Source organism: Nocardia albiluteola (assembly GCF_018860155.1).
In the GTDB taxonomy this organism is placed as follows: domain Bacteria; phylum Actinomycetota; class Actinomycetes; order Mycobacteriales; family Mycobacteriaceae; genus Nocardia; species Nocardia albiluteola.
On record NZ_JAHKNI010000002.1, the window covers coordinates 404,056 to 461,726 of the forward strand.

Annotated in this window: 38 protein-coding genes (2 of these 38 only partly in view); 15 read left to right on the forward strand and 23 right to left on the reverse strand. The window is 70.4% G+C overall.

Translation table 11 applies throughout. The features are described from left to right. A protein-coding gene (locus tag KO481_RS07745) for a non-ribosomal peptide synthase/polyketide synthase (RefSeq protein WP_215916301.1) crosses the window boundary here: on the forward strand, positions 1–25,354 show its final stretch. Its footprint begins 26,120 nt before the window's first position; the window shows 25,354 of its 51,474 coding nt (coding positions 26,121–51,474); its start codon lies beyond the left edge, outside the window; it ends in the stop codon at positions 25,352–25,354. 54 nt (positions 25,355–25,408) lie between these two features. On the opposite strand, the gene KO481_RS07750 is transcribed toward KO481_RS07745, so the two are convergent. Further along, positions 25,409–26,527 carry a GDSL-type esterase/lipase family protein gene (locus KO481_RS07750; RefSeq protein WP_215916302.1) on the reverse strand — a complete coding sequence of 373 codons (1,119 nt, stop codon included), beginning with the start codon at positions 26,525–26,527 and terminating at the stop codon, positions 25,409–25,411. Positions 26,528–26,631: 104 nt separating this feature from the next. Here KO481_RS07750 and KO481_RS07755 point away from each other — a divergent pair, with 104 nt between their 5' ends. Both KO481_RS07755 and KO481_RS07760 read left to right on the forward strand, forming a co-directional pair. Next, positions 26,632–27,108 carry a MarR family winged helix-turn-helix transcriptional regulator gene (locus KO481_RS07755; protein WP_215916303.1) on the forward strand — a complete coding sequence of 159 codons (477 nt, stop codon included), beginning with the start codon at positions 26,632–26,634 and terminating at the stop codon, positions 27,106–27,108. A 111-nt stretch (positions 27,109–27,219) separates the two neighbouring features. Further along, positions 27,220–28,980, forward strand: coding sequence for an MFS transporter (locus KO481_RS07760; RefSeq protein ID WP_215916304.1), 1,761 nt, complete (start codon positions 27,220–27,222; stop codon positions 28,978–28,980). On the opposite strand, the gene KO481_RS07765 is transcribed toward KO481_RS07760, so the two are convergent. Continuing rightward, on the reverse strand, positions 28,977–29,339 hold the full coding sequence (locus KO481_RS07765; RefSeq protein ID WP_215916305.1) for a MerR family transcriptional regulator: 363 nt from the start codon (positions 29,337–29,339) through the stop codon (positions 28,977–28,979). The genes KO481_RS07760 and KO481_RS07765 overlap by 4 nt on opposite strands. Before the next feature lie 210 nt (positions 29,340–29,549). Between KO481_RS07765 and KO481_RS07770 the strand changes: the two genes are divergently transcribed. Further along, positions 29,550–30,401, forward strand: coding sequence for an LLM class F420-dependent oxidoreductase (locus KO481_RS07770; protein WP_215916306.1), 852 nt, complete (start codon positions 29,550–29,552; stop codon positions 30,399–30,401). A 26-nt stretch (positions 30,402–30,427) separates the two neighbouring features. Here the strand turns inward: KO481_RS07770 and KO481_RS07775 are convergent, their stop codons facing one another. The 7 genes from KO481_RS07775 to KO481_RS07805 form a co-directional block, all read right to left on the reverse strand. Further along, a complete protein-coding gene (locus KO481_RS07775) occupies positions 30,428–30,835 on the reverse strand; it encodes an NUDIX hydrolase (RefSeq protein WP_215916307.1) in 408 nt (135 codons plus the stop codon). A 35-nt stretch (positions 30,836–30,870) separates the two neighbouring features. Next, positions 30,871–31,398 carry a hypothetical protein gene (locus KO481_RS07780; protein ID WP_215916308.1) on the reverse strand — a complete coding sequence of 176 codons (528 nt, stop codon included), beginning with the start codon at positions 31,396–31,398 and terminating at the stop codon, positions 30,871–30,873. 69 nt (positions 31,399–31,467) lie between these two features. Then, a complete protein-coding gene (locus KO481_RS07785) occupies positions 31,468–32,268 on the reverse strand; it encodes a family 1 encapsulin nanocompartment shell protein (protein WP_215916309.1) in 801 nt (266 codons plus the stop codon). Between the two features lie 4 nt (positions 32,269–32,272). After that, entirely contained in the window at positions 32,273–33,289 is a 1,017-nt protein-coding gene (locus tag KO481_RS07790; protein WP_215916310.1) for a Dyp-type peroxidase, read from the reverse strand. A gap of 52 nt (positions 33,290–33,341) precedes the next feature. Continuing rightward, the gene (locus tag KO481_RS07795) at positions 33,342–33,668 is read right to left on the reverse strand and encodes a cupin domain-containing protein (protein WP_215916674.1); all 327 of its coding nucleotides are present in this window, start codon (positions 33,666–33,668) and stop codon (positions 33,342–33,344) included. A 135-nt stretch (positions 33,669–33,803) separates the two neighbouring features. Continuing rightward, positions 33,804–34,340 (reverse strand): dihydrofolate reductase, encoded by a 537-nt coding sequence (locus tag KO481_RS07800; RefSeq protein WP_215916311.1) that lies wholly within the window; start codon positions 34,338–34,340, stop codon positions 33,804–33,806. Next, positions 34,341–35,156, reverse strand: a complete 816-nt coding sequence (locus tag KO481_RS07805) for a thymidylate synthase (protein ID WP_215916312.1) — start codon at positions 35,154–35,156, stop codon at positions 34,341–34,343. Positions 35,157–35,219: 63 nt separating this feature from the next. Here KO481_RS07805 and cobF point away from each other — a divergent pair, with 63 nt between their 5' ends. The 4 genes from cobF (at position 35,220) to KO481_RS07825 (ending at position 38,350) form a co-directional block, all read left to right on the forward strand. After that, positions 35,220–35,975, forward strand: coding sequence for a precorrin-6A synthase (deacetylating) (cobF, locus tag KO481_RS07810; RefSeq protein ID WP_215916313.1), 756 nt, complete (start codon positions 35,220–35,222; stop codon positions 35,973–35,975). 283 nt (positions 35,976–36,258) lie between these two features. Continuing rightward, positions 36,259–36,567 (forward strand): hypothetical protein, encoded by a 309-nt coding sequence (locus KO481_RS07815; RefSeq protein ID WP_215916314.1) that lies wholly within the window; start codon positions 36,259–36,261, stop codon positions 36,565–36,567. A gap of 98 nt (positions 36,568–36,665) precedes the next feature. Then, positions 36,666–37,406 (forward strand): hypothetical protein, encoded by a 741-nt coding sequence (locus KO481_RS07820; RefSeq protein WP_215916315.1) that lies wholly within the window; start codon positions 36,666–36,668, stop codon positions 37,404–37,406. A 77-nt stretch (positions 37,407–37,483) separates the two neighbouring features. Beyond that, positions 37,484–38,350 carry an Fpg/Nei family DNA glycosylase gene (locus KO481_RS07825; RefSeq protein WP_215916316.1) on the forward strand — a complete coding sequence of 289 codons (867 nt, stop codon included), beginning with the start codon at positions 37,484–37,486 and terminating at the stop codon, positions 38,348–38,350. Between the two features lie 61 nt (positions 38,351–38,411). Here KO481_RS07825 and KO481_RS07830 read toward each other — a convergent pair whose 3' ends face one another. Beyond that, on the reverse strand, positions 38,412–39,266 hold the full coding sequence (locus KO481_RS07830; protein WP_215916317.1) for a class I SAM-dependent methyltransferase: 855 nt from the start codon (positions 39,264–39,266) through the stop codon (positions 38,412–38,414). A 75-nt stretch (positions 39,267–39,341) separates the two neighbouring features. Here KO481_RS07830 and KO481_RS07835 point away from each other — a divergent pair, with 75 nt between their 5' ends. After that, positions 39,342–39,941, forward strand: a complete 600-nt coding sequence (locus KO481_RS07835) for a TetR/AcrR family transcriptional regulator (protein WP_215916675.1) — start codon at positions 39,342–39,344, stop codon at positions 39,939–39,941. 24 nt (positions 39,942–39,965) lie between these two features. Here the strand turns inward: KO481_RS07835 and KO481_RS07840 are convergent, their stop codons facing one another. The 3 genes from KO481_RS07840 to pdxR are packed head-to-tail and all read right to left on the reverse strand — an operon-like array spanning position 39,966 to position 43,152. Next, positions 39,966–41,459 (reverse strand): carboxylesterase/lipase family protein, encoded by a 1,494-nt coding sequence (locus tag KO481_RS07840; RefSeq protein WP_215916318.1) that lies wholly within the window; start codon positions 41,457–41,459, stop codon positions 39,966–39,968. Positions 41,460–41,475: 16 nt separating this feature from the next. Further along, positions 41,476–41,721, reverse strand: coding sequence for a DUF2630 family protein (locus KO481_RS07845; RefSeq protein WP_215916319.1), 246 nt, complete (start codon positions 41,719–41,721; stop codon positions 41,476–41,478). A 60-nt stretch (positions 41,722–41,781) separates the two neighbouring features. Continuing rightward, on the reverse strand, positions 41,782–43,152 hold the full coding sequence (pdxR, locus tag KO481_RS07850) for a MocR-like pyridoxine biosynthesis transcription factor PdxR (RefSeq protein WP_215916320.1): 1,371 nt from the start codon (positions 43,150–43,152) through the stop codon (positions 41,782–41,784). Between the two features lie 70 nt (positions 43,153–43,222). Here pdxR and KO481_RS07855 point away from each other — a divergent pair, with 70 nt between their 5' ends. Further along, positions 43,223–43,903, forward strand: coding sequence for a pyridoxamine 5'-phosphate oxidase family protein (locus KO481_RS07855; RefSeq protein ID WP_215916321.1), 681 nt, complete (start codon positions 43,223–43,225; stop codon positions 43,901–43,903). A gap of 86 nt (positions 43,904–43,989) precedes the next feature. Here the strand turns inward: KO481_RS07855 and KO481_RS07860 are convergent, their stop codons facing one another. Then, positions 43,990–45,255 carry a hypothetical protein gene (locus KO481_RS07860; RefSeq protein WP_308166417.1) on the reverse strand — a complete coding sequence of 422 codons (1,266 nt, stop codon included), beginning with the start codon at positions 45,253–45,255 and terminating at the stop codon, positions 43,990–43,992. A 72-nt stretch (positions 45,256–45,327) separates the two neighbouring features. Then, a complete protein-coding gene (locus KO481_RS07865; protein WP_215916322.1) occupies positions 45,328–46,095 on the reverse strand; it encodes a crotonase/enoyl-CoA hydratase family protein in 768 nt (255 codons plus the stop codon). Positions 46,096–46,219: 124 nt separating this feature from the next. Between KO481_RS07865 and KO481_RS07870 the strand changes: the two genes are divergently transcribed. The 3 genes from KO481_RS07870 (at position 46,220) to KO481_RS07880 (ending at position 49,328) form a co-directional block, all read left to right on the forward strand. Further along, entirely contained in the window at positions 46,220–46,855 is a 636-nt protein-coding gene (locus tag KO481_RS07870; RefSeq protein ID WP_215916323.1) for a TetR/AcrR family transcriptional regulator, read from the forward strand. Between the two features lie 9 nt (positions 46,856–46,864). Continuing rightward, on the forward strand, positions 46,865–48,487 hold the full coding sequence (locus tag KO481_RS07875; RefSeq protein ID WP_215916324.1) for an acyl-CoA dehydrogenase family protein: 1,623 nt from the start codon (positions 46,865–46,867) through the stop codon (positions 48,485–48,487). Positions 48,488–48,596: 109 nt separating this feature from the next. After that, the gene (locus tag KO481_RS07880) at positions 48,597–49,328 is read left to right on the forward strand and encodes a DUF1731 domain-containing protein (RefSeq protein WP_308166418.1); all 732 of its coding nucleotides are present in this window, start codon (positions 48,597–48,599) and stop codon (positions 49,326–49,328) included. A 169-nt stretch (positions 49,329–49,497) separates the two neighbouring features. Here the strand turns inward: KO481_RS07880 and KO481_RS07885 are convergent, their stop codons facing one another. Then, positions 49,498–49,923 carry a hypothetical protein gene (locus tag KO481_RS07885; protein WP_215916325.1) on the reverse strand — a complete coding sequence of 142 codons (426 nt, stop codon included), beginning with the start codon at positions 49,921–49,923 and terminating at the stop codon, positions 49,498–49,500. 3 nt (positions 49,924–49,926) lie between these two features. Further along, positions 49,927–51,564 carry a glucose-6-phosphate isomerase gene (gene pgi, locus KO481_RS07890; protein ID WP_215916326.1) on the reverse strand — a complete coding sequence of 546 codons (1,638 nt, stop codon included), beginning with the start codon at positions 51,562–51,564 and terminating at the stop codon, positions 49,927–49,929. Between the two features lie 162 nt (positions 51,565–51,726). On the opposite strand from pgi, the gene KO481_RS07895 reads away from it, so the two are divergent. Further along, a complete protein-coding gene (locus KO481_RS07895; protein WP_215916327.1) occupies positions 51,727–53,178 on the forward strand; it encodes an NAD-dependent succinate-semialdehyde dehydrogenase in 1,452 nt (483 codons plus the stop codon). Positions 53,179–53,270: 92 nt separating this feature from the next. On the opposite strand, the gene KO481_RS07900 is transcribed toward KO481_RS07895, so the two are convergent. The 5 genes from KO481_RS07900 to KO481_RS07920 all read right to left on the reverse strand — a co-directional run bounded on the left by KO481_RS07900 (position 53,271) and on the right by KO481_RS07920 (position 54,641). Continuing rightward, positions 53,271–53,474 carry a hypothetical protein gene (locus KO481_RS07900; protein ID WP_215916328.1) on the reverse strand — a complete coding sequence of 68 codons (204 nt, stop codon included), beginning with the start codon at positions 53,472–53,474 and terminating at the stop codon, positions 53,271–53,273. Beyond that, positions 53,464–53,691 carry a hypothetical protein gene (locus KO481_RS07905; RefSeq protein ID WP_215916329.1) on the reverse strand — a complete coding sequence of 76 codons (228 nt, stop codon included), beginning with the start codon at positions 53,689–53,691 and terminating at the stop codon, positions 53,464–53,466. The genes KO481_RS07900 and KO481_RS07905 overlap by 11 nt, the downstream gene beginning before the upstream one ends. Next, positions 53,688–53,900, reverse strand: coding sequence for a hypothetical protein (locus tag KO481_RS07910; RefSeq protein WP_215916330.1), 213 nt, complete (start codon positions 53,898–53,900; stop codon positions 53,688–53,690). The genes KO481_RS07905 and KO481_RS07910 overlap by 4 nt, the downstream gene beginning before the upstream one ends. Before the next feature lie 189 nt (positions 53,901–54,089). Further along, a complete protein-coding gene (locus KO481_RS07915; RefSeq protein ID WP_215916331.1) occupies positions 54,090–54,383 on the reverse strand; it encodes a chorismate mutase in 294 nt (97 codons plus the stop codon). A gap of 117 nt (positions 54,384–54,500) precedes the next feature. Then, positions 54,501–54,641, reverse strand: coding sequence for a hypothetical protein (locus KO481_RS07920; protein WP_215916332.1), 141 nt, complete (start codon positions 54,639–54,641; stop codon positions 54,501–54,503). 157 nt (positions 54,642–54,798) lie between these two features. On the opposite strand from KO481_RS07920, the gene pcrA reads away from it, so the two are divergent. After that, entirely contained in the window at positions 54,799–57,369 is a 2,571-nt protein-coding gene (gene pcrA / locus KO481_RS07925; RefSeq protein WP_372451942.1) for a DNA helicase PcrA, read from the forward strand. A gap of 158 nt (positions 57,370–57,527) precedes the next feature. Here pcrA and KO481_RS07930 read toward each other — a convergent pair whose 3' ends face one another. Continuing rightward, positions 57,528–57,671, reverse strand: the final stretch of a protein-coding gene (locus KO481_RS07930; RefSeq protein ID WP_215916334.1) for a M23 family metallopeptidase. It continues 1,047 nt past the right edge of the window; only the last 144 of its 1,191 coding nucleotides appear in the window; its start codon lies off the right edge, out of view; its stop codon occupies positions 57,528–57,530.

Here is a 57,671-nt window from a genome sequence, read left to right on the forward strand (position 1 = left end):
GCTGTACACCCCGCTGTCGCCGGAGCTCATCGGCGCGCTGGAAGAGATTGCGCGCCAGCGTGGTTCGTCGCTGTTCATGGTGGTTCACGCCACACTGGCCATTCTGCTGGCGCGGCTGTCCGGCGGCGCCGACGTCGCGGTGGGCGCCCCGATCGCCGGTCGTGGCGAGGCCGCGCTGGACGATCTGGTCGGCATGTTCGTCAACACCCTGGTGCTGCGCACCGAGGTGTCGGCCGCGGAGTCGTTCGACGCGCTGCTGGAGCGGGTCCGCGAGGGCGACCTGGCGGCCTTCGACAATGCCGATGTGCCGTTCGAGCGGCTGGTCGATCTGCTCGCCCCGGAGCGCTCGCAGGCCCGCAACCCGCTGTTCCAGGTGGCGCTGTCGTTCCAGAACATGGAGCGCGCGACGCTGGAGCTGCCGGGCCTGAGCGTGTCGGGGCTGGAGCTCGAGGACAACACCTCCCGCTTCGATCTGCAGTTCACGCTCTCGGAGAGCGCACCGGCGGAGGCGGGCGGCATGATGCTGGCGCTGACCTACGCGACCGAACTGTTCGACGAGGCCACGGCCGCGTCGATGGTGACCCGCTGGCAGCGGGTGCTCGAGGCGATCGTCGCCGACCCGCGGATCGCGGTCGGGACCATCGACATCCTCGATCCCGCCGAGCGCGCCGGACTGCTGGCCCGCACCGGCGGCCCCGCCGAGCCCGCGCGGACCCTGCCGGAGATGCTGGCCGCCGCGGCCGCGGATCCGGCGGCGACCGCGGTCGTCTACGAGGGCACGAGTCTGTCCTATGCGGACCTCGACGCCCGCTCGAACCGCTTGGCGCGCTTGCTGATCGAGCGCGGCATCGGCGCGGAGGACGTGGTCGCGATCGCGGTGCCGCGGTCGGCCGATTCGTACTTCGCCGAGTGGGCGGTGGCCAAGACCGGTGCGGCGTTCCTGCCGATCGACCCGGCCTATCCGGTCGAGCGCATCGAGCACATGGTCACCGACTCGGGCTCGGTGCTCGGCCTGACCGCCGCGTCCGTGCGCGCGGGTCTGCCGGAATCGGCGGACTGGCTGACGCTCGAGGAGCTGGACCTGGACCGCTTCCCTGCGGACGCGGTGACCGACGCCGATCGGGTGCGCTCACTGCACCCCCAGCATCCGGCGTATGTCATCTACACCTCCGGTTCGACCGGCGTGCCCAAGGGTGTCGTGGTCACCCACACCGGCCTGGCCAACTTCGCCGCCGAGCAGGTCGAGCGCTTCGGTCTCGACTCCTCCTCGCGCGCACTGCATTTCGCGTCCCCGAGCTTCGATGCCTCGATCCTCGAGTTCATGCTCGCGGTGGGCGCGGGCGCGGCGCTGGTCATCGTCCCGACGGGCGTGTACGGCGGCGCCGAGCTGTCCGAGCTGATCCGGGACGCGGGGGTGACCCATGCCTTCGTCACCCCGGCCGCGCTGGCGACCTTCGACCCCAGCGGTCTCGAGGGGCTGCGGGTGCTGATCACCGGCGGTGAGGCCGTCCCGGCCGACCTGGTGAGCAAGTGGGCGGTGCCGCTGCGCGAGGGCGGCCCGATCCGGGCCTTCCACAACGCCTACGGCCCCACCGAATCCACCGTCGCGCCCGCCATGAGCGACGCGCTGCGGCCCGGCGACGTCATCACGATCGGCGGCCCGATCCGCGGCATGCGGGCGCTGGTGCTGGACGATCGCCTGCAGCCCGTGCCGGACGGGGTGGCCGGCGAGCTGTACGTCGCCGGTCCGCAGGTGGCGCGCGGCTATCACGCGCGCGCCGCGCTGACCGCCGACCGGTTCGTCGCCGATCCGGTGGTCGCGGGCGAGCGGATGTACCGCACCGGTGACGTCGTCCGGTGGATCCCGCGTGCCGACGGCGATCCCGTGCTCGAGTACGTGGGCCGCTCCGACTTCCAGGTCAAGGTGCGCGGCTTCCGCATCGAGCTGGGCGAGATCGACGCGGCCCTGCTGGCGCACGAGAGCGTCGGCTACGCCGCGACGATCGGTCACCGCACCGAGGCGGGCGCGGTCGTGCTGGTCGCGTATGTGGTTGCGGCGCAGGACGCCTCGATCGACACCGCGGCGCTGAAGGCCCACCTCGAGGAGCGGATCCCGGGGTACATGGTGCCCTCGTCGATCATGGTGCTGGACGCCGTGCCGCTGACCCCGGCCGGCAAGCTGGACCGCCGCGCGCTGCCCGAGCCGGTCTTCGAGGCCCAGGGCCAGTTCCGCGGGCCGCGCAATCCGATGGAGCAGACCATCGCCGAGGTGTTCGGCGAGGTGCTCAACATCGCCCGGGTCGGCATCGACGACTCGTTCTTCGCGCTCGGCGGCGACAGCATCGTCTCCATTCAGCTGGTGTCCCGGGCCAAGGCGCGGGGCGTGATCTTCAGCCCGCGTGACGTTTTCGAGCATCGCACCGTCGCCGGCCTGGCGAGTGTCGCGGAGACCGGCGCGGCCGCCGACGCGCGCCGCGTGCTGGCCGAACTGCCCGGCGGCGGCGTGGGCGTCATGCCGCTGACGCCGGTGGTGCGGATGATGGTGGAGCGGCCCGGCTCGTTCGGGCGCTTCAATCAGACGATGGCGCTGGAACTTCCGGCCGGCATCGACCGCGAGGGCATCGCGGCGACCGTCGGCGCGGTCGTGGACCGCCACGACATGCTGCGCTCGCGGCTGCGGCGGCACGGCGGCGACTGGATCGCCGAGACCACCGCGCCCGGCACCGTCGACATCGACGCGCTGATCGATCGCGTGGAATTCGGCGAGGCCGACGACCTCGCCGAGGTCGCCTCGGCCGCACTGGATTCCGCGCTCGATCGCTTGGATCCCGAGACGGGCGTGGTGATTCGCTTCGTCTGGCTCGATCCGGCCACCGCCAGTGGCGAATCCGAGGGCGCGCCGCGTTCCGGGCGCCTGATCGTGGTCGCCCACCACCTGGTCGTCGACGGTGTGTCCTGGCGAATCCTGGTGCCCGACTTCGTCGCGGCCTGGGGACAGCTCTCCTCCGGACAGACCCCGCAGCTGCCGCAGCCCGGCACCAGCATGCGCACCTGGGCCGACGCGCTCGAGCGCACGGCGCTGCAGCGCGGCGACGAACTGCCGCTGTGGCGTTCGGTCGTGGAGGGTCCCGACCCGCTGCTGACCGCGCGTGCGCTGGATCCGGCCGTGGAGGTGGCCGGTGTGCTCGAGCGGGCGCACGTCGAGGTGTCCGCCGAGGCCACCCGATCCCTGCTGACCACCGTGCCCGCGGTCTTCCACGGCGGCGTGAACGACGGCCTGCTGACCGCGCTGGTGCTGGCGCTGGCCAAGTGGCGCGCGAGCCGGGACGAGGATTCCGTGCTCATCCGCCTCGAGGGTCACGGGCGCGAGGAGGAGGTGGTCCCGGGCGCGGAGCTGTCGCGCACCGTCGGCTGGTTCACCTCGATCTTCCCGGTCCGGTTCGACCTGTCCGGTATCGACATCGATGCCGCGCTCACCGGCGGCCCGGCCATGGGCCCGGCGGTCAAGGCGATCAAGGAGCAGCTGCTCGCGGTCCCGGACAAGGGCCTGGGCTACGGCATGCTGCGGTACCTGAATCCCGATGCGGCCGAGCACCTTCCGAAGGACCTGCCGGGCCAGGTCAGCTTCAACTACCTGGGCCGGGTCTCCGAGGACGCGGTGCCCGAGCAGCTGCGCGGCTTCGGCTGGATCCCGGCCTCGGACCTCGGCGAGCTGGGCGGCGGCTACGACGCCGACATGCCGCTGAGCGCGGCGCTGGACATCAACGCCATCGTCAACGGCGACACGCTCACCGCCACCATCGGCTACCCGTCGACGCTGCTGGACGCCGAGGCGGTCGGCGAATTCGGCAAGATGTGGGTCGAGGCCGTGGAAGCCGTTGCGCGGCATGCGGAATCGGCCGGGGCCGGCGGGCACACCCCGTCGGACTTCCCGCTGGTGCGCATCGCGCAGCGCGATATCGACGGCTGGGAGCAGCGCTTCCCGGGGCTGCGCGAGGTGTGGCCGCTCTCGCCGCTGCAGGCGGGCCTGCAGTTCCACGCGCAGCTGGCCGCGGCCTCGGTGGACGTCTACACCGCGCAGTCGGTGCTCATCCTGACCGGCCGCGTCGATGCGGACCGGTTGCGTTCGGCCGCACAGGCTCTCGTGGATCGCTACGAGAACGTGCGGACCGCGTTCGTCACCGACGCCGAGGGCAACCCGGTGCAGCTGGTGCTCGACGACGTGCGGGTCTCGTGGTCCGAATACGACCGGCGCGTCACCGGCCAGGCCGAGGACCTGATCGAGGCCGACCGGATGCACCGGTTCGACCTCACCGAGCCGCCGCTGATCCGGTTCACCCTGATCCAGGTCGCGGCCGACCGCTGGCAGCTGGCGGTGTCCAACCACCACATCCTGCTCGACGGCTGGTCGATGCCGCTGCTGATGCGGGATCTGCTGGTGCTCTACGCCACCCGCGCCGACGCCGGCGTGCTTCCGCCCGTGCGGTCCTACCGGCACTTCCTGGAATGGGTGGTGCGACAGGATCATTCGGCCTCGCTGGCGAGCTGGGCCACCGCCCTGCAGGGCGTTTCGGAGCCCACGCTGCTCGCGCGCCCGGACGCCGGTCGCGAGATCACCGCGCTGTCCGGCGAATACGTCTTCGAGCTCGACGAGGCCGCCACCGCGCGCCTGGTCGAGGTCGCCGCGACGCTGGGCGTCACCGCGAACACCGTGCTGCAGGCCGCGTGGGGAATCCTGCTGGGCCGCTGGTCCGGACGCGACGACGTGCTGTTCGGCACCACCGTGTCGGGCCGCCCGCCGCAGCTGTCGGGCGTCGAGTCCATGGTCGGCCTGTTCATCAACACCGTGCCGGTGCGGGTCCGCTTCGACGAGTCGGAGCCGGCGCGGAAACTGCTGGTGCGCACCCAGGGCGAGCAGGCGGATCTGCTGGACCACCACTACGTGGGCCTCGCGGAGATTCAGGCCGCCGCGGGCATCGGCGGGCTGTTCGACACCCTCGTGGTGTTCGAGTCGTACCCGGTCGATGCCGCGGGCATCGCGGAGCAGGCCGCCGATATCGACGGCATGGCCGTCAGCGGCCTGGACACCACGGACGCGACCCACTACCCGCTGACGCTGATCGCGTCGCTGAACACCCGCCTGCGCATTCGCGCCGGGTACCTGCGCGATCTGTTCGACGAGGAGACCGTCCGCCGCACGGCCGACCGCCTGGTGCGGGTGCTCACCGCGATCACCGCGAATCCGGATGTGCCGGTGGGCGATATCGAACTGCTCGACCGGAGCGAGCGCGAGCTGATCGTCTCCGGCTGGAATGCCACCGAGGCCGACGTCGCGCCCGACGCGACGCTGGTCTCGATGTTCCAGGCGCAGGCCGAGCGCACGCCCGACGCGCCCGCGCTGACGTTCGAGGGGACAACTCTGTCCTACGCCGAGTTCAGCGCCCGCGTGAACACGCTGGCGCGCTGGCTGATCGAGCGCGGCGTCGGCGCCGAATCGCTGGTCGCCCTGGGCATGCGGCGCTCGATCGACCTGGTGGTCGGCATGTACGCGGTATCGGTCGCCGGTGGCGCCTACGTGCCGCTGGATCCCGAACATCCCGCCGAGCGCACCGAGTACATCCTCGCGACCGCGGACCCGGTGTGCGTGCTCACCTCCGGCGAGGATCTGGCGATCGACACCGCCCAGGTGCGCATCGATCTGCTGGACCTGTCCGGCTATGCGATCGACCCGGTGACCGACGAGCAGCGGCGCGCGCCGCTGCGGCCGGCCAACACCGCCTACGTGATCTTCACCTCGGGCTCGACCGGACGGCCGAAGGGCGTCGCGGTGCCGCACGCGGCCATCGTGAACCGCCTGGTGTGGATGCAGGCCGAATACGGTCTCACCGCCGACGACGTGGTGCTGCAGAAGACCCCCGCGACCTTCGACGTGTCGGTGTGGGAGTTCTTCTGGCCCTTGCAGATCGGCGCCCGGCTGGTGCTGGCCGCGCCCGAGGGCCACCGGGACCCGGTCTACCTGGCCGAGCTGATCGCCGCCGAGGGCGTGAGCGTCGCGCACTTCGTGCCGTCGATGCTGACCGTCTTCGTGGCCGAGCCCGCTGCCGCGCAGTGTGCATCGCTGCGGATGGTGTTCGCCTCGGGTGAGGCGCTGGTGTCCAAGTCGGCGCAGCGCCTGCGCCAGCTGACCGGCGCCGGGATGCACAACCTGTACGGCCCGACCGAGGCCGCGGTCGACGTCACCTATCACCGGGTGACCGACGCCGACCTCGACACGGTGCCGATCGGCCGCCCGGTGTTCAACACCCGGGTGTACGTGCTGGATTCGCGGCTGCGGCCGGTGCCCCAGGGCGTCGGGGGCGAGCTGTATCTCGCGGGCGCCCAGCTCGCGCGCGGCTACGTCGCGCGGACCGATCTGACCTCCGACCGGTTCGTGGCGAACCCGTTCGAGGGCAGCGGTTCCCGCATGTACCGCACCGGCGACCTGGTGATGTGGACCGGCGACGGCGAACTGGAATACCTGGGCCGCACCGACTTCCAGGTGAAGCTGCGCGGCCAGCGCCTCGAGCTCGGTGAGATCGAGGCCGCGCTGACCGGGCTCGAGGAGATCACCCAGGCCGTGGTCGTGGTCCGCGGCGACCAGCACACCGGCGATCAGCTGGTGGCGTATGTCGTTGCGGTGCCCGGTGTTTCGGTCGACGTGGAGACCCTCCGCGAGGATCTGGGCCGCCGGCTGCCGAGCTACATGGTGCCCTCCATCGTGATGCCGCTGGCGGCGCTGCCGCTCAACGCCTCGGGCAAGCTGGACCGGCGGGCGCTGCCCGCGCCGGTGTTCGAGGCGGCGGTCTTCCGCGCGCCCACCACGCCGGTCGAGGAGATCGTCGCGGGCATCTTCGCCGAGGTACTGGGTCTGGACCGGGTCGGCCTGGACGACGACTTCTTCGCCCTGGGCGGTAACTCGCTCAACGCCACCCAGGTGGCGGCGCGCCTGTCCGCCGCGCTGAACAAGCAGCTGGGCGTGCGCGAGATCTTCGACGCCTCCACGGTGGCGGCGCTGGCCGCGCGCGCGGAGTCGCCCGCGGGCACCGGCGTGCGCGCGCCCCTGGTGCCGCAGCCGCGCCCGGAGCGGATTCCGCTGTCGATGGCGCAGCGGCGCATGTGGTTCCTCAACCGCTTCGATCCCGATTCCGCGATCGACAACATGCCGCTGGTGCTGCGGCTCTCGGGCCTGCTGGACCGGCAGGCGCTGCACATCGCGGTCGCCGACGTGCTGGCACGGCACGAATCGCTGCGCACCCGGTACCCGGAGATCAACGGCGCGGCGTACCAGGAGATCCTGCCGACCAGCAAGGTGCTCCCGGATCTGACGCCGATCGAGATCAGCGAGACCGACCTGCCGGCGCAGCTGGCGGAGCTGGCGCTGACCGGATTCGACGTCACCGCCGCGGTCCCCATGCGGATCCGGCTGTTCGAGGTCAGCCCCACCGAGCACGTGCTGGCCCTGGTGCTGCACCACATCTCCGGTGACGGCTTCTCGCTCGGGCCGTTCGCCCGGGACGTGATGATCGCCTACAGCGCCCGCGTCGACGGCGGCGAGCCGGCCTGGCAGCCGCTCGAGGTGCAGTACGCGGACTACGCGCTGTGGCAGCGCGACGTGCTGGGTTCCGAGGACGATCCGGAATCGGTGATCTCCCAGCAGATCTCGTACTGGACCCAGACCCTCGCGGGCCTGCCCGAGCAGCTGGACCTGCCCGCGGACCGGTCGCGTCCGGCCGTTGCCTCGGGCCGCGGCGCGATCCACGACATCACGATCGACGCCGAAACCCAGTCCCGGCTCGCGGATCTGGCGCGCGCGCACGGCACCACCATGTTCATGGTCATCCACGCGGCGCTGGCGGTGCTGCTCTCGCGCCTGAGCGGCGAGTCCGACATCGCGATCGGCACCCCGGTCGCCGGTCGCGGCGAGCGCGCGCTGGACGACGTCGTCGGCATGTTCGTCAACACCCTGGTGCTGCGGACCCCGGTCCGCTCCGCCGAGGGCTTCAGCGATCTGCTGCGCTCGGTCCGCTCCGGCGACATCGCCGCCTTCGGGCACGCGGACCTGCCGTTCGAGCGGCTGGTGGAGATCCTGAACCCGTCCCGATCGCAGGCACGGCACCCGCTGTTCCAGGTGATGCTGTCGCTGCAGAACACCGGTCAGACCACGCTGGATCTGCCCGGCCTGTCGGTCACCGGCGTCGGAACGCCCATCGAGACGGCCAAATTCGATCTGCATCTCGAGCTCACCGAGCGGATGCACGTGGCCGACACCTCGGGCAGCGGGTCCACCACCGCGGCCGGTATCAACGCCAAATTCATCTACGCGACGGACCTCTTCGACGAGGCCTCCGTCGCGCAGATCGCCCGCCGGTTCATCCGGCTGCTCAAGGCCGTCGTGGCGATGCCGGATCGGCCGATCGGCGATATCCCGCTGCTGGACGCGGCCGAGGCGGCGCAGCAGCTGCGCGGCTGGAACCAGACCGACCGCGACACCGGCGTGTCCGGCCTGCTGTTCCCGCTGTTCGCCGCGCAGGTGCGGGCCACGCCCGACGCCGTCGCGGTCGTCGACCCGTCGACCGGCACGCAGCTGACCTATGCCGAATTCGCCGCGCGGGTGCACCGCCTGGCCCGGCATCTCGTCCGGATCGGCGTCGGCCCGGAAGCCCGTGTGGCCCTGGGCATGCGGCGTTCGCTGGATCTGCTGGTCGCGATCTACGCGATCCAGGAGGCCGGTGGCGCGTACGTGCCGCTGGATCTGGATCAGCCCGCCGAGCGCATCGGCCACGTCCTCGAGACCGCGGCGCCGGTGTGCATCCTCACCACCGCGCGCGACGGCTTCGACGCGCCCGGCGCGGCCCCGTCGCTGCGGGTCGACCAGGAGGATCTGTCGGGCTACGAGGCCCGCCCGCTCACCCCGGGTGAGCGCCGCGCGCCGCTGCGCCCGGAGCATCCGGCGTACGTGATGTTCACCTCCGGCTCCACCGGGCGCCCGAAGGGCGTGGCGATTCCGCACGCGGCCGTGGTCAACCAGATCTGCTGGATGATCGGCCAGCACGGCATCGGCACGCGGGACATCGTGCTGTGGAAGACCCCGGCCACGTTCGACATCTCGGTATGGGAGCTGTTCGCCCCCTTGGCATCCGGTGCGAGCCTGGTCATCGCGGAACCGGACGGCCACCGCGACACGCAGTACCTGTGCGACGTGATCGCCGCCGAGCGCGTGACGCTGACCTCGTTCTCGCCGTCGATGCTGCGGATCTTCGCCGACGGCGCGGATCCGGTGGCGCTGGGCACGCTGCGCATCCTGTACATGGTGGGCGAGGCGATGACGCCCGACGCGATGGCGGCGTTCGACCGCCTCGGCACGTCGGCGGTGCTGATCAACCAGTACGGCCCCACCGAATTCACGGTGCACGCGATGTACTCGCCGGTCACCCTGGAGATGACCGCGCCGATGCCGATCGGTGTGCCGCTGTGGAATTCGCAGGCCTACGTGCTGGATTCGCGGATGCACCCGGTGCCCGCGGGCGTCGCGGGTGAGCTGTACCTCGCGGGCATCCAGCTGGCGCGCGGCTACATGCGCCGCCCGGATCTGACCTTCGACCGGTTCGTCGCGAATCCCTTCGGGGACAACGGGTCCCGCATGTACCGCACCGGTGACCTGGTGCGCCGCAACGGCGACGGCACGATCACCTACCTGGGCCGCACCGACTTCCAGGTCAAGCTGCGCGGTCAGCGCATCGAGCTCGGCGAGATCGAGGCCGCGCTCGCGGCGCACGATTCGGTCGCGCAGGCCGTCGCGGTGGTGCACACTTCCGAGCGCACCGGCGACCGGCTGATCGCGTACGTGGTGCTCGAGCAGGACGGTGCCGAGGCGGACGTGGACGCGCTGCGCGCCCACCTGTCGCAACTGCTGCCCTCGTACATGGTTCCGGCCGGATTCGTGGTGCTGGACGCGTTCCCGCTCAACGCCAACGGCAAGCTGGACCGCCGGGCGCTGCCCGAGCCGGAGCTGACCGCGCGCGAATTCCGCGCGCCGACAACGCCGATGGAAGAGCTGGTCGCGGCCACCCTCGCCGAGGTGCTGGGCCTGTCCGAGCAGCAGGTCGGCGTCGACGACGACTTCTTCGATCTCGGCGGCAACTCGCTGCTGGCCACCCAGGTGGTGGCCCGCCTGGGTAACGCGCTGGGCAGCCGCATTCCGGTGCGCCTGCTGTTCGAGGCGTCGAGTGTCGGCGCACTGGCCCGGCGGGTGACCGGGCTGGACGGGACCGGTCGACGCGAGCTCGTCGCCGGGCCGCGCCCGGAGCGGATTCCGCTGTCGCTGGCGCAGCAGCGGATGTGGTTCCTCAACCGGTTCGATACCCAGTCCGCGGCCTACAACGTGCCCGCGGCGGTGCGCCTGACCGGCGCTATCGACGTGGCCGCGCTGCGGGCCGCGCTCGCGGACCTGATCACCCGGCACGAGATCCTGCGCACGATCTACCCGCAGACCACCGACGCCGCGACCATGGTGCCCGAGCAGGTGATTCTGCCTGCGGCGCAGGCGATCTCGGAAGTCGAGCTCGAGGTGAGCACGATCGCGCCCGCGCGCGTCGAGGCCGCGGTCGCCGAGCTGGCGTCCACCGGCTTCGACGTCACCGCGCGGATACCGTTGCGGGTGGCGCTGTTCCGGATCGGCGACGCCGATGACGAGGCGGCGCAGGCTGATCCGGTCACCACCGAATCGGTGCTGGTCATCGTGATCCACCACATTTCCGGCGACGGTTCCTCGGTCGGCCCGATGACGCGGGATCTGATGATCGCGTACGCGGCGCGTGCCGCGGGTGCGACGCCGGACTGGGCGCCGCTGGCGGTCCAGTACGCCGACTACAGCATCTGGCAGCGCGAGGTGCTCGGTTCCGAGGACGATCCGGAGTCGGTGGCCGCCAAGCAGGTCGCCTACTGGAAGTCCGAACTGGCCGAGCTGCCCGATCAGCTGGAGCTGCCGGCGGACCGCCCGCGGCCCGCGGTGCAGTCCTTCGCCGGCGGCAAGGTCGAGGTGCGCATCGACGCCCGGACCCACCGGGCGCTGTCCGACTTCGCCCGCGCGGAGAACGCGACGCTGTTCATGGTCGTGCACACGGCGCTGGCGCTGCTGCTGGCGCGGCTGTCGGGCACCGAGGACATCGCGATCGGCACCCCGATCGCGGGCCGCGGCGAGTCGGCCGTGGACGACCTGATCGGCATGTTCGTCAACACGCTCGTGTTCCGCACGCGGGTCGATGCGGGCGAGTCGTTCATCGAACTGCTGGCGCGCCAGCGCGAAACCGACCTGCAGGCCTACGCCAACGCCGACGTCCCGTTCGAGCGCCTGGTGGAGGTGCTGAACCCGGAGCGCTCGACCGCACGGCATCCGCTGTTCCAGGTGGGCCTGTCGTTCCAGAACCTCGGACAGAGCAGCCTCGAACTGCCGGGCCTGACCGCGTCCGGCGTCGAATTCGACACCGGCCTCTCGCAGTTCGACCTGCACCTGATCGTCGCGGACAGCTACGGCGAAGCCGGTGCGCCCGAGGGCATCGGCGGTTTCCTGACCTACGCCACCGACCTGTTCGAGCGGAACACGGTGCAGGGCTTCGTCGATCGCTTCGTGCGCCTGCTCGGCCAGCTCGTGGCCTCCCCGCGCGTGCCGGTCGGCGACATCGACCTGCTCGGCACCGCGGATCGGCGGCGAATCCTCATCGGCCGCAACGAGACCGGGCTGGCCACCGATCGGAAGGCGACGCTGGCCTCGCTGCTCGACGCGACCGTCCGGTCGGACGCCGACGCCGTCGCGCTGATCGGGCCGGACGCCGAGCGGATCAGCTACGGCGAGCTGGACTCGCGCGTGAATCGCCTGGCGCGGCACCTGATCTCGCTGGGTGTCGGCCCCGAGTCGCGGGTCGTGCTGGCGCTGCGCCGGTCGGTGGATCTGGTCGTCGCCATGTACGCGGTGACCCGGGCGGGCGGCGCGTACGTGCCGGTCGATCCGGATCAGCCCGCCGAGCGGACCGCGTACATCCTCGAGACGGCCGCGCCGGTGTGCGTGCTGACCAACGCCGATGCGGGCTTCGAGGCCGACGGGGTGGCGGTCGTGCGGATCGACGAGCTGGATCCGGACCTGAGTGACGCGCCGATCGCCGCCGCGGAGCTGGTCGCCAAGCTGCGCCCGTCGAACACCGCGTACGTGATCTTCACCTCCGGTTCGACCGGTCGCCCGAAGGGTGTGGCCGTGCCGCACCGCGCGATCGTCAACCAGTTGCTCTGGGAGGTCTCGGAATTCGGCCTCGGCGCCGACGATGCCGTGCTGCTGAAGACGGCCTCGACGTTCGACCTGTCGGTGTGGGAGTTCTGGACCGCCGCCATCTCGGGCGGCCGGTTGGTCATCGCCACACCGGACGGGCACCGGGATCCGGCCTACCTCAACGCGCTGATGGCGCGCGAGGGCGTGACGACGCTGCACGTGGTGCCGTCCATGCTCGACGGCCTGCTGACCGAATCGGAAGGCGCGCTGCCGGATTCGCTGCGCTGGGTGCTGGCGATCGGTGAGGCGCTGCCGGGCTCGGTCGCGCAGCGGTTCCGGGCGCACAATGCCGCGGACCTGTTCAACCTCTATGGACCGACCGAGGCCGCGGTCTCGATCACCAGCCACGAGGTCACCGATTCCGACGTCACCTCGGTGCCGATCGGTGTGCCGGAGTGGAACAGCCGGGTGTACGTGCTGGATTCGCGGCTGCACCCGGTCATCGACGGAGTGTCCGGCGAGCTGTACCTGGCCGGTGCGCAGCTGGCGCGCGGTTACTTCGGTCGTGCGGATCTGACCGCGGATCGGTTCGTGGCCAACCCGTTCGAGCCGGGCACCCGCATGTATCGCACGGGTGACCTGGTGGCGTGGGACGTCAACGGTGAGCTGGAGTATCGGGGCCGTACGGACTTCCAGGTGAAGATTCGTGGTTTCCGTATCGAGCTGGGTGAGATCGAGGCGGCGCTGTTGGCGCTGCCGGAGGTCGGTCAGACCGCGGTGCTGGCGAAGTCCGATGCGCGCCTGGGCGATCGGCTGGTCGCCTACCTCGTCCCCGTTGCCGGGGTCGATCTCGAGGTGGCACAGGTGAAGTCCGTCCTGTCCGAGGCGCTGCCGTCCTACATGGTGCCCGCGGCGTTCGTGGTGCTGGACGCGCTGCCGCTGAACATCAACGGCAAGCTGGACCGCAAGGCCCTGCCGGAGCCCGAGTTCGAGGCCACGGCCTTCCGGGCGCCCTCGACCCCGATCGAAGAGGTCGTGGCGGGCGTGTTCGCGGAGGTGCTGGGCCTGGACCGGGTCGGCGTCGACGACGATTTCTTTGCCCTGGGCGGCAATTCGCTGGTCGCGACCCAGGTGGTGGCGAGAATCGGTGCGCTGCTGGACACCACGGTCCCGGTGCGCCTGATGTTCGAGGCGCCGACGGTGGCCGGCCTGGCGGCCCGGGCCGAACAGCAGGCGGGTGCGGGCGGGCGCCTGGCACTGACCGCCGGGCCGCGTCCGGAGCGGATTCCGTTGTCGCTGGCGCAGCAGCGGATGTGGTTCCTGAACCGCTTCGATCCGGAGTCCACGGCGTACAACGTGCCGATCGCGGTGCGGTTGTCCGGTGAGCTCGACGTGGATGCGCTGCGATCGGCGATCGGCGATCTCGTCAGCCGCCACGAGGTGCTCCGCACGGTCTACCCGGAAATGGACGGCGGTCCGGTGCAGGTGATCCTGCCGCCGGGCAAGGCGGTTCCGGAACTGGACGTGCGCACGGTCCCCGCAGACGAGATCCAGGCGGCGGTCGTCGAGTTCATCGGCACCGTGTTCGATGTGACGGCCGAGGTACCGGTCCGGGTGGCGCTGTTCGAGGTGCCGGGATCGGAATCCACCGCCGCGGAGTACGTGCTGGCGATGGTGATCCACCACATCTCGGGTGACGGTTCGTCGGTTGGCCCGCTGACGCGGGATCTGATGCTGGCGTACGCGTCTCGCGCGGCGGGCGATGCGCCGGGCTGGGCGCCGCTGTCGGTGCAGTACGCGGATTACAGCATCTGGCAGCGTGTGCTGCTGGGCAGCGAGGACGATCCGGAGTCGCTGGCGGCCAAGCAGGTTCGGTACTGGCGGTCGGCGCTGGCCGAGCTGCCGGATCAGCTGGATCTGCCCGCCGATCGCGTGCGTCCGGCCGTGCAGTCCTTCGTCGGTGGCAAGGCCGAGCTGCGCATCGACGCCGAGATGCACCGGGCCCTGGTCGAATTGGCCCGAGCGGAGGGCGCGACCGTGTTCATGGTCGTGCACACCGCGCTGGCGGTGCTGCTGGCGCGGTTGTCTGGCACCGAGGACATCGCGATCGGTACGCCGATGGCGGGCCGCGGTGAGGCGCAGCTCGACGATCTGATCGGCATGTTCGTCAACACCCTGGTGTTCCGGACGCAGGTCACGGCGGGCGAGTCGTTCGCGGATCTGCTCGCGCGTCAGCGTGAGACGGACATTCAGGCGTTCGCGCACGCGGACGTGCCGTTCGAGCGGCTGGTGGAGGTGCTGAACCCGGTTCGTTCGACGGCGCGGCATCCGCTGTTCCAGGTGGGTCTGTCGTTCCAGAACCTGGCGCAGTCCGCGCTGGAGCTGCCGGGCCTGACCGTGGCGCCGCTGCGCCTGGACACCGAGATCTCGCAGTTCGACCTGCACCTGATCATGGCCGACGGCTACGACGAGTCCGGGGCACCGGCCGGGATGGAGGGTTACTTCACCTACGCGACGGATCTGTTCGACGCCGCGACGGTCTCGGGCTTCGTCGATCGGTTCGTCCGGCTGCTCGGCGAGGTCGTCGCGAATTCGCGTACGGCCGTGGGCGATCTGGAGATCCTGGCCGCGGGCGAGCGCACCGAGCTGATCTCCGGGCGCAACGCGACCGCGCACGAGGTCGAGGCCGGGACCCTGGCCTCGCTGCTGGATCGCACCGTCGCGGCCACGCCCGGCGCGGTGGCGCTGGTGGATCCCGACGGTGTCGCGATCACCTACGGCGAGCTCGCCGAGCGCGTGAATCGCCTGGCCCGGCACCTGATCTCGATGGGCGTGGGCCCGGAGGCGCGGGTCGCGCTGGCGCTGCGCCGGTCGGTGGATCTGATCGTCGGCATGTACGCGGTGACCGTCGCGGGCGGCGCGTACGTGCCCGTGGATCCGGATCAGGCCGCCGAGCGCACCGAGTACATCCTCGAGACCGCCGATCCGGTGTGCGTGCTGACCAGTTCCGCGGTCGTCGCGGAGGCCGCGCCGGTGCGGGCGCTGGCCGAGTCCGCCCGCACCCTGGTCCGGATCGACGAGCTGGATCTGTCCGGCCTGTCGAGCGATTCGGTCGACGACGCGGAACGCACTGCGCCGCTGCACGGTTCGAACACCGCGTACGTGATCTTCACCTCCGGTTCGACCGGTCGCCCGAAGGGCGTGGCGGTGCCGCACGCGGCGATCGTGAACCAGTTGCTCTGGAAGACCGCCGAATTCGGCCTGGGCGCCGACGATGCCGTGCTGCTGAAGACGGCCGCGACGTTCGACCTCTCGGTCTGGGAGTTCTGGACCGGCGCGGCCACGGGCGGCCGCATGGTCATCGCGGCTCCCGAGGGCCATCGGGATCCGGCCTACCTCAACGCGCTGATGGCGCGCGAGGGCGTGACGACGCTGCACGCGGTGCCCTCGATGCTCGATGCGCTGGTGACCGCGTCCGGTGGTGCGCTGCCGGATGCGCTGCGCCGCGTGCTGGCCATCGGTGAGGCGCTGCCGGGCGCGGTGGCGCAGCGGTTCCGGTCGAACAATGCCGCGACGCTGTTCAACCTGTACGGCCCGACCGAGGCCGCGGTCTCGATCACGAGCCACGAGGTGACCGGCGCCGACGCGACATCCGTGTCGATCGGTGTGCCCGAATGGAACAGCCGGGTGTACGTGCTGGATTCGCGTCTGCGCCCGGTGCCCGCGGGTGTCGCGGGTGAGCTGTATCTGGCGGGCGCGCAGCTGGCGCGCGGTTACTTCGGTCGTGCGGATCTGACCGCGGACCGGTTCGTGGCCAACCCGTTCGGCGACGGCGAGCGCATGTACCGCACCGGTGACCTGGTGGCCTGGAATGCCTCCGGTGAGCTGGAGTACCGGGGCCGCACGGACTTCCAGGTGAAGATCCGAGGTTTCCGTATCGAGCTGGGCGAGATCGAGGCGGCGCTGCTGGCGCTGCCGCAGATCGGCCAGACCGCGGTCCTCGCGAAATCCGATGCGCGCCTGGGCGATCGGCTGGTCGCCTACGTGGTCCCGGCCGACGCCGAGATGGGCATCGACATCGACGCGACCAGGTCGGCCCTCGAGGCCGCGCTGCCGTCGTACATGGTGCCCGCGGCGTTCGTGACGCTGGATGCGTTGCCGCTGAACGTGAACGGCAAGCTGGACCGCAGAGCGCTGCCCGAGCCGGAGTTCGAGGCGGCGGCCTTCCGGGCGCCCTCCACCCCGATCGAGGAGATCGTGGCGGGCGTGTTCGCCGAGGTGCTGGGCCTGGACCGGGTCGGCGCCGACGACGATTTCTTTGCCCTGGGCGGCAACTCGCTGGTGGCCACGCAGGTCGTCGCGCGGCTCGGCGCCGCGCTGGGCGTGCAGGTCCCGGTGCGGGTCGTGTTCGAGGCATCGACGGTGGCCGGTTTGGCCGCCAAGGTCGAGCAGGGTGCGGGCGTCGACGGTCGCCCGGCGCTGGCCGCCGGGCCGCGTCCGGAGCGGATTCCGCTGTCGCTGGCGCAGCAGCGGATGTGGTTCCTGAACCGCTTCGATCCGAGCTCCACCGCGTACAACGTCCCGGTGGCGGTCCGCCTGACCGGCGCGCTGGACGTGGATGCGCTGCGGGCGGCGATCGGCGACCTGGTCGCCCGGCACGAGGTGCTCCGCACGGTGTACCCCGAGGTCGACGGAACGCCGATCCAGGTGATTCTGCCCGCGGCGCAGGCGGTTCCGGAGCTGGAAGTGCATCGGATCGGCGCGACCGAGATCGAGACGGCCGTGGTCGAGTTCTTCTCCACCGCCTTCGATGTGGTGGAGCAGGTGCCGCTGCGTGTCCGGTTGTACGAGCTGGCCGACGGCGCGCCGGACGGCGATTACGTGCTGGCCATGGTCGTGCACCACATCTCCGGCGACGGTTCCTCGATGGGCCCGCTGACCCGCGACGTCATGACCGCCTACGCGGCGCGCGCGGCGGGGGAGGCCCCCGGCTGGGCGCCGCTGGCGGTGCAGTACGCCGACTACAGCATCTGGCAGCGCGAGCTGCTGGGCAGCGAGGACGATCCGGAATCGCTGGCGGCCGAGCAGATCGAGTACTGGCGCACCGCGCTGGCCGATCTCCCGGAGCAGCTGGATCTGCCGTCCGACCGGCCGCGCCCCGCGGTGCGGAGCTCGCTCGGCGGCAAGGTGCGGGTCCCGATCGACGCCGACCTGCACCGGGAGCTGTCCGAGCTGGCGCGCGCCGAGGGCGCGACGCTGTTCATGCTGGTGCACACCGCGTTCGCGGTGCTGCTGGCGCGGCTGTCGGGCACCGAGGACATCGCGATCGGTACGCCGATGGCGGGCCGCGGTGACGCCCAGCTCGACGACCTGATCGGCATGTTCATCAACACGCTGGTCTTCCGCACGCAGGTGGACGCGGGCGAGTCGTTCGCGGATCTGCTCGCGCGCCAGCGTGAGACGGACATCCAGGCCTTCGCGCACGCGGACGTTCCGTTCGAGCGCCTGGTGGAGGTGCTGAACCCGGTTCGTTCGACGGCGCGGCACCCGCTGTTCCAGGTGGGCCTGTCGTTCCAGAACCTCGGCCTGTCGGCCATGGAACTGCCCGGACTGAGCCTGTCGGCGGTCGACTTCGACACCCAGCTGTCGCAGTTCGATCTGCACCTGATCGTCTCGGACACCTACGACGCTGCGGGCGCGCCGGCGGGCCTGGCCGGAATCCTCACCTATGCCAGCGATCTGTTCGACGCGGCGACCGTCGAGGGCTTCGCCGACCGCTTCGTGCGACTGCTGCGGGAGATCGTGGCCGCGCCGCGCACTCCGGTCGGCGACATCGAGCTGCTCGAGGGCGCCGAACGGGATCGAATCCTGGTGCGGTGGAACGACACCCGGCACGAGATCGCGCCGGAGCTGCTGCTGGACGGCTACCGCCGTGCGGTCGCGGCGCATCCGGATCGGATCGCGGTCGCGTATGAAGGCGAGGAGCTCACCTACCGGGAGTTCGACGAGCGGGTCAACCTGCTTGCGCGCCGGTTGATCTGGGCCGGCGTCGGTCCGGAATTGCTTGTCGGCCTGGCGGTCCGGCGCTCGCTGGACCTGGTCGTCGGCATGTACGCGATCCTCACCGCCGGTGGCGCCTACGTGCCGCTGGACCCGGATCATCCGGCCGAGCGCATCGCGCACGTGCTCGAGACTGCGCAGCCGGTCTGCGTGCTCACCCGGACCGAGGACGCGGTGCCGGTGCCCGACGACGTCATGGTGCTGGACCTGAACACCATCGACCTGGACGGCTTCGAGACCACCCCGCTGGAGGCCGACGAGCTGATCGAACCGCAGCATCCGGACAACCCGGCGTACGTGATCTTCACCTCGGGCTCCACCGGGCGCCCGAAGGGCGTGGCGGTCTCGCACGCGGCGATCCACAACCAGATCGCCTGGATGCTGGACCAGTACCCGATGGGCGAGCAGGACGTCTACTTCCAGAAGACGGCAACGACATTCGACGTGTCGCTGTGGGGCTACTTCATGCCCCTGCGTGCCGGGTCCAAGCTCGTCGTCGCCACCCACGACGGCCACCGCGATCCGCTCTACATCGCGGAAACCCTTGCCGCGCAGCGGGTGACCGTCACCGACTTCGTGCCCTCGATGCTCACGGTCTTCGCCGCGCACACCGAGGCGGGCACGGTCCCGACGCTGCGCGAGGTCTTCGTGATCGGCGAGGCGCTGCCGCCGGAGACCGTCGCGGCCATGCGGTCGGTGTCCGATGCCGCGCTGCACAACCTGTACGGGCCGACCGAGGCCGCGGTGTCCATCACCTACTGGCCCGCGACCGGTGCGGAGCGGGGTAGCGTCCCGATCGGTGTGCCGCAGTGGAACTCCCGCGCGTACGTGCTGGATTCGCGGCTGCGGCCGGTACCGGCCGGGGTGGCGGGCGAGCTGTATCTCGCCGGTGACCAGCTGGCCCGCGGCTACGTCGCCCGTCCGGACCTGACCTCGGATCGGTTCGTGGCCAACCCGTTCGGCGCCGGCGAGCGGATGTACCGCACCGGCGACCTGGCGGCATGGCGCGTGATCGACGGCGTACCGGTGCTGGATTACCTGGGCCGCACCGACTTCCAGGTGAAGTTCCGCGGCCAGCGGATCGAGCTGGGCGAGATCGAGTCGGCGCTGCTGGCGCAGTCGTCGGTGAGCCAGGCCGTGGCCCTGGTGATGCCGTCGGATCTGGGCGATCAGCTGGTGGCCTACGTGGTGCCCGCACCGGGCGCCACGGTCGAGGGCACGGAACTGCTGGAGGCGGCGCGGAGGTCCCTGCCCGCCTACATGGTGCCGTCGCTGGTCATCGACCTGGAGGCATTGCCGCTCAACGCCAGCGGCAAGCTCGATCGCAAGGCGCTGCCGCAGCCGACGTTCACCCAGCGGGAGTTCCGCGCGCCGTCCACCCCGATCGAGGAGATCGTGGCGGGCGTGTACGCCGACGTGCTCGGCGTCGAGCGGGTCGGCGCGGACGACGATTTCTTCTCGCTCGGCGGCAACTCGCTGATCGCCACCCAGGTCATCGCGCGCCTCGGCGCGGCGGTGGGCGCCCGGGTGCCGGTCCGGCTGCTGTTCGAGACCCCGACGGTGACCGCACTCGCGGCGGCCGTGGAGTCCCAGTCCCGCGGTACGCGGGTGGAATTGGGCAGCCTGGAGCGTCCGGAGCGGATTCCGTTGTCGCTGGCGCAGCAGCGGATGTGGTTCCTGAACCGCTTCGATCCGGAGTCCACGGCGTACAACGTGCCGATCGCGGTGCGGTTGTCGGGTGTGCTCGATGTGGAGGCCCTGCGCGCCGCGGTGGGCGATCTGGTCGCCCGCCACGAGGTGCTGCGCACGATCTATCCCGAGATGGACGGCGCGCCGGTGCAGGTGATCCTGCCGCCGGGCAAGGCGGTTCCGGAACTGGATGTGCGCACGGTCTCCGCCGAGGAGGTCCAGGGCGCGGTCGTCGGGTTCATCGGCACCGTGTTCGACGTGACCACCGAGGTGCCGCTGCGGGTGGCGCTGTTCGAGGTGGCCGGTGAGAATGCCACCAGCACAGCCGAATACGTGCTGGCGATGGTCGTGCACCACATCTCGGGTGACGGTTCGTCGGTCGGCCCGCTGACGCGGGATCTGATGCTCGCGTACGCGTCCCGCGCCGCCGGTGAGGCGCCCGGGTGGGCGCCGCTGGCGGTGCAGTACGCGGACTACAGCATCTGGCAGCGCGAGGTGCTGGGCAGCGAGGACGATCCGGAATCGTTGGCGGCCAAGCAGGTTCAGTACTGGCGCGCGGCCCTGGCCGAGCTGCCGGATCAGCTGGATATGCCCTCGGACCGGCCGCGCCCACCGGCGCAGTCGTTCGCGGGCGATCGGGCCGAGCTGACCATCGATGCCGAGCTGCATCGGGCGCTGATGGAGCTGGCGCGTGCCGAGGGCGCGACGCTGTTCATGGTCGTGCACACCGCGCTGTCGGTGCTGCTGGCCAGGCTGTCCGGCACCGACGACATCGCCATCGGCACGCCGACGGCGGGTCGCGGCGAGGCCCAGCTCGACGACCTGATCGGCATGTTCGTCAACACGCTGGTCTTCCGGACCCAGGTCGCGGCGGGCGAGTCGTTCGCGGATCTGCTGGCGCGCCAGCGCGAGTCGGATATCCAGGCCTTCGCGCACGCGGACGTGCCGTTCGAGCGCCTGGTCGAGGTGCTCAACCCGGTCCGTTCGACCGCGCGGCATCCGCTGTTCCAGGTCAGCCTGTCGTTCCAGAACCAGGCGCAGGCCGGGCTGGAACTGCCGGGCCTTACGGTCGCGCCGCTGCAGCTCGACACGGTGGTCTCGCAGTTCGACCTGCACGTGATCATGGTCGACAACTACGACGAGTCCGGCGCCGCCGCCGGCATCGGCGGCTACTTCACCTACGCGACGGACCTGTTCGACGCCGCGACGGTGCAGGGCTTCGTGGATCGGTTCGTGCGTCTGCTCGGCGAGATCGTCGCCGCGCCGCGCACCCCGGTCGGGGACATCGACTACCTGGCCGCGGGCGAACTCGACCAGCTGGTGTCGGGTCGGAACGCGACCGCGCACGAGGTCGATCGGTCCGCCACCCTGGCCTCGCTGCTGGATCACACGATCTCCGAGCACCCGGACGCGACCGCGCTGGTCGGGCCCGACGGCGCCACGCTCACCTTCGCCGAACTCGATCGGCGGGTGAACGGCCTGGCGCGGCACCTGATCTCGCTGGGCGTGGGCCCGGAGTCGCGGGTCGTGCTGGCGCTGCGGCGCTCGATCGATCTGGTGGTCGCCATGTACGCGGTGACCGTCGCCGGCGGCGCGTACGTCCCGGTGGACCCGGATCAGGCGGCCGAGCGGACCGAGTACATCCTCGAGACCTCCGCGCCGGTGTGTGTGCTGACCAACGCGGAGACCGGCTTCGAGACCCCGATCGCGCCGGTGATCCGGATCGACGAGGTCGGCGCGGACGACCCTTCGCCGATCGACGACGACGAGCGGCTGGGCGTCCTGCGCCCGGACAACACGGCCTACGTGCTGTTCACCTCCGGCTCGACCGGCCGCCCGAAGGGCGTCGCGGTCTCGCACGGCGCGGTGGTGAACCAGTTGCTCTGGAAGATCGACGAATTCGGGATGGGTCCCGACGACGTGATGTTCCAGAAGATCGCCACCACCTTCGACGTGTCGATGTGGGAATTCTGGAGCGGCGCGGTGTGCGGTGGCCGGTTGGTCATCGCCACGCCGGACGGCCACCAGGATCCGGCGTACCTCAACGAGGTGATGCGCCGCGAGGGCGTGACGACGCTGCACGTGGTGCCCTCGGCGCTGGATGCGATGCTCACCGAATCCGATGGGGCGCTGGCCCCCTCGCTGCGGCGGGCCCTCGCGATCGGCGAGGCGCTGCCGGGCACGGTCGCGCAGCGGTTCCTGCGGCACAACACCGCCGGGCTGTTCAACGTGTACGGCCCGACCGAGGCGGCGATCTCGATCACCAACCACGAGGTGACCGAGGCCGACGTCACGTCTGTGTCGATCGGTGTGCCGGAGTGGAATTCCCAGGTGTACGTGCTGGATTCGCGCCTGCGGCCGGTGCCCGCCGGCACCCCCGGCGAGCTGTACCTGGCCGGTGTGCAGCTGGCCCGCGGCTATCTCGGCCGCGCGGACTTGACCTCGGATCGCTTCGTGGCCAACCCGTTCGCCACCGGCGAGCGGATGTACCGCACCGGTGACCTCGTGGTCTGGAACGCGGAGGGCGAGCTGGACTACCGGGGCCGCACCGACTTCCAGGTGAAGATCCGCGGCTTCCGCATCGAGCTCGGCGAGATCGAGGCGGCGCTGCTGACCCTGCCCGAGGTGGCGCAGGCCGCAGTGCTGGCGAAATCCGATGCGCGCCTGGGCGATCGCCTGGTCGCGTACCTGGTTCCCGCCGCCGACACGGTCATCGACACCGCGCGGGTGAAGTCGGAACTGTCGGCGGGCCTGCCCTCCTACATGGTGCCCACGGCATTCGTGATGATGGACGCCATGCCGCTGAACGTGAGCGGCAAGCTGGATCGCAAGGCGCTGCCCGAGCCGGAGTTCGAGACGACGCCGTACCGGGCGCCGTCCACCCCGACCGAGCTGATCCTGGCCGAGGTCTTCGCGGATGTGCTGGGGCGCGAGGAGATCGGCGCCGACGACGACTTCTTCGGCCTGGGCGGCAACAGCATCCTGTCGATCCAGCTGGTGTCCCGGGCCAAGGCCCGCGGCGTGCTGTTCGGCGCGCGCGACGTGTTCGAGCGGCGCACCATCGCCGAGTTGGCCGCGGCCGCACGGCTGGGCACGGGCACCGAGCTCGTGCTGCCGACCGGCCCGCTGGTCGAGCCCGATCCCGCGGACCTGGCGGTGTGGGAGCGGGCGTATCCCGCGATGACCGAGGTGTGGCCGCTCTCGCCGCTGCAGTCGGGTCTGCTGTTCCACGCGTTGATGACCCAGTCGACGGTGGACATCTACACCCAGCAGGCGGTGATCGACTTCGGCGGAACGCTGGACGTCGAGCGGTTGCACAGGGCCGCGCAGGCCCTGGTCGACCGGTATGACAACCTGCGGGTCGCCTTCACCACCGACGCGGTCGGCATGCCCGTGCAGATCGTGCAGAACGATGTCGAGGTCGCCTGGCACGAAAGCGATCTCACCGATGTTCCCGCCGACGACCTCGAGGCCGAGCTGGTCTCGCGGCTGCGGCAGGAGCGCGCGGTGCGCTTCGACATGACGGTGCCGCCGCTGATCCGGTTCGGGCTGTACCGGGCCGGCGAACAGCGGTGGCGCCTGGCGATCACCGCGCACCACATCCTGTTCGACGGTTGGTCGCTGCCGCTGCTCATGCGGGATCTGCTGGTGCTGTACGCGGTGCACGGCGACGGCAGCACGCTGCCGCCGGCGGCCTCGTACCGGGACTTCCTGGCGTGGCTGTCGGTTCGCGACGAGTCCGAATCGCTGGGAGCGTGGACGCAGGCCCTGGCCGGGGTGGATGAGCCGACTCAGCTTGCGCCGCAACCGAAGACGGCCGAGCAGTTCCAGATCGACACGCTGAAACTGGAATTCGACGCCGAACGCACGCAGCAGCTGAGCAAGTTCTGCGCCGACCTGGGCGTCACGCTCAACACCCTGGTGCAGGGGGCGTGGGGTCTGCTGGTGGGCCGGTTGACCGGACGCGGCGACGTGGTGTTCGGCGCGACGGTCTCGGGGCGCCCGCCGGAGCTGCCGGGCATCGAGCAGATGGTGGGTCTGTTCATCAACACCCTGCCGGTGCGGGTGCGGCTCGACGATCGCGCCAGCGTTCGCGCGCTGCTCACCGGGCTGCAGGGCGAGCAGGCCGCGCTGCTGGACCACCACTACGTCGGCCTGACCGACATCCAGCAGGTTGCGGGCGCCGGGGCGCAGTTCGATTCGCTGGTGGTGTTCGAGTCCTATCCGGTCGACCGGTCGGCCATCGAGGCCGCCAGCTCGATCGACGGCGCATCGGTGACCGGCGTGGACTTCCTCGGCGGCACCCACTATCCGCTCACGCTGATGGTGACCGCCGAGGAGACACTCCGCATCGCCATGGAGTACCAGACCAGCCGCTTCACCCCCGCCGAGGTGCAGACCCTGGCGGCCCGGCTGGAGCGGGTGCTCGACGCGCTGGTCTCCGATCCCGAGGCGCCGGTGGGCGGCATCGATATCCTCGACGCCGCCGAAAGGGCCCGCATCCTGGCCGAATCCGGGGTCGCCGCAACCGAATCCGCGGCGAGCGCCGCGGCGCTGGTCGGCGCCCGGACGGTGGCCAAGGCGCTGGGCGCGGTCGTCGAGGAGGATCCGCAGGCCCCGGCGCTGCTGTCCGACGGCGCGGAAATCGCCTACCAGGCGGTGGATTCGCGGTCCTCGCAGCTGGCCCGGGTGCTGATCAGCCGGGGCGTGGGCCCCGGCGACATCGTCGCGGTCGCGCTGCCGCGCTCGGTGGACGCGGTGGTCGCGCTGTGGGCGGTGCAGAAGGCCGGCGCCGCGGCGCTGTTCGCGCACGGCCTGTCCTTCGGCGAGATCGTCTCCGCGGGAGCGGGATTCGGCATCACCCTCGAACCGGCGGCCAAGTCGGTGCGCTGGCTGGTGCCGACCGATCCGAAGGTCCGCGAGGAACTCGCCGCGGCCCCGGCCCATCCGGTCTCCTACGCCGACCGGCTGCGCCCGCTCGAGCAGGACCACCCGGCCCTGATGGCCCGCCGCCCCGACGGCACCTGGCTCACCCTGACCCAGGAACAGGCCCTCGACCACGCCGAGACCCTGCGCGAGGACAACGAGGTCGACTACGAGTCGACGACGTTCACCACGGCCACCGCGGGCCCCGCGGCCCTGGACGAGTTCCTGGCCGCGGCAACCGCGGGCGCCCTGTCGGTCCTCCCGACCGGTGCCGACGTCGCCGACGACCTGGCCGACGCCGAGGTCACCCACTGGTTCGCCGGTCCGGACGAATCCACGGCGGCGGCGGACGACGAGATTCGGGTGATCATCGCGGAGTAAGCGCTGGTCCGGGCCGGTGGAAGGGGTGCTCGCCCCTTGCACCGGCCCGAAATTTCACCCCTCCAACGGGATTCGCATCGTCTCGCCCATCAGGAGCGCGCCCGCATCGTTGAGGTGCATACCGTCCCCGGCATCGAGGTCGGGGCGGATGTAGTCCGGCCGCTCGGGGTCCTCCACGGCGCGGGCCACGTCGAAGACGCCGTCGAAAACATCGGTGCCCCGGAGCCATTCGTTGACCTCGCGGCGCAGGGGGGCGGCGGCTACGGCGTCGCCGCCCGGGTAGATCTTGCCGGCGAAGGGGCCGATCGTGTTGGCGTAGACGGGAAGTCCGGCCGCGTGGGCGCGGCGGGCGAGTTCGGTGAATCCGGCGATCAGGTCGGCGACCGGGAGGGGCTCGCCCAGGCACAGGTCGTTGATGCCGAAATTCACCACCACGTGGGTCGCCCCCGGCACCGCGAGGGCGTCCCGCTCGAAGCGGGCCAGGCCGTGCTCACCAGCCTCGTCCACCAGGATCCGATTGCCGGACAGGCCCTGGTTGACCGCCCAGCCGCGGGGGAGGCGCTCGTTCAGTACGTCGACCGATCGGCGGTTCGCGCCGGGCGTGCCGCCCGCTCCCTCGAACCAGGAATCGCCGAAGGCGACGATGATCGGCTCGCCCGTCGCGGGCACGTCGATACCGGTCACGAAGTACCGCGAACCGAGCTCCTCGACGTCCTCCGGGCTCACCTGCGAGACGGTGTTTCCTGCTGTGACATAGCCGATTTCGTTCGGAACGGGGGAGTAGGTCGCCGGGCCCGTCGGCTCCGGCAGGTACAGGCTCAGCAGCAGATCCGATCCGGCACCGACGCTCAGATCGGCCGCGTCGCTGACGATTTCGGCTCCCGCGGCAATCGTGACCCGCTCGACCCCGCCGAATCGCAGCGCGGTGTCGGTCTCGGCCACGATCTCCGCGCCGTTCTTGCGGACCGCGATGTGGGCGGCCCCGACGACCAGCGGCGCGCGTCCGTAGCGGTTGCTCAGACGCACCCGCAGCCGCTCGCCGCCGCCTGCCAGGTGCAGCACCTGTCGCACGGTCTGGTCGGCGAACTCGCGCGGTTCGGCGAGGCGGAACTCCTCGTACGGACTGACGATGGCGGACCGGAAACCGGCGACCCAGGCGGTGGTGTTGGACATGGAAACCTCCGTTAGTTGACGTGCGGAATATACGAACTTCGTCGCTTCGCAAAGTATTCCGCACGTCAACTATCCGCAACTCAAGTAGTTGGTATCCTGGTCGAATGGACCGCGCAGACCTCTTCGACGACCCCCGCCTCACCCAAATCGGCCTTCTGTTCGAGGCCAGCGGCGGCCTGCGTGCCAAGCTCGAACCGGCGTGGGCGGACAACGGCCTGTCCCTGCCGGACTTCATCGCGCTGATGCGGCTGTCCCGCTCGCCCGGCCAGCGCCTGCGCATGACCGATCTGGCCGCCCAGACCCAGCTGTCCACCAGCGGCGTCACCCGCCTGGTCGACCGGCTCGAGCGCAACGGACTGGCCCGGCGCGAACCCGATCCGAAGGATCGGCGCAGCTTCTCGGTGCTGATCACCGCGGCCGGCGTCACCCGCGTCGCGCGCGTGCTGCCGCCGTATCTGGACGCCATCGACGAGTGGTTCACGACGCGCCTGACCGACGAGCAGCTGCGCGCCCTGAACGAGGGCCTGCGCATCATCCGCGATGCGGTCTTCCCGGAGGGCACCGCACTGACCCCGGACTGATCCGGCGATCCGCGGCCGCGGGCCGATTGAAGGCAACTGCTCAGCAAATCCCCCGTAGACTTATCGCCGCACGAAGTCTTCGACGAGATGTGTTGACGGCGGGAGCGGCACATGACCGATACCGAGCTCGACGCGATACCGAGCCGCGCGCGCTGGTGGGCGCTCGGAGTGCTGGCGCTGGGCCTGTCCATGGTCGTGCTCGACGGCACCATCGTCAGCGTGTCGCTGCCGGTGATCATCGCCGACCTCGGCCTGAATTTCACCCAGGCGCAGTGGATCAACAGCGTGTACGCGGTGGTGCTCGCCGCGCTGCTGATCACCGCCGGGCGCCTCGGGGACCGGCTGGGCCGGCGCACCCTCTTCGCGGCCGGCGTCGTGCTCTTCGTCGCGGGCAGCCTGCTCGCCGCGTCCGCGGAGGCGCCGGGCACGCTGATCTGGGGCCGCATCGTGCAGGGCATCGGCGCCGCGGGCGTGCTGCCGGGCACCCTGTCGACGGTCAACGCCGTCTTCCGCGGCCGGGACCGGGTCATCGCGTTCGCGGTCTGGGGTTCGGTGATCTCCGCGATGGCCGCGCTCGGGCCGCTGATCGGCGGCTGGCTGACCACCTCGTTCACCTGGCCGTGGATCTTCCTGGTGAACGTGCCGATCGGGGTCGTAGTGCTCGCGGGCATCGTGGCGTTCGTGCCGCAGACCCGGATGGCGGGGCACGCGCGCGGCCTGGACGTCGACGGATTCCTGCTCAGCGCGGCGGGTTTCGCGCTGGTGGTGTTCGCGTTGATCGAGGGGCAGACCTACGGATGGGGGCGGCCGTTGCGCTCGTCCGACATCCTCGGGATGCGGTGGTCGACGCGGGCGGCGAGTTCGCCGATTCCGTTGCTGCTGCTGCTCGGGGTGGCGCTGCTGTTCCTGTTCCTGCTGTGGGAGATTCATCGCAAGAATGTGCATCGTTCGGCGCTGCTGGATCTTTCTCTGTTCCGCCTTCCGGCGTTCCGGTGGGGCAACGCGGCTGCCTTCGCGGTCGCGCTCGGGGAATTCGGGCTGCTGTTCACGCTGCCGCTGTTCCTGGTCAACGTGCTCGGGCTGTCGACGCTGCGGGCCGGTCTGGTGCTGGCGGCGATGGGGCTGGGCGCGTTCGTGGCCGGCGGCGCCACCGAGCCGCTGGCGCGCACGATGGGGCCGGTGCGGATCGTGCGGCTGGGCCTGGCGATCGAGACGGTTGCGATCGCCGTGACCGCGCTGTTCGTGACCGACCACGTCTCGCCGTGGCTGCTCGCGCTCCTGCTGGTCTGCTACGGGGTCGGCTTGGGGCTGGCCTCGGCGCAGCTGACCGGGACGGTGCTGGCCGACGTGCCCACCGACGCGTCCGGGGAGGGCTCGGCCATCCAGTCCACGGTCCGTCAGCTCGGTACCGCGATGGGTCTGGCGATCCTCGGTGGGGTGCTGTCCGTGTCGCTTGGGCGCGCGCTGCCGGACCGGCTGTCCGCGGTGCACGGGCTGCCGTCGCACGCTGCGGCGGAGGCCGCGGCCGCGACCCGGGATTCGGCGGGCGGGGCGATCTCGGTGCTACGCGACCACCACGCCAACACCATGGTCGTGGACGCCCTGGCCCGCGGCTTCGCCGACGCCACCCGCGTCACCATGATCGGGGCCGCCCTGTTCCTGCTGCTCGGCTTCTTCGCCGCCACCCGAATTCCCCTGCGCGCCGGGCGGACCGCTGAGAGCGGTGCCGCCGAGAAAGATGGTGCGCCCGCGGGCGGTGAAAGCGCGAGCGCGCCCGAGGCTGCAGATTCGGGAGATGTCAGAGGAGGCAAGCCCGAGGTCGCGGATTCCGGAGACGCCGAGGGAGGCAAGCCCGAGGTCGCGGATCCCTAGCCCGCCAGCGGGACCCCTGCGTCGGTCAGCATGCGGGCGATCAGGTCGCGCGAGTGCGCGAGTTCCGCGGCCGCCGCATCCATGCGATGCATCTCCCCGCGCAGCCGCTCGACCAGCTCCGGACACGGTTCCAGCCGCGGCGAGGCGTCGCGCACGCACGGCAGGGCCTGCCGGATAGCATCGGTGGGCAGCCCCGCCGCCAGCAGCGCCCGGATGCGGCGCACCGTATCGATCGCGGGCTCCTCGTACTCCCGGTAGCCGTTCCCCCCGCGTATCGAGGTGAGCAGACCCTGCTCCTCGTAGTACCGCAGCGACCTGCGGCTGGCCCCGGTCCGCGCGGACAGCTCCCCGATCAGCATGTTCACTCCTAGGGGGATGGTGAGCCGGCGGAGCTTGCGGAGCCGGCGGGGTGGGTAAGGTCGGTGCCCGGTCGCACTTGACCTTGACAGTGGTGTCAAGCCTTACCGTACGCCCATGACACGACACGATGCTGACCGGCGGACCGTCACGAGCGGGCATAGTGAGCGCAGGATCTCCTGTGCAGCACCGGCATTCGGGGGTGAGCTCTGATGGAGACCGGTATTTTCACCGCCGTGACCGACGAGAGCATCGGCCCGGTCGAGTTGGCCCGCGCGGTCGAGGAACGCGGTTTCGAATCGCTGTTCGTGCCCGAGCACACCCACATCCCGGTCCGCGTCGATACGCCCTACCCGGGCGACGGCGAGCTCCCCCGCGACTACTACCGCGTCTGCGACCCGTTCGTCACCCTCGCGCAGGCCGCGGCCGTGACCACGCGGCTGCGGCTGGGCACCGCCGTGACGCTGCTGGTGCAGCGCGATCCGATCGTAACCGCGAAGGAGGTCGCGACGCTGGACGCGGCCTCGGGCGGGCGCCTCGAGCTCGGCCTCGGGGTGGGGTGGCTGCGCGAGGAGATCCGCAATCACGGCACCGAACCGCGCACCCGCGTGGCGCTGCAGCGCGAGCGAATCCTGGCCATGAAGGAGATCTGGACGCGGGACGAGGCCGAATTCCACGGCCGCTTCGTCGATTTCGATCCGATCTACTCCTGGCCCAAGCCTGTGCAACGCCCGCATCCGCCGCTGTGGCTGGGCGGGTGGGGACCCTCGACCCACGAACGCATCCTCGACCACGCCGATGGCTGGCTGGCGCCGACCGGTATCCCGATCGACGAGCTCGGCCGGGGTATCGAGCAACTCACGGAGCTCGCCCACCGCCATGGACGCCCGCCCGTGCCGGTGATCGCGACGGTCTTCGCGCCCGGCCCGGGTGATCTGGACCGCCTGGCCGATCTGGGCGTGCACCGCACGTTGATCGGTTTCGACCCGCTTCGGCGCGAGAACGCTCTGCGCATGCTCGACCAAGCCGCGCAACAGGTTTCGCCGAACCTCGCCGACAGGTGACGTCCGGCGGCTGCGCAAGGGTTCCCTCACCAGTCGATGAGATCAAGGTCGTGCAGCCGCCGGAACACCAGCATCGAGCCCGGCGCGACGTGCGGCATGGCGGCGTACTCGCCGACGGTGAAGTAGCGCAGTTCGGCCACCTCGCTGGTGGGCCGGGGGACACCGGCGAGGTCGGCGGTGAAGCAGGTCATGTGCAGAGCGGTTCCGGGGGCGTGACCGTATGCCTCGCACTCGAATACGCCGAGTTCGGTGTACGTCGCCACGTCGACGCCCAGCTCCTCGCGGACCTCCCGGTGCAGCGCCTGGACCGGAGTCTCGCCCGGATCGATCTTGCCGCCCGCCATGTAGAAGACCTCCTTACCCGTCGAACGCGCCTGCAGCAGACGACGATCGCGGATGTGGGCCAGTGCCGCGGTGCGAATCGTGGTGTCCACCTTCTGGTTCTCCTCGGCTGCCGGGGGTGGGGATTTCAGCGCGGCGTCGGCGGTGCCAACTTCCAGTGCGCGTGCAGGGCATTCGCGATCTCGGGCAGAATCGTGACCGGAATTCGCTTGTGCCGCAGTAGCTTCCGGATCTCGCGGACCTGCTCGCGCTTGCGGTGCTCATAGGCGTTGGACACCGGTCGCACCACCGGCGGAATCGAGAGCAGGACCAGTTCGCCGTGGAGTTCGTCGCCGCCGGTCAGATCCAGCGCCAGCGACCAGCGCGCCCGCTCGTCCAGCGCGAACCGCCCGGCCACCACCCGGCTCCAGGCGATCTCGGACTCGTATAACGGCGTGCGGCGCGAGATCGTGTGGTCGGTGAGCACCACGACGTCGCGGCCGAACAGCAGTGCCAGCACCGCGATGCCGGCTGCCGCTCCGGCGAAGAGCCCGGTGAACACCCGGTTCACCCCGAACCCGGCCACGGTCGCCCCGCACACCAGCGCGGTCGCGAGCACGCCCAGCGTGCCGTAGATCAGTGCCCGCCGCCCGGGGACCACACCCGCACGCACCATCGCCCTGAAGTCCTTCCTGCCGACCTCCTGCACCGTACCGGGGCGTTCGGCGGCGGGGGAGCCCGAGTATCAGGCCGGCAGGGCGACCGCGGCCTCGGCGGTGTAGACCAGGAAGGTCAGGCTCTCCTGGAAGTACAGCCGCACCGACTCCGCATCGTGCGAGAGATAACCGATCGAAAGATCCTGGCCCAGTTGCAGATCGAAGTCGCCCCCGCGCGTGGTCAGCACGAACGCGCCGTCGATCGCCGGCGCCCAGATGATCTCGCCATCCGGAATGAGCCGCTCGATATGGGTGCGGATCGGGTAGCCGTGATCGGAGGTCTCGCTGACCGCGGTGTAGAGATCGGCGCTGAGCAGGACCGAATACGGGCCGTCCACTCCGGCCAGCCGCAGCTTGCTCACCGCCTGCGCGATCGCCTCCGGGGCCGTGCGCGGGTCCGCGGGCCGGGCGACCGGCTCGTGCGAGGACGCGGCCCGGATCCCGGCGATACCGGCGGCCCGGTAGCCCTCGAAGATCGCGCGGTCCTCGGCGAAGGCGATCTTGCGCGCGGCGTCCTTGACCGCCTCCAGGTCGATGTCGCGGGCCCCGCGCTCGGCGTTGTCCAGTTCCTCGCGCGCGAGGGTGAACGGGACCCGCAGCTCGACCAGCGGCGCCACCTGCCGCTGCCGCGCGACGATGCCCTCGTCGGGTGCGTCGATCTCCGCGGTGCGGCCCAGACCCACCGCGGAGAAGTCCGTGCCGTGCGGGCCCGAGACGTCCACGACCCGCCGTCCGGCGATGTGCCGCTTGAAGGTTCGCCGGGCCTCGTCCTCGATCTGCGACCACGCCTCGTCGGTGACCGGGGCGAGTTCACGGTGCAGATTGTTCATGGGTTCAGTCCTTTCGGGATGCCAGCGCGCCGATGCCGAGCGATCCGTCGCCGTCGGCTGCGCGAGCCTGCTCGGGCTCCGTAGTATCCGCACCCGCCGGTTCGGGTAACGCGTCGAAGAATCCGGAGGGCGGGGTGAAGAACAGGGTTCCGGTGACGGCGGTGGAGAAGTCCAGGATGCGGTCGTAGGCGGCCTCGTCGCTGCCCAGGAACATCCGCTCGAGCATGCGCTCGGTGACGTTCGGGGTCGCCGCGTACGCGATGTAGTAGGTGCCGAACTCGCCCTCGCGCACGCTGCCGAAGGGCATGTTGGCGCGCAGGATCTGGCGCTGCGTGCCGTCCGGGTCGTACAGCGTGTTGACCGCCACGTGCGAATTCGCGGGTTTGTCCGCATCGGACAGCTCGTAGTCGCCGAGCTTGGTGCGGCCGATCACCCGCTCCTGCTCGGCCACCGGCAGCGCGTTCCAGGCCTCGAGGTCGTGCAGGTATTTCTGCACGATCACGTAGCTGCCGCCGGCGAAATCGGGGCTCGCCGCACCGATCAGCGCCGTCGAGGCCGCCAGGGCGCCCTCCGGATTCTCCGTGCCGTCGACGAAGCCCAGCAGGTCGCGCTGTTCGAAATAGCGGAATCCCACGGTCTCGTCGACGATCGTCGCCGCACCGCGCAGCCGCTCGCCGATGGTCATAGCCAATTCGAAACAGGCGTCCTGGGATTCGGCCTTGATATGAAACAACAGATCTCCCGGCGTGGCGGGCGCGCGATGCCGGGGGCCGTCGTAGCCGGGGAACTCGTGCAGCTCGGCGGGCCTGGGTCCGGCGAACAACCGGTCCCACGCGGCGGACCCGATGCTGGTCACGCACGTCAGATCCGCGCCGGGCACCCGGAAGCCCACCGATCGGCGCAGCCCCGGCAGCTCGGCAAGCAGATCGCGGACGACCGATTCACCGCCCGCATCGATCGTGGCCACCAGGAACAGTGCCGTGCGGCTGAGCGGATCGAGGATCGGTTGCGGCTCACCCATGATCGACAGCGTACGGGCCGCGGGCGTGGGGTGGCGGGAGGTGAGCGGTCACCTATTTCGCGACGGTCAGCAGGAACGCTACGTCGTCGATGGCGGTGACACTGTGCCGGGCGCTGGGCACGATCAGCAGATCGCCGGGCGAACCCTTCCATTCATTGGCACCGCTGAACAGCGTAAGCGTGCCGCTGAGCACCTGCAGCGTGGCCTCGCCGAGATTCTCGTGCTCGGCCAGGCTCTGCCCGGCGGTCAGCGCGATGACGGTCTGCCGCAGGCTGTGCGTATGGCCGCCGCACAGGGTCTGGGAACTGCGTCCGCTGGTATTGGCCGCGGCCAGCTTGAGTTGCTGGCGGGCCACCGCGGTCAGCGATTTCTTGTCCATGAGCAGCCTTTCACGCATATGCCGTGCGAGTGTTGCCACGGGCCGACTAGTCGTGAGTATGCCCGAGTTCCGGTGTACGAACGGGGCGTTTCGGATTGCAATTCCATGTTCCCACCTCCCCGCGCGGGACCGGGGTCAGGCGCGCGAGTAGCGCAGCCATCGATAGCGCAGCCCGCTGCTCGATTCCCGCCAGGGCACCTCGGCGGCGGTCCATTCGGGGCCGATGGCCGGGGCGAAGGCATCGCCCTCGACCTCGGCATCCACCTCGGTCACCAGTAGTTCGGTGGCGTAATCCATGGCGGCCCGGTAGATTTCGCCGCCGCCCATCACCCAGACCGGTCCCGGACCGGCCAGCGTCAGGGCCTGCTCCAGCGAAGCCGCCCGCTCCGCGCCCGCGGCGGACCAGTCCGGCTGCCGGGTGATCACGATATTGCGCCGATCCGGCAGCGGCCGGAAGCGCACCGGCAGCGAATCCCAGGTGCGCCGCCCCATCAGCACCGGATGGCCGCGGGTGACCCGCTGGAAATACGCCATGTCCTCCGGCACCCGCCACGGAATCGCGTTGTCGCGGCCGATCACCCCGTCCGGGGTCTGCGCCCAGATCAGCCCGACGACTCGCTGCCCCACCGCGCCGTTCTCCGCCACCCCGGTGCCGGATCCGCCCTCGGCCATTCAGACCGCCACCGGGGCCTTGATGGCCGGATGATGCTGGTAACCGAGCACTTCCACGTCCTCGTAGGCGTACTCGAACAGGCTCGGTGCGGGCCGCAGCCGCAGCCGCGGGAACGGGTACGGATCGCGGGTGAGCTGCTCGCGCACCTGATCCACGTGATTGTCGTAGATATGGCAATCGCCGCCGGTCCAGATGAAATCGCCAGGCTCGAGCCCCGTCTGCTGCGCGACCATCGCGGTGAGCAGCGCGTAGCTGGCGATATTGAACGGCACCCCCAGGAACAGGTCGGCGCTGCGCTGGTACAGCTGGCACGAGAGCCTGCCCCGGGCCACATAGAACTGGAAGAACGCGTGGCAGGGGGCCAGGGCCATGCGGTCCAGATCGGCCACGTTCCAGGCGGAGACGATCATCCGCCGCGAATCGGGATTCGACCGCAGGGTCTCGAGGACCTGCGAGATCTGGTCGATATGGGTTCCATCCGGAGATGGCCACGACCGCCACTGCACCCCGTACACCGGGCCCAGTTCGCCGTCGGGCGCGGCCCATTCGTCCCAGATGGTGACGCCGTGCTCGCGCAGCCAGCCCACGTTCGAATCGCCGCGCAGGAACCACAGCAGCTCATAGACGATCGACTTCAGATGCACCCGCTTCGTGGTGATCAGCGGGAAGCTCGCCGCCAGGTCGTAGCGCAGCTGATGGCCGAAGATGCTGCGGGTGCCGGTGCCCGTGCGATCGGATTTCTCGGAGCCCGAATCGAGCACCAGGCACAGCAGATCCTCGTACTGGGTGTCCAGGGCGGGGCGCTTGTCGTCCATGGTTCGCAGCTTACGCACCGGGGCCGACGGGTCCGCAGGCTGCGGCTGGCAAGCTGATCCCTCGTGCGGAAGCTGTACGTGATCGGAATCGGCGCGGGTGATCCCGACCAGGTGACGGTGCAGGCCATCAAGGCCATGCGCCGCGCCGAGGTGTTCTACGTCATCGGCAAGGGGGAGGCCAAGCGCGAGCTCGTCGACGTGCGCACCGCCATCCTCGCCGAACATCTGGACCATCCCTACCGGATCGTGGAGATCGCCGATCCGCCGCGCGAGCGCACCGTCGCCGACGGCGATTACCGCGGTGTCGTGCTGGATTGGCATGATCGCCGCGCCGCGCTGCTGGCCGAGGCGTTCGCGGCCCACGACGGCGTCGGGGCGATCCTGGTGTGGGGCGATCCGTCGCTGTACGACAGCACCCTGCGGATGATCGAGCGGGTCGCCGCGCGCGCCCCGCTGGACTACGAGGTGATTCCCGGGATCACCAGCGCCCAGGCGCTGGCCGCGCGGCATCGCATGGTGCTGCACGAGATCGGCGAGCCGGTGCACATCACCACGGGCCGCCGCCTGCGCGAGGAGGGAATGGCCCCGGATGGGTCCACGCTGGTGATGCTCGACGGTGAGACCTCGTTCACCGGCGTGCCCTGCGACGACGTGCACATCTGGTGGGCGGCCTACCTGGGCATGCCCGACGAGGAGCTGATCGAGGGCCCGCTGCGTGCGGTCGAGGACCGAATCATTCAGCGTCGCACTGAACTTCGTGAAGTCAAGGGGTGGATCATGGACATCTACCTGCTCCGGCGCATCGACCGGGACTACTGATCGGGCTCGGTGGACCGCTCCGGCACGGATCTCCCGGCCGAGCTGCGCCGTTCGGGTGCGCCGCGAGCTTGGACAGCTGCGATAACGTCGCTCGATGTCGTCGCCGAGGGCTTAGAATTACGAGTGGACCGAGCATCGATCTGTCCACGGGCATGAGCCTGTGGACTTTCCTGCGCGGTCACGAATTCGCCAGTAGCGCGACACAGCATATGTGCCTGTTCCGCACATCGGTGGAGGGTGCCGGCCTGACGGTTTATGGCCGTGCCGATAACGAGGAACGACCATGACTATCACCACGAAAGCACCCGCACGCACCCTGCGGGTCTGCCTCGCCGTGGTGGGCGCGCTCGTCGCGCTGCCGATGGGCCTGTCCGTCGCACCCGCGCTGGCCGCGCCGCCGACGGTGACGCCGGTGGACAACGGCTGGCGGGGAGATTGCGACCACTCCGGGCGGTGGGCCTGGGAGCAGGACCGCGGACAACGGCGGTGGAGCGATTGCGACCACGGCCGCGGCCACTGGGAGATGCGCGATCACCGCTGGCAGTGGCACCACGACCGCGGCTACAGCTCGCCGTCTGCCCCCCATAGGTAGCGCCTGACAACCACATTTGTCCACGCTGCGGTGATCCAGGACGTGCGCTGGTTCGAATCTCTCTCGTAGGTACCGACGTCCAACGAAAGAGGTAATCCATGGCAGTGCATCGCCCCACGGCCGCGAGCAAATGGCTACTGCGTACCGGATCGTTGCTGGTCATCGGCGCGATTCCGGTATCGGCCGGATGGTCCCATGCGGCCGTCGCAGTAGCGAATACCCCCGCAGCGCCGGTCGCGGTGAGTCCGCATGCCCCGGCCGCGCCGCGCACACCCGCGACCCGGCCGATGCCCGGCGACGCCCTCGCCCCGATCGACCCCACCACCCTGCATCTGCCCGATCGCGCCGCGCCCGCCGCGCCCGTGCTGCCGATCCAGGCCCCGGCCGGGACGCTGCGGATCGGTTCGGTGGTCGTGCCCCGGCCGGGCATCATCGACGCGCCGACCGGCGATCAGATCAACACCGCATCCGCGAATGCCGAGGCCGGGCTGGCCCAGGGCCTGGACTCCGTCGGATTCGCGCAGTCGCGCTCGGATCGCATCGCGGCGGACACCCTGGGCGGTGCGGCGACCGGCGCGGTGGTGGGCTCCACGCTTGCCAGTCCGCTGGCCGTCACCAGTGCGGTCGTCGGGGCGGTCGCCGGGCTCATCGCCGGGGTGCCGTTCCTGCCGGCGGGGCTGGTCGTCGTCCCGGTGATCGGCGCGGCCATCGGGTACGGGGTGATCGCGGCGCCCGCGGCCGCGGCGGGAGCGGCGGTCGGCGCGGCCGTGGGGGGCGCCCAGGGCATGCTGACCCCGCCGACGGGACCGGACACCGTTCCCGCACCGCGGGCGCACTGATTCGGCACGCAGTCACGGACCGGCCCCCCGAAGGACAATGCCGCCGATATGTCGGTGGGGGCCGGTAGGCTCCGGGCGTGCCCGAATTACCGGAGATCGTGGCGCTCGAGCGGTTTCTCGCCGAGCATGCGGTGGGCGCGGTGGTGGGGCGGGTGGATGTCGCGGCGCTGAGCGTGCTGAAGACGTTCGATCCGCCCATCACCGCGCTGTCCGGGCGCGACGTCACCGGCGCGGGGCACTGGGGTAAACACCTCGGGCTAGAGTGCGATGGCCTGTGGCTGATCACCCATCTCTCCCGGGGTGGCTGGCTGCGCTGGATCGATGAGCCGGGCCGCGCGGCACCCAAACCGGGGAAGGGGCCGCTGGCGCTGCGGGTGCACTTCTTCACCCCCGAGGGGGCGACCCCGGCCTTCGACCTCACCGAGGCGGGCACCAAGAAGCGGCTGGCGGTGTGGATCGTCGAGGATCCGCAGTCGGTGCCCGGCATCGCCCGCCTGGGCCCGGACGCGCTGGAGATCACCCAGGAGCAGTTCGCCGAGCTGCTGGGCGGTACCGCGCAGCGCCTCAAGACGGTCCTGGCGGACCAGTCTGTCATCGCGGGTATCGGCAATGCGTATTCCGACGAAATCCTGCACGCGGCAAAGCTTTCCCCGTTCGCCACCGCAAACAAGCTCGGCGATTCGGAGTCCGCCCGGCTGTACACCGCGATGCGAGCTGTCCTGTCCGACGCGATATCCCGCTCGGTCGGCCAGGAGGCGGCAAAACTCAAGGGCGAGAAGCGATCCGGGCTGCAGGTCCACGCTCGTACCGGGTTGCCCTGTCCGGTCTGCGGCGACATCGTCCGCGAGGTTTCCTACGCGGACAAGTCTTTTCAATACTGCGCAACCTGTCAGACCGGCGGCAAGATTCTGGCCGATCGCCGTATGTCGCGCCTGCTGAAATAGGCGCGGATTTCCATATCCGCCAAGGTGTTCCGGGCTGTGGTACGGTGCGCACTCTCCGCGATCAGGCGGGGGTGCGGACCGCGGCTACCGCCACGGTCGCGTACGGCATGGTGAAGCTGCCGCCCATCGCGTCGATCGCGGCGCCGACACCGGCCTGGAGTTCGGCCAGCCGGTCCGCGGGCAGGCGGGTGAAGCCGCCGGAAGTCGGTAGCTGGTCGAGCCACTCGTCGCGGGTGTAGGTCCGCTCCCAGTCGTACCGCCACTGTTCCGGTTCGGCGAATTGCCCGGTCGTGCGGATGCCCTCGGCGATCTTGTCGAAGATTGCCTGGTACAGCTCCGCCGCCGGCCGGGTCGGCTGGTTGACGAAGGGCGAGTCCGGGACCACCCGCCGGTACACCTCGGTGAGCTGCTCGCCGAGCTCGGGCGGCAGCTGGAAGACGTGGTTGAAGGGCGCCAGCAGCCCGCCGGGTCGCAGCACCCGTGCCGCCTGCGCGGCCCCGGCCACCGGATCCACCCAGTGCCAGGCCGTGCCCGCGACCACCGCGTCGAAGGTGCGGCCCGCCGGATCCCAGTCCTCGAAGGTGGACACCTCGGCCTCGACGCCGGTGCCGCGCGCGAATTCGGCCATCCGCGCGTCGGGTTCGACGCCCAGCACGGTGCATCCGGCCGCCCGGAACTGCCGCGCGGCGATGCCGGTGCCGGAGCCGACGTCCAGCACGTCGCGCCCGGGTGCGGTGCGGACGATTCGTTCGATCAGTTCGGCTGGATACGGCGGCCGGGCGCGGTCGTAGCGGGCGGCGTCGACACCGAAGGATTCGGCCATGGCGCGGGCGCGGTGGGGTGGGAGGGACGACGGCGGCTCGGGCCGTACAGCCGAGGGCTCCGGCGACGGGGATTCGGGCTGTAAAGTGGGCATGCGCCCACTCTAGTGAGCGAGTGGGCGCATGCCCACTATTTCGAGCGAGGTATGAGGTTCGCCCTCAGCGAAAGGATGGTCCGAGTGCCCACGGGAGTGGCCCTGCGCGACGTGCGGGAGCAGCTGTTCGCCGCCGCCGAACGCATCATGCTCCGGGACGGTCCGAACGCGCTGACCAGCCGGGCGGTCACCACGGAGGCAGGCTGCGCGAAAGGCGTTCTGCACAAGCACTTCACGGACTTCGACTCCTTCCTCGCCGAACTCGTGCAGGACCGGATCATTCGTCTGCGCGGTCAGGCCGACGCCCTGCTCGGGTCCGCGGGCACGGGCACGGTCGTCGGCAATCTCGCTGCCGCACTGACCGATCTGTTCGGCTCGGTGGCCGTGTCGATGGTGAGCCTGCTTATCTTTCGTGACGAGCTGCGGGCCCGGCTGCGCTCGGCCCATCCGACCGGCATCCCGCTTCTCAACGAGGCCGGGGCCATGATCGCCGCATATCTGACCGCCGAGCGCGAGCTGGGGCGCATCGCGGCCGACGCCGACATCGACACGCTCGCACCGACATTGCTCGGCGCGGGGCACCTGTCGTACGCCGATCGGTCCGCCGCGCCGCCCGAGCCCGCGGCGGTCCGACGGATGGTCACTACCGTCCTGGCCGGGGTATTGCCGGGCTGAACATCCGGACGACAAGGCCCGGGATCAGTCCCGGACGGCGACCCGAATGCTCTCCCACGCCAGGCGTTTGGACTTCTCCGGATCCACCTCGAGGCGGGCCGGATCATCGATCACCCGGGTGGTGCGGCGCTGTTCGGTGTACTCCGGCCACGACGGCAGCGGCTTGCCGGTGCGCGCGAAAGCCAGCCAGTTGTCCTGGAATTCGCGCTGCACCGCGCGAAAGGCCCGGTGCCCGCCCGCCGCCGTGGTGAGCCGGCCGAATACCGAGTCGACGCCGCCGAATACCGGGATCAGATCCAGGGCGTGGGTGGCGCCGAAGCCGGCCAGCCGGACCGCGCGCGGAGCGTAGTCGTAGCGGTACGCATAGGTGGGCGCGTGGCGGCTGTGCCCCTCCATGACCTCGAGCGAGGGCCGCCAGAAGACCCAGTCTCCGCCGGCGCGCACGGCCGTCTTGGTCGCGGGATATCCGGGATACGCCGCGGCGATGCGGGATTCGGCGCCCTCGGGCAGCACGCGGCGCAGCCGGTCCGGGGTGGTGGGCAGGGTGTCGTCGAAACGCTGGAACAGCGTGGCCTCGTCGCGATTGGTGCCGATGATCAGCGGCAGCGCATGCGCGCTGCCATCGGCAATCGTCTCGATCGGAATCTTCGGCAGGAAGTCGCCGTCGGCCACCGGCGCGGCGTGGAATACCGCCGGATCCTCCCGCGAGGACCGCCCGAGCTGCCTCTCGACCGCCTTGCGGATATCGTTCGCGCTCGCCCGACCCAGCACGCTGGCCGCGTTTTCCGGTGTGGCACCGAGCCTTTCGGCGACGCGGCGGGCGAACGACCGGGCCTGTTCGGCGCTGAGGCCCCAGTCCGCGGGCGGACTCTGGGCGATGCCGCGGTGGAACAGTCCGCCGGCGGCGGGCGTGGCCAGCAGCGCCAGCGTCGCATGCGCGCCCGCCGATTCGCCGAATACCGTGACGTTGTCCGGGTCCCCGCCGAACGCGGAGATATTGCGCTGCACCCACTCCAGCGCCGCAACCTGATCGCGGAGCCCGAGGTTGGAGTCGAAAGGCCGCTCGGGCGTGGAGAATTCGCTGAAATCGACGTAACCGAACGCGCCCAGCCGATAGTTGATCGACACCACGATCACATCGCCGCGCAGCGCCAGGCGCGAGCCGGAGTACAGGCTCAGCGCGGTCGTGCCGATGAGGTACGCGCCGCCGTGGATGAACACCATCACCGGCCGCGGACTGGACGACGGCTCGGCGGGGGCCACGACGTTGAGGGTCAGGCAGTCCTCGCCGGTCGGCTGCGTGCGCCGCGGGCCGATGCGCGCACCCGCGCGGGCCTGCATCGACGCGAGGCCGAACTCGGTGGCCTCGCGGACGCCGGTCCACGGCTCCACCGGCTGCGGGGCGCGGAAGCGCAGTGCTCCGACCGGGGCGGCCGCATACGGAATCGCGCGCCAGCGCGCGAGGCGGCGGCCGCTCAAGCCGCGCACGACTCCCTCGGCGGTGGAAATCTCTACCATCCGCCGATGATAGCCGTTACTGCAGGTAACCCTCGACCTGATTCGCGGTGTTGACCTGGGCATCGTCGGGGCTCACGCCCTGGTCGATGCGGGCCCGGCGCTGCCGCAGCAGGTCCCAGCACTGATCGAGCTGCACCTCGAGGTCGGCCAATTTCGCCCGTTCGGTCTCGGGGTCGAGGTCGCCCGCGGTGGCCTTGGACCGGAGCGTGTGCTCCCGATCCACCAGTTCGGTGATCCGCGCGAGGATGTCGTGATCGGTCATAGCGGCCATGCTACGGGGTAGCTCCGGGTGTGCCGCGCTTCCCGGGACGGGTGGCACGGGTCACCGGTGCGCGGCGAGGTGCCGTCCGGCGACTCGCGCGGCGGCGGCCAGGTCGTCGCGCGGCAGGGCGGCATAGCCGAGCGTGATGCCGAACCCGCGTGGCTCCGCGAGGTGATGCCTGGCCAGGGCGTCGAGCAACACGCCGTCCTTCCGTGCCGCGGCGATCACCTCCGTCTCCGCCCGCGCCGAGGGCAGCGGGGCGACCACATGAGATCCGGCGTCGTCGCCGAGTACCTCAACACCGTTCCGCCGCAGCTCGTCGACGAGAAGTGCACGCCGGGGCGGCATTTCGCGACGAAGGCGCCGCAGGTGGCGGGCGAGATCGCCGTGCCGGGCCAGGTGCGCGACGATCTGCTGGCCCGCCGGGGCCGGACCGGTTCCGGTCGATTCCCGGTGCGCCACAATGGCCCGCGTGATCTCCGGTGCGGCGACCAGCCAGCCGACGCCGAGGCTCGGCGACAGGATCTTCGAGGTGGTCCCCAGGTGTACAACGACATCCGGGGCCAGGCCCGCCAGCAGTGGCAGCGGCGCGGTGTCGTACCGCAGTTCGCCATCGTAATCGTCCTCGACGACGATCGCGCCGATGCGGCGGGCCAGCTCGACCAGCGCGACGCGGCGCGCGGCAGGCATCCGGGCGCCCATCGGAAATTGGTGCGCCGGAGTGCAATACACGGCCCGCGCGTCGGGCGGGATCAGATCGATGCGCAGGCCCTGGGCATCCAGCGGCACCGGAATCACCCGGATGCCCTCGGCCCGGAAAGCGCCCACCGCGCGCTGATATCCGGGCTCCTCCATCGCCACCGCGTCGCCCGGGCGCAACACGGCGGCGGCGAGCTCGCGCACGGCGGCGCTGGTACCCGACGTCGCCAGGACCTCGCCGTTGCCCACGGCGAGTCCGCGGTGTCGCAGGAGGTGCTCGGCAACGACCGCGAGATAGTCGGGTTCGCCCGCCCTGGCCTTGTACGTCAACGGGTTTCGGTCACCCGCCGCCCGCCACGCTCGGCGCCAGGCGGCCCGATCGATGGCCTCCACGCACGGCGTTCCGGGTGCCAGGTCCAGCAGCTGCGCGGCGGGATCCGGATCGCGCGCGAGCGGGCGGCGGCGGTGCGCGGGCACGGGGGAGGCGGTGAGATACGTGCCCGATCCGTGCCGGCCGCTGAGCCAGCCCTCGGCGTGCAGCTGATCGTAGGCGGCGGTGACCACGGTGCGGCTGACCCCGAGCTGGGCCGCCAGGGCGCGCGAGGACGGCAGCCTGTCGCCCCCGCGCAGGCCGCCCGCGGTGGCGGCGGCCCGCAGCCCGTCCGCGACCTGTGCGGCCAGCGGCGTGGGCGACGCGCGATCGACGAGCAGCGGCAGATCCGGCTGACCCATGGAAGTGGTATTCCGATCTCATCGGGAATTGGACATTTAATAATGCCACTCGACCGAGGAAGCTCGGGATATGACCGATACGCGCACCCCGCTCTCACCGACGCCACGCAGCACTCTCACCCGCTACCGGGGCCGCCGCGACGCCACCGACCGCGCCGCGCTGGACGAACTCCTCGACGCCGCGATGATCTGCCACCTCGGTGTGCTGATGCACGGCGCGCCGGTCGTGCTCCCCACCATCTACGGCCGCGACGGCGACACCCTCTACCTGCACGGATCCACCGGAGCGGGCAATCTCCGGGCCGCGGCAACCGGCGATGTCTCGGTGACGGTCACCCTCGTGGACGGCATCGTCTACGCCCGCGCGGCCATGCACTTCTCGATGAACTTCCGCTCGGCGGTGATCCACGGCCGCCCCGTCGAACTCGCCGACCCGGACGCCCGCCTGCACGCCCTGCGCGTGATCGTCGAGCACGCCGCCCCCGGCGCCTGGGACAACGTCCGCCCGCCCACCGCCAAGGAACTCGCCGCCACCACCGTCCTCGCGCTGGACCTCACCGAGGCGTCGGTCAAGACCCGCGCGGGCGACCCCTCCGACGACGCCCCGGACCTCGCCTCCGACACCTGGGCGGGAGTACTGCCCGTCCGCCAGATCTTCGGGGAGCCGTACTCGTCGGCCGACCTCACAACGGGCATCGCCGTCCCGGAGCACGTCCGCGCCCGGTTCGATAGTTCCGTCGCGTCGGGGTAGCCGGACGCACCCATGGATCCGTGCCGAAATCCGCAGAGTTCCCCGGGAATTCGGAGCAAGCACTGCGGAATGCGATGACTCGTGTGCTACCAGGCGGTGACGGGTAGATCCGCTCGATCCAGGGCGGTGCGGGCCAGTTCGGTGAGGGCGGTGGGGGATTCGATGCGATCGGGGTCCAGGGAGATCAGGGACAGGGTGTAGGTGTCGGACAGGCGGGACAGGTAGGCCGATAGGCGGGTGCGGGGGAGCGGGGCCGTGAGGCCCGGGTGGATGGCGCGGGCCGCGACGCCGACGCAGCGGTGCGGGCCGAGGTGCGACAGGGCGGCGGGGAGCGTTCCGATGTTGGAGCACAGGATGTCTCGTTCGCCCGCGCCGCGCGAGAGGGCGTAGGCGGCGCGGGCGGGCAGCACCTGCAGGATTTCCTCCGGGAGGCCGGCGGGGCTCGACATGTGGTGTTCGTATGCGGCGCGGCACTTCTCGCGCAGGGTCGAGGGGGCGTCGGAGCGGGTGACGGCGACTTCCGTCATCGCCATGTCGTTGTTCACGCGGGACTCGGACCTGGTGTCCACCGGCACACTGGCGTGGATGACCGGATCGCTGAATCCGCTGTCCCACAGCATCTGTGCGGTCAGATAGAGAAACAGTGTGTTGGCCGTGCCGCCGCGCGCCGCGGCCGCGAGCTCCCAGTCGGCCGCCGGAATCTGCAGCACAGCAGCACATGTCGAGGCTTCGCCGGCGTTGCCGGATGCCGGGTCCGAACGGCCCGGGGCGGGTGCCGGGCGGGCCGGTATGCCGTGCCGCAATGCCCGTGCCGTCCCGCCGATGACGACGGACCATTGTCGGCGGGCATCCGCCCAATCCGACTGTGAGGCACTGAGTTCAGTGTGCACCTCACCCCGGCGGTCCCCGGTGTCGAGCCCGGACAGCGCCCGATCCACCGCAATCGCCAGCCCCCGCCCGTCGGCAAGTGCGTGCGAGCAGGTCAGCGATACCAGCGAACCGCCATCCGCGAGCTCCGCGGCCGCGAGCCGCCACCCGGGACCGAACTCCGGATCCAGATCGAATCCCAGGCCGTTCGCCCAGCTGAGCACCTCCTCTTCGCGCAACGGCCGGGAGGTCAGTCGCAGCGGATGGGCGCTGCTGGTGGCCTGCCAATACGGCCGCGCCCCCGGCACTCGCGCCCGCACCACCCGTCGCCCGAGCGGCCCGGTCCGCAGCGCGGCGTGCACGCGCAGCAGGAGCTCCCGGGGGACGCGATCGGCGGTGCGCCACAGGCCCTGCAGCGCGATCGGCGTCCCCATGCCCCGGTGCGTCCGCAGGAAGATCTCGTCGACGACGCTGAGCCTGTCCACTACGCGAGCCTTTCGCGGCCGGCCGCGGGCCGGAGGTCTGGCGGTGCGGGGCGAGCGGCGGCGGGCATGGATTCAGGCCCGGCCGCCGTGGCGCCCCGCGCCCGAGGCGAACCGCTGCGCACCGGCGAGGGCGCCCTCAGCGTCGGCCAGGGCGGTCATGCCGTGGCGCAGCTCGTTGGCGATCGCCGCGTCCTCCTCCATGCCCTGCTGCTCCAGCGCGGACAGGCGGTCCGAGCGCAGGCAGGTCTGTGGCAGGGCGGCCAGCTCCGCCGCGAGGTCCTCTGCCGCCCTGCGTGATTCGCCGTTCGGGACGACGCGGTTCGCCAGGCCCATCTGCAGCGCCTCGGCGGCGCCGACGGCCCGGCCGGTGAGGATCATGTCCATGGCCCGGCCCTCGCCGATGATGCGGGGCAGCCGCACTGTGCCGCCGTCGATGAGCGGCACTCCCCAGCGCCGGCAGAAGACACCGAAGGTGCTGTCCTGCTCGGCAATTCGCAGGTCGCACCACAGCGCCAGCTCGAGTCCGCCCGCGACCGCATACCCGGAGATCGCGGCGATCACCGGCTTGGACAGGTGCATCCGCGTCGGCCCCATCGGCCCGTCACCCTCCGGGGTGACCTGGTTGGCCCGTTGGGTGCCAAGGGATTTCAGGTCGGCCCCGGCGCAGAACGTACCGCCCGCGCCCCACAGCACCGCCACCGCGGCCGAGGGATCGGCGTCGAATTCCCGGAAGGCCTCGGCCAGCTCACGCGCGGTCGGCCCGTCGACCGCATTGCGGGCCTGCGGCCGGTCGAGCACGACGGTGAACACCGGGCCGCTGCGTTCGATTCGGACACTCACACCTGCTCCTAGCTGTTCATCGGACGGACTCACCCCGCGCCGCGCCCTGCTCGCGACTCGAGCTCGACAATACGTGCCCTTCCGGCCCTTGCGTCAAGAAATGAATTTGTGATTCACTTCTTGTGTGGTTTACCGCAGAACCCCGGCCGTGCAGGCCCGCCTCGATGCCCAGGCGGGCGCGATCGTGCATGCGGCCACGAGGGTGATGTCGCGGGAAGGCTTCGCGGGGCTGTCGATGGTGGCGGTCGCCGCGGCGGCGGGCGTGGCCACCGGCACCGTATACAAGCACTTCAGCGGCAAGTCGGAGCTGGTCACCGCGGTCTTTCGTGACGTCGTCGGGCGCGAGGTGGCGGCCGTCGCCGAGGCGGCCGGAGGCGGTGGCAGCTCGGTCGAGCGGGTCACGGCCGCCATCGAGACCTTCGCCGGCCGCGCACTGAAGAATCCGAAACTGGCCTACGTCCTGCTCGCCGAGCCGGTGGACGCCGCGGTCGATGCCGAGCGCCTGCGCTTCCGGCGCGCGTTCACCGACACCTACGAGTCCGCGGTGGCCGAGGGTGTCGCCAATGGGCAGCTGCCACCGCAGAATCCGCGTACCAGCGCCGCCGCACTGGTCGGCGCCATAGGCGAGGTCATGGCCGGGCCGCTCGCGCAGGAGCAGCAGAGTGAATCGGTGATCCCCGAGCTGGTCGAGTTCGCCCTGCGCGCGTTGGGTTTTCACGATCCGGGTGGCGCGGGCCGTGCCCCGGCCCCGCACGAATAGGAGTTTCGCATGCCCACACACGAAGTGTTCAACCAGGTTCCGCCGATCGTTCCGTTCGACTACTCGCGCAATCCGGCGCTGCTCGAGGGGCTGCACCGCGAGGGCGCGGGCTGGGCCGAGGCCGAGGTGCGCGAACTGGGCCGGCGCGCGGGCGAATTCGAGGCCCAGGAGTGGGGTCGGGTGGCCAACGAGTACCCGCCGGTGCTGCGCACCCACGACCGCTACGGGAACCGGATCGACGAGGTCGAGTTCCATCCGTACTGGCATGCCCTGATGGACGTCGCGGTGACGCACGGCCTGCACGGATCGCCCTGGCTCGACGAGCGGCCCGGCGCGCACACGGCCCGCGCGGCGAAGTTCTACACCTGGGGTGTCGCCGATGCCGGTCACATGTGCCCCATCTCGATGACCTACGCCGTGGTGCCCGCGCTGCGGCACAACCCGGAGCTATCCGCCCGGTACGAGCCGCTCCTGGGCTCGCGCACCTACGATTTCGGCCTGCGCGAGCCGTCGTCCAAGGCCGGGCTCATCGCCGGAATGTCGATGACGGAGAAGCAGGGCGGCTCGGACGTGCGGGCCAACACCACCACGGCCACACCGCAGTCCGACGGTACGTACCGGATCGTCGGCCACAAGTGGTTCACCTCGGCGCCGATGTCGGACATGTTCCTCACCCTGGCCCAGGCGCCGGGCGGGCTGTCCTGCTTCCTGCTGCCCCGGGTGCTGCCCGACGGCACCCGCAATGCCCTTCGTCTGCAACGGCTCAAGGACAAGCTGGGCAACAAGTCCAACGCCTCGTCGGAGATCGAGTACGAGAACGCCACCGGCTGGCTCGTCGGCCAGGAGGGCGCGGGCGTGAAGACCATCATCGAGATGGTCAACATGACCCGCCTGGACTGCGTGATCGGCTCGGCCACCGGCATGCGCATGGGCGTGGTGCAGGCGGTGCATCACGCGCGGCATCGGGAAGTGTTCGGCGCCAAGCTGATCGACCAGCCGGCCATGCGCAACGTGCTCGCCGATCTGGTCATCGAATCGGACGCGGCGACCACCGTCATGATGCGGCTTGCGGGCGCGACCGACCGCGCGGCGAGTGACCCGGCCGAGGCGGCGCTGCGCCGGATCGCGCTGGCGGTCACCAAGTACTGGGTGTGCAAGCGCGCGCCCGTGCACGTGGCAGAGGCGCTGGAGTGCCTGGGCGGCAACGGATATGTGGAGGAATCCGGCATGCCCCGCCTGTACCGCGAGGCTCCGCTGTCTTCGATCTGGGAGGGTTCGGGCAACGTCGCGGCGCTGGATGCGTTGCGTGCCATGGCGCGTCAGCCCGAGAGCGTGGAGGCCTACTTCAACGAGGTGTCCCTCGCGCGCGGCGGCAACCACCACCTGGACGACGCGATCGATCGAATCGGCAAGGAGCTCACCGATCTCGGCGACATCGAGTACCGCGCCCGCCGCGTCGTCGAGCTGATGGCCCTGGTCCTGCAGGGCGCGCAGCTGGTCCGCCACGGCCACGCCGCGATCGCGGATGCCTTCTGCGCCAGCCGTTTCGGCGGCGACTGGGGCATCGCCCTGGGCACCCTACCCCTTGGCGTCGACACCACCGCCATCCTCGAGCGCGCCTACGTCGCCTGACGGCGAGGCCCGGGATCGCCGGCTGCGGGCCACCGCGACGACCACGCCACCTCGGGAGCATGATGTCCCGCGCGCGAGTGGGTGAGGGAGCACACGCTTCCGGGCCGCGGTGATCAACCTGGCCGGGAAGCTGGTGGACTGCCGCCCCACCGCGGCGAATGTGGCCGAATTGCGCAGCAGCCGGGTCGATTCGACCGCGGCGCTGGTCGCGGCCTCGAAATCGCTGGACCGCCCGATCGATCGCTGGATCCAGGCCAGCACGACCGCGATCTGGTCGGACGCGGGCGAAATGCGCTGTACCGAAACAACTCCGCTGCCCGTCGGTCTGCCGCAGATGACCGGCGTCGCCGAGCCGTGGGAGCGGGCGTTCGGGGGCGCGAACGCCGTGCGCCGGACGATTCTGCGCACCTCGATCGTGCTCGACCCCGATGCCCCGGCCCTACGGCGCCTGTGCGATCTGACCCGGGCCGGGCTCGGCGGCCGGGTGGGGCCGGGCGATCAGTGGTTCAGCTGGATCCACGTGCAGGACTGGCTGGCGCTGGTCCGCGCCGCGCTCGGCCTGGACCCGCAGGTGCAGCTGCCCGATGGAATCCTGGTCGCCGCAACGGATTTCCCGGTCCGCAACCGCGACCTCATGGCCGCGCTGCGACGCCACCTGCACCGCCCGCCGGCGCCGCCCACCCCGGCGGCGCTGCTGCGATTCGGTGCGATCTTCCTGCGCACCGATGCCGCGCTCGGCCTCACCGGCCGCCACGCCACCTCGGAGGTGCTGCCGCACACCGGCTTCCGCTTCCGTTATCCGACGCTCGACGATGCGCTCGGCGATCTCCTGCCACATTGAGTGCACCCGCAACCGCCATCCCGGCGCGCTTTCGGGCTGCCGCGGCCCCGCGTGCCGATGGCACCATCCGATGAGACGTCATCGATGTCATTAGTGGCCGTAATCCTCTGGCGCACAGTGGACTGCGCTAGCTTCCACAGCACGTTCGGATGACGCAGCGCGGCCGACCTCAGGGAGCAGCCGCAAGCGCCAGGCCGATCAGCGTCACGACCTTGACGACCTCGAGTCCCACGTACCACAGGTGCGCAGGCGAGCGCGGCCCCTCCTCGCCCGCCAGCACCCGATTCGAGCGCCGGGTGAGCGGCGGGCGCACCAGCACGACCTGAAGCGCCAGCACGACGACGGTCACCAGCAGCCAGATCCAGGCTCCCGTGCCCGCCCGCACCACCGTCGCCGCGGCGATCAGCACCACGGCCAGCACGATCTCCACGGCGTTCAGCGCCCGGAACACCAGGCGGCCGATGCTCAGCCCCAGTGCCAGCGTGACCCCAGGCGCCCGGAACTTCAGTGGCGCCTCGAGAAACGAGATCGCCAGCACCATGCCGAGCCACAGCATCGGCAGGAACCACAGCAGGTGCTGGGCGATCGAGTGCATTGCTCAGCGATGCCCGCGGTACCAGCGGATCAGCGCGTCGGTCGACGAATCCGATTGTGGCGCAGGATCTTCCGTGGAGGTGAGCAGCGGGGCCAGCTCGAGGGCCTGCTGCTTGCCCAGTTCCACGCCCCACTGGTCGAAGCTGTCGATGCCCCAGATGGTGCCCTCGACGAACACGATGTGCTCATACAGCGCGATCAGCTGGCCCAGCACCGACGGCGTGAGCTGGGGCGCCATGATGGCGGTGGTGGGCCGGTTGCCCGGCATCACCTTGTGCGGCACCACCTTCGGGTCGGTCCCCTCGGCGGCGATCTCCTCGGCGGTTTTGCCGAACGCCAGCACCTTCGTCTGGGCGAACAGATTGCTCATCAGGATGTCGTGCATGCTGCCGGTGCCGTCGCGGGTGGGCAGATCGTCCGTCGGCTGGGCGAATCCGATGAAGTCGGCGGGAATCAGCCGGGTGCCCTGATGCAGGAGCTGATAGAAGGCGTGCTGGCCGTTGGTGCCGGGCTCGCCCCAGTAGATCTCGCCGGTGGAGGTCGTGACCGGGGTGCCGTCCGCGCGCACCGATTTGCCGTTGGACTCCATCGTCAGCTGCTGGAGGTAGGCCGGAAAGCGGGCCAGGTCATTGGAATACGGCAGCACCGCCCGCGACTGCGCACCGAAGAAGTTCGAATACCACACGCCCAGCAGGCCCAGCAGCACCGGCGCGTTCTGCGCCAGCGGCGCCTGCACGAAATGCTCGTCGACGCTGTGCATTCCGGTGAGGAACTCGGCGAACCGCTCGCGGCCGATCACCGCCATGACCGACAGCCCGATCGCCGAATCGACCGAATAGCGGCCGCCGACCCAGTCCCAGAACCCGAACATGTTCGCGGTGTCGATGCCGAATGCCGCCACCCGCTCGGCATTGGTCGAGACGGCCACGAAGTGCTTGGCGACCGCGGCCTCGCCGAGCGCGGCCACCAGCCAGCGCCGGGCAGCGGTGGCATTGGTGAGCGTCTCCAGAGTCGAAAACGTCTTGGAGGCAACGATGAACAGCGTCGAGGCCGGATCGAGCCCGTCGAGCTTCGCGGTCAGGTCCGCCGGGTCGACATTGGAGACGAACCGCGCCGAGATTCCCGCGTCCGCATAGTGGCGCAGCGCCTGATACACCATGACGGGCCCGAGATCCGAGCCGCCGATGCCGATGTTGACCACCGTCGTGATGCGCTCACCGGTGGCGCCGCGCCACCGGCCCGAGCGCAGCGAATCGGTGAAATCGCCCATGGCGCGGAGTACCTCGTGCACCTGCGCGCCCGCGTCGGCGCCGTCGACGACGACGGTTTCGCCCGGCGGCAGCCGCAGCGCGACATGCTCGACCGCGCGATCCTCGGAGGTGTTGATGTGCTCGCCGCGGAACATCGCATCGCGTCGCTGCGTCACCCCGGCGACCTCGGCCAATTCGACCAGCAGATCCAGGGTTTCGCGCGTGATGCGGTGCTTGGAGTAGTCGATGTGCAGGTCCGCGACCTGAACGATCAGCTCGCGCCCACGGTCGGGATCCTCGGTGAAGAATTCACGCAGATGCCGATCGGCGATGCCGGCGTGATGATCCTGCAGTTTCCGCCAGGCCGCCGTCGCGGTGATGTCGCTGCTCACTCCGGCGACACTACCGTCAGACACCCCGCCGTGCCCGTAATAGGGACGATCGTGCCGTCATCCGGGCCGGCGGCAGGACCGGGGGACGGAAGCGCCCGATTTATTGCAGCACTCATGCATCTACGGGCCGGGGGGCTGGACAGGCAGGTTTAGGCTGGTCGCATGGTGTCCGAACCTGAACTTCTCGCATCCGTCCCCACACAACTCTGGATCGGTGGCCCCGTGGCGGCCACCGGCGGTGCCACCTTTCCGGTGGAGAATCCGGCGACCGGCGAAACCCTGATCGAGGTGGCCGACGCGTCCCCCGAGGATGCGATGCGCGCCCTCGATGCCGCGGTCGCGGCGCAGGACGACTGGGCCGCGACCCCCGCCCGGCAGCGCGGGGAGATCCTGCGCGCGGTGTACGAGCGGATCATCGAGCGCACCGAGGATTTCGCGCTGCTGATGACCCTGGAGATGGGTAAGGCGCTGCCGGAGAGCCGCAACGAGGTGCGCTATGGCGCGGAGTTCTTCCGCTGGTTCAGCGAGGAGGCGGTGCGCATCCACGGCCGCTATCAGACCGCGCCCACCGGCACCGGCCGCATCATGGTGCACAAGCAGCCGGTCGGGCCATGCCTGGCGATCACGCCGTGGAACTTCCCGCTGGCCATGGGCACGCGCAAGATCGGCCCCGCGCTCGCGGCGGGCTGCACGATGATCGTCAAGCCCGCCTCGGCGACGCCGCTGACGATGCTGCTGCTGGCGCGGCTGTGCAGCGAGGCGGGCCTGCCCGACGGCGTGCTGTCGGTGATCACCGGCCGTCGTTCCGGCGCGATCACCGCGCCGCTGATCAACGATCCGCGGCTGCGCAAGCTGACCTTCACCGGCTCCACGGAGGTCGGCAAGAAACTGGTCGAATCCTCCGCGCACGGGCTGCTGCGCACCTCGATGGAGCTGGGCGGCAATGCTCCCTTCGTGGTGTTCGACGACGCCGATCTGGACGCCGCTGTCGCCGGGGCCATGCTGGCCAAGTTCCGTAACGGTGGCGAGGCGTGCACCGCCGCCAACCGCATCCACGTGCAGAACTCGGTGCTCGCCGAGTTCACCGACAAGTTCGTCGCGGCCGCGCAGGGGCTCGAGCTCGGACCAGGTGCGGATCCGAAGACGACGCTGGGCCCGCTGGTCGACGATCAGCAGCTCGAGACCGTCAGCGAGCTCGTCGAGGACGCGGTCGCCAAGGGCGCGCAGGTGCGCACCGGCGGCAAGGCGCCCGGCGGCCCCGGTTACTTCTACCCGGCCACGGTGCTGTCCGACGTGCCCGCCGACTCCCGCATCCTGCGTGAGGAGGTGTTCGGCCCGGTCGCGCCCATCGTCGGCTTCGACACCGAGGAACAGGGCCTGGCCGCCGCCAACGACACCCAGTACGGCCTGGTCGCATACATCTACACGCAGAACCTGGACCGCGCGCTGCGCGTCGCCGAGGGCCTGGAGAGCGGCATGGTCGGCATCAACCGCGGCGTCATCTCCGATCCGGCCGCACCCTTCGGTGGTGTGAAGGAATCGGGCTTCGGTCGCGAGGGCGGCACCGAGGGCATCGAGGAATACCTCTCCACGAAGTACATCGCCCTGCCGTAATCGCCTGCGCGGCAACCACTCTGCAGTACATACGAGCGCGCGGTAGCGGATGATCGTGGTGGGCCCGGGCGCCCGAGCCCACCACGACCCGATCAGCTACGCGCCTCCAGCACGTCGTCGACCTCGTCGTCGCAGGCCAGCACCACCCCGGAATGCGCCGCCAGCTCCGCCAGCGTGATCTGCGTGCGAATCACCTCCCGATGAATCCGCCACACGGTCTCACCGAACTCGGCCTCTGCCTCGCCCACTCGGGATTCGAGCGCCGCCATGCGGCGTTCGAGACTCTCAGGACTCATCCGTTCTCCTCTCGGCCAGGTCCAGCAGTGTTCTGGATGCTTCAACCCGGGTCCTGTCAGGGCTGTTTCGCTCTCGTTTGAATGCCGCGTCGATCTCCACCTCGGTTACGGGCTCTGCACCGAGCCGTTTCAACGTGCGATCAAGCATCAGCCGAAGTTCTACGAAGTCCCGTTCCAGCTGCTTCCGCAGGCGAGGGATGTCCCGCTGGGTGGTCATGACATGTCCTCGAGGATGCCGTCGATCTCCTCCTCGGTGACCATCTCGACGTTCAGGGCGGTGGCGATCCGATCGAACATGATCTGACCACCGATCAGATTTCGATCGATCCGATAAATGGCCTCGTCCAGGTCACGCACCTTTGTTTCGAGCTTGCCTGTTCGGACCTCGACCGCACCTACGCGCCGGTCGATAGTTTCCTGCCCCATAACAACCCCCAATCATGTTGCGGCCCCAGAGATCTGGGACCGCTGTGAATGCAGCCGCCACTGTACTCACGGGGGCCGACAGGGTCGAGGGGATCGCGTGTCGAAACGCCGGTTTACACGTCGAAGACCGCCCCGGAAGAAGGCATCCGGGACGGTCTCGAGGTGAGGTGTTTCGGGCTGGAGCCTGGCTCAGCGGCCGAGGCGGCCGCGGCCCAGGCGCAGCAGCAGCATGGCGAGGGTGTGGCCCTCCTGGCCCAGCTCGCTGAAGCGCTCGAGGACCTTCATCTCGCGGGAGTGCACGAGGCGCGGTCCGCCGTTGGCCATCCGGGTGCGGCCGATGATGCGCGAAACCTCCGTGCGACGTTTGATCGCGGCGAGGATCTCGGCATCGAGACGGTCGATCTCCTTGCGGAGCTTCTCGATCTCGGCCTCGCTGCTGGGCAGTGCAGCGTCCGACCCGGTCGCGGTCGTAGAGGTACTCATACTTCATCTCCTCGTGTCAGAACCTCAGTCGGCACACGGCCCCTACCCGTTACCGATGAATTCCTTCACCCTGAATCCGACCCGGCGGGTCATTCATTTCCCCCTCACACTATGCGTTCAGGCGAGTAATCGCCGACCATGACGGGGAATGTATGGCCGGATCGCGCTGGTGGTGCGTGCGAGCGTGCCTTCGGTACAGCACACCGCGCGCACGACGAAACCGCGCGCCAGCGGGGTGTAGCCGGATGCGCTGGTCATCTGGCCAGTGTGCCACGGGGTCCGAGTTCGGCAAAACGATACGAGATGAGAGTCGGCTGAAGATCACCTCGGTACGCGGAGCAAGCACGGCGAAGGGGACACGGCACTACAACCTGTCGGTGCCCGCCGGTAGCGTGGATGAACGATGGAGACCACGGTGGCTGACACGAGGCGTCCCGAGGCACGAACGGGGCAGGTAGAGGGTAATTCGGGTGACGCGGAGCGCGTTTCGCGCGCCGCGAGCGGTCCGGCGCGCGAGCGTGTCGCGGAGTCGGCCGAGCGCGCCGAGCGGCTGCTGGAGGGCCTGAACCCGCAGCAGCGGGCGGCGGTCGTGCACTCGGGCGTGCCGCTGCTCATCGTCGCGGGTGCGGGCTCGGGCAAGACAGCCGTGCTGACCAGGCGCATCGCCTACCTGCTGGCCGCCCGCGGCGTGAGTCCGGGCCAGATCCTGGCCATCACGTTCACCAACAAGGCCGCCGCCGAGATGCGCGAGCGTGTGGCCGGGCTGGTCGGCCCGCGCGCGGCCAGCATGTGGGTGTCCACCTTCCACTCCAGCTGCGTGCGCATCCTGCGCACCCAGGCCGCCCTGCTGCGTGGCCTGAATTCCAACTTCTCCATCTACGACGCCGACGATTCACGCCGGCTGCTCGCGATGATCGGCCGCGATCTCGAGCTCGACGCCAAGAAGTACACCCCGCGCCTGCTGGCCACCGCCATTTCCAACCTCAAGAACGAGCTCATCGATCCCGAGCAGGCCGCCGCCGATGCCGAGGCCGACGAGAGCCAGTTGCCCCGCATCGTCGCCCGGGTCTACGACGAGTACCAGCGCCGCCTGCGTGCGGCCAATGCGATGGATTTCGACGACCTGATCGGCGAGACGGTATCGCTGCTGCAGCGTCATCCCCAGGTTGCCGAGTACTACCGGCGCCGGTTCCGCCATGTGCTGGTCGACGAATACCAGGACACGAACCACGCGCAATACGTCCTGATCCGCGAGTTGGTCGGGCATCACGCCCCGCGTCCGGTGCTGGACGATGCCGAGGCCGGTGCCACCGCGGCCGATCCGGAGTTCGTTCCGGCCGGCCGGCCCGCGGTCGAGCCCAGCGAGCTGTGCGTCGTGGGCGACGCCGATCAGTCCATCTACGCCTTCCGCGGCGCGACCATCCGCAATATCGAGGAGTTCGAGCGCGACTTCCCCGATGCGGAAACCATTCTGCTGGAACAGAACTACCGCTCCACCCAGCACATCCTGTCCGCGGCCAACGCCGTCATCGCCCGCAACGAGGGCCGCCGCGAGAAGAAGCTGTGGACCGATTCGGGCGAGGGCGATCTGATCGTCGGCTACGTCGCGGACAACGAGCACGACGAGGCGTCGTTCGTGGCCCGCGAGATCGACCGCCTGCACGATCAGGGCGAGTACAACTACGGCGATGTGGCGGTGTTCTACCGCACCAACAACAACTCCCGCGCCCTGGAGGAGATCTTCATCCGGATGGGGCTGCCGTACAAGGTGGTCGGCGGCGTGCGTTTCTATGAGCGCAAGGAGGTTCGCGATATCGTCGCCTACCTGCGGGTGCTGGAGAATCCGGACGATGCGGTGAGCCTGCGCCGGATCCTGAACACCCCTCGCCGCGGCATCGGCGATCGCGCGGAGGCGTGCGTGGCCGTGCACTCCGAGCAGCGGGGCGTCAGTTTCGGCCGGGCCCTGCGCGATGCGGCCGAGGGCAAGGTGGCGCTGCTGAACACCCGCGCCCAGCGGGCCATCGCGGGCTTCCTGGATCTGCTCGACGATATCCGCGCCGCGGGCGTGCAGGAGGATCTCGACTTCCCCGATGTGGGCACCGTCGTGGAGGCGGTGCTGGATCGCTCGGGCTATCGCGCCGAACTCGAGGCATCCGACGATCCGCAGGACGGCGCCCGCCTGGACAACCTGAACGAATTGGTCAGCGTCGCGCGCGAATTCAGCTCGGAGGCGCGCAACAGCGTGGAGGCCGCCCGGGCCGAGGGCCTCCTCCCCGAGGCCGCCGAGGGTGAGCCGGATCCGGGTTCGCTGGCCGCGTTCCTCGAGCGGGTGTCGCTGGTCGCCGACACCGACCAGATCCCGGACGAGGGCGCCGGGGTGGTCACCCTGATGACCCTGCACACCGCCAAGGGCCTGGAATTCCCGGTCGTGTTCGTCACCGGCTGGGAGGACGGCCAGTTCCCGCACATGCGCGCGCTCGGCGATCCGACCGAGCTGGCCGAGGAGCGCCGCCTGGCCTATGTCGGTATCACTCGTGCGCGGCGGCGGCTGTATCTGACCCGCGCGGTGGTCCGGTCCGGCTGGGGGCAGCCGGTGTCGAATCCGGAATCGCGCTTCCTGCAGGAGATTCCGGGCCACCTGATGGACTGGCAGCGGCTCGAGCCCGCCGGGTCGCCGCTGACCAGGGGCCTGCGCCGGCGCGGCGAGGACGACGGCCTGGAACGGGACTGGACCCGCGGCGACGGCTGGGAGCGTCCCGGCGTCCGCGGCGGCGAGCGTCGTCCCGCCCCCGGCGCCGCCAAGCGCGGCGGCCCCGCCCCGGTCCTCGCGGTCGGCGACCGGGTCAACCACGACAAGTACGGCCTGGGCCGGGTGATCGCCGCGGAGGGCCTGGGTCCGCTGGCCAGCGTCACCATCGACTTCGGTACGGCGGGCAAGATCCGCCTGATCCCGCAGTACAGCAGCGGGGTGCTGGTCAAGCTGTAGACGCTCGGACATCCCGGCCGTGGAGGTCGCCATCCCGGCGCACCTCGGCCGGGATTCCCGAGGGGCCCCGGCCGCGGCGCGACGAGATGACGGGATGTCGCTGTGCCAGCGCGCGGGTGATCTTCAGGGCGCGGGTGATCCGGTGCCCTCTTCGGGGCTCAGTCCTCTTCGGGGCCGAGCGAGATACCGCGGCTGGCGAGCCACGGGATGGGATCGATCTTGGGCCCGCCACGGTCCCACACCTCGAAGTGGCAGTGCGGGCCGGTGGAGAAGCCGCGGTTGCCGACGGTGGCGATCTGGTC

Excerpts from the sequence above, each read along its gene's own strand:
- KO481_RS07830 (WP_215916317.1), bottom strand. The coding sequence starts at position 39,266 with ATGCCCACTTTACAGCCCGAATCCCCGTCGCCGGAGCCCTCGGCTGTA.
- KO481_RS07785 (WP_215916309.1), bottom strand. The coding sequence starts at position 32,268 with ATGAACAATCTGCACCGTGAACTCGCCCCGGTCACCGACGAGGCGTGG.
- KO481_RS07750 (WP_215916302.1), bottom strand. The coding sequence starts at position 26,527 with ATGTCCAACACCACCGCCTGGGTCGCCGGTTTCCGGTCCGCCATCGTC.
- KO481_RS07905 (WP_215916329.1), bottom strand. The coding sequence starts at position 53,691 with ATGACCACCCAGCGGGACATCCCTCGCCTGCGGAAGCAGCTGGAACGG.
- KO481_RS07755 (WP_215916303.1), top strand. The coding sequence starts at position 26,632 with ATGGACCGCGCAGACCTCTTCGACGACCCCCGCCTCACCCAAATCGGC.
- KO481_RS07920 (WP_215916332.1), bottom strand. The coding sequence starts at position 54,641 with ATGACCAGCGCATCCGGCTACACCCCGCTGGCGCGCGGTTTCGTCGTG.
- KO481_RS07790 (WP_215916310.1), bottom strand. The coding sequence starts at position 33,289 with ATGGGTGAGCCGCAACCGATCCTCGATCCGCTCAGCCGCACGGCACTG.
- KO481_RS07915 (WP_215916331.1), bottom strand. The coding sequence starts at position 54,383 with ATGAGTACCTCTACGACCGCGACCGGGTCGGACGCTGCACTGCCCAGC.
- KO481_RS07770 (WP_215916306.1), top strand. The coding sequence starts at position 29,550 with ATGGAGACCGGTATTTTCACCGCCGTGACCGACGAGAGCATCGGCCCG.
- KO481_RS07795 (WP_215916674.1), bottom strand. The coding sequence starts at position 33,668 with ATGGACAAGAAATCGCTGACCGCGGTGGCCCGCCAGCAACTCAAGCTG.
- pdxR (WP_215916320.1), bottom strand. The coding sequence starts at position 43,152 with ATGGGTCAGCCGGATCTGCCGCTGCTCGTCGATCGCGCGTCGCCCACG.
- KO481_RS07800 (WP_215916311.1), bottom strand. The coding sequence starts at position 34,340 with ATGGCCGAGGGCGGATCCGGCACCGGGGTGGCGGAGAACGGCGCGGTG.
- KO481_RS07900 (WP_215916328.1), bottom strand. The coding sequence starts at position 53,474 with ATGAGTCCTGAGAGTCTCGAACGCCGCATGGCGGCGCTCGAATCCCGA.
- KO481_RS07835 (WP_215916675.1), top strand. The coding sequence starts at position 39,342 with ATGGTCCGAGTGCCCACGGGAGTGGCCCTGCGCGACGTGCGGGAGCAG.
- KO481_RS07765 (WP_215916305.1), bottom strand. The coding sequence starts at position 29,339 with ATGCTGATCGGGGAGCTGTCCGCGCGGACCGGGGCCAGCCGCAGGTCG.
- KO481_RS07805 (WP_215916312.1), bottom strand. The coding sequence starts at position 35,156 with ATGGACGACAAGCGCCCCGCCCTGGACACCCAGTACGAGGATCTGCTG.
- KO481_RS07895 (WP_215916327.1), top strand. The coding sequence starts at position 51,727 with ATGGTGTCCGAACCTGAACTTCTCGCATCCGTCCCCACACAACTCTGG.
- KO481_RS07760 (WP_215916304.1), top strand. The coding sequence starts at position 27,220 with ATGACCGATACCGAGCTCGACGCGATACCGAGCCGCGCGCGCTGGTGG.
- KO481_RS07855 (WP_215916321.1), top strand. The coding sequence starts at position 43,223 with ATGACCGATACGCGCACCCCGCTCTCACCGACGCCACGCAGCACTCTC.
- KO481_RS07845 (WP_215916319.1), bottom strand. The coding sequence starts at position 41,721 with ATGACCGATCACGACATCCTCGCGCGGATCACCGAACTGGTGGATCGG.
- KO481_RS07875 (WP_215916324.1), top strand. The coding sequence starts at position 46,865 with ATGCCCACACACGAAGTGTTCAACCAGGTTCCGCCGATCGTTCCGTTC.
- KO481_RS07780 (WP_215916308.1), bottom strand. The coding sequence starts at position 31,398 with ATGGTGCGTGCGGGTGTGGTCCCCGGGCGGCGGGCACTGATCTACGGC.
- KO481_RS07820 (WP_215916315.1), top strand. The coding sequence starts at position 36,666 with ATGGCAGTGCATCGCCCCACGGCCGCGAGCAAATGGCTACTGCGTACC.
- KO481_RS07815 (WP_215916314.1), top strand. The coding sequence starts at position 36,259 with ATGACTATCACCACGAAAGCACCCGCACGCACCCTGCGGGTCTGCCTC.
- KO481_RS07910 (WP_215916330.1), bottom strand. The coding sequence starts at position 53,900 with ATGGGGCAGGAAACTATCGACCGGCGCGTAGGTGCGGTCGAGGTCCGA.
- KO481_RS07885 (WP_215916325.1), bottom strand. The coding sequence starts at position 49,923 with ATGCACTCGATCGCCCAGCACCTGCTGTGGTTCCTGCCGATGCTGTGG.
- KO481_RS07840 (WP_215916318.1), bottom strand. The coding sequence starts at position 41,459 with ATGGTAGAGATTTCCACCGCCGAGGGAGTCGTGCGCGGCTTGAGCGGC.